This is a genomic window from Thioalkalivibrio sp. ALMg13-2, assembly GCF_000381185.1.
In the GTDB taxonomy this organism is placed as follows: domain Bacteria; phylum Pseudomonadota; class Gammaproteobacteria; order Ectothiorhodospirales; family Ectothiorhodospiraceae; genus Thioalkalivibrio; species Thioalkalivibrio versutus.
On the sequence record NZ_KB906108.1, the window covers coordinates 55816 to 112238 of the forward strand.

Here is a 56423-nt window from a genome sequence, read left to right on the forward strand (position 1 = left end):
GATGGAAGCTTCGCGTCGCGTTATAACACCACTCGGGATTCCATAGACTGGCTGAACGAGATCGCGTTGACGGATCGTCTGTTCTTGACGGCTGGCCTGGATGCGCGGGAAGACCGTATTGAAGTCGACGATCCTGGCTTTTTCGGAACGGAAAAGTACGAGGAAAACAGCCGTTACAACGTGGGCAGTTACGCCTTGCTCCAAGCGGAACTAGGGGATCATCTCCTAGAGGGTTCGCTGCGTCACGACGACGACGAGCTTTTTGGTGACAAGACTACCGGACAGATTGCCTGGGGGTTGCAGGCCACTGACGCGCTGCGCCTGCGAGCCTCCTACGGTACTGCTTTCAAGGCCCCCACCTTCAACGAGCTTTACCATCCGGATATCGGATGGTACCGGGGTAATCCGGATCTTGTTCCAGAGGAATCTGAGACTTTCGAGATTGGAGCCAGGTACTCGGCTGGAGGAGCTTACCTCGATGTTTCCGTGTTCGAAACTCGCGTTGATGACTTGATCCAAAGTCAATGTGTCGCAAATTGTGACGCTGAACAGTTTTTTATGATGGTCAATGAACCGGCCAACATTAATGAGGCGCGTATTCGTGGCCTAGAGATCGAAGGTGGCCACGATTTTGGACTGTGGACTTCCCGAGCTTCGCTGACTCTGGTTGATGCGAAGGATCGTGAGACTGGGAACGAGCTCCAGCGGCGTTCACCTGTAACCGCCCGTTTTGACTTGGATCGGCAATTCCAGGACTTCTTGCTCGGAGGGTCCGTGATTGGGAAGAGTCGTTCGTATAATGATGCCGGCAATGAACATCGGCTCTCTGGGTATGGTCTGATGAACCTTCGTGCGGGTTACCAGATCGATCCGGAGTGGCGAATCGAGGCCTCGGTCGACAACGTGTTCGACAAGGATTACGAGACCGTGGGCGGGTACAACCAGCCGGGGCGGGCCGCCTTCGTGAAACTCCGCTACCAGCAGAGGTAAGAACATGGGTAATCGACTGTCGAAGATCGCGACCCGCACGGGTGATGAAGGCCGAACCGGCTTGGGTGATGGGTCGCGCGTGGACAAGGACTCGCATCGCGTCGAGGCCTTCGGAGATGTGGATGAGCTGAACAGTGTGATCGGCCGGTTGCTGACGCACGTTCTGCCCGAAGAGGTTCGCCGCTCGCTGGCGCTGGTGCAGCACGAGCTGTTCGACCTGGGGGCGGAACTGGCGGTGCCGGGGCATCAGGCGTTGCCGGATGCGTCGGTGGAGCGTCTGGACGTGGAGCTCGAGTCCTTCAACGACGATCTGCCGGCCCTGAAGGAGTTCATTCTCCCGGGCGGCGGGCCGGCCTCGGCTGACTGTCATATCGCCCGCACGGTCTGCCGGCGCGCGGAACGGCGTCTTGTCGCGCTCAACCACCACGAAGCGCTGCGCCCGGGTTCGCTGGCCTACATCAACCGGCTGTCGGATCTCCTTTTCGTGCTTTGTCGCGTCCTCGCGCGCCACGAGAACGGCGAAGAGATCCTCTGGCAGCCGGCCAGCCAGCGCGGCTGACGCGCTCGTCTGATCGGCGTCGCTGCGGCGGCGCCTGATTCCCATTGCAACGGTCGCGGGCGTGTCGAGTACGCGCCTCGCGGCCCCTTGCGCCTGTTTTTCGGGAAGTCTCCATGCGTTTGCGTTGCACAATTCTGATGGCTTTGGCGTTTTTTTTATTCGGGGTCGGCACGGCCGGGGCCGGACCGCTGGTAGTGGGCGTCGTCTCCGATCGCTCGGCGGCGGAGGTCGCCGCCGGGGCGCATCGCTTCCTTGAGGCCTATCCGGAGGCGGAGGTCGTACTGCGCACCCCCGAGCAGCTCACGGACAAGTCGGACGAGGCGGTGTCGACGCTGTGGCGCGAGGCCGATGCGGTACTCGTCGCGGCCGTCTTCGGGGATCAGGCCGCGCGCCTCGATCGTCTGTTGCGGGAGGCCTCGCCGCCCGAGGGAGCGCCGATTCTGGCCATTAACAGTGTGCGCCACCTGACGGCGTTGTCGCGGATCGGCGGCGAGTCCGTACTCGCGGGCCTCGATGACGAGGTGCGCACCGAACTGGCGGCCAACCCCGAACCGGGCGAGGACCCGCGCGCGCACCTGGCCCAGCAGCAGGAGCGCTTCCCCGAACAGGCGGACTGGCTGACCGGGCGCGCGTTCTACCAAGGGCGCACGCCGGAGAACATGGAGGGCCTGATGCGCTGGCTGGCCGCGCACGGCGGCCACGCGATCGACGTGCCCGATCCGGACCCGCGCGAGACCATCCGTTATTACCGTCATGGCGGTTCCAGTCCCGATCCGGACGCTCTCGACCTGGAGGCGGGTCCGGCCGTGGCGCTGCTGGATCTGGATACCGGTGACCGGCCGGGCGACCGCGCCCTGCTGGATGCGGCCTGTGAGGCCTTAGAGAACCGCGATATCCAGTGTTTTGTGGTGCTCGCGCGGTGGGGCGGGGCGAGCCGCGAGGCAGTCGAGACCCTGGAGAACGTGACCGGGCCGGCGGATCTCGCGGGGATCGTGAGCCTGCAGGACTTCGTGGTCGGCGGGGGCGGCAACCGCGAGGCGGTGGCCGAGGCCTTCGGCGAGCTGGATGTCCCGGTGATCAAGGGCATCCGACTGGCGGACGTGAGCGCGACCCAGTGGCGGCTGTCGCACGAAGGAATCCCCTGGGACAAGGTGCACTACCACGTGGCCATGCCGGAGTTGCAGGGCATAAGCCAGCCGATGGTGCTGGCGGCCGCGGGCGCCCCGGAACAGGACGAACGCACGGGAGTGCGCCTGACCATGACCGGGCCGATCGGCGAGCGCGTCGAGGCCCTGGCGGACCGGGTGGCAAGCTGGCAGCGGCTGCGCACCCTCGACAACGCGGACAAGCGGGTCGCGGTTGTCTACTACAACCATCCGCCAGGTCGCCAGAACATCGGCGCGGACAAGCTGGATGTTCCCGAGTCGTTGCTGGAGATCCTGCAGAACCTGGAGGCGGCCGGCTATGACCTGGGTGGCGAAGTGCCGGAGGATGCCGAAGCCCTGCTGGACATGATCCAGGACCGGGCGGTGAATCTCCCGGAGCAGGCAGATGCGCTGGACGCGATCGCCGGCCGGGTGGCCGCGCTCGATCGCGAGCAGTACCAGGCCTATTTCGACGCCCTGCCGGAGTCGATCCGGGCCGAGCTGGTGGATGGCCCGATCGGCTACCTGCAGGCGCGCCTGGAGGCGGCCAAAGCCGCCGACGAGATCGATTTGGCACAAGCCGCGCTGGAAAGCGGTGTCGGTGATCTGCGCCACATGCTCGAGAGTTATCCGCACGCGGCCCAGGATCGGGCGCTGGATCTGCTCGCACAATTCGAGGCGGCCTGGGAGGCCACGCTGGCGGGGGAAGACGCGCACGCGACGACCGAGCAACTGCGCAAGGCCCTGGTGCGCACGGGCATCCCCGGCCTGACCGGCTGGGGCGAGCCGCCGGGCGAGGCGATGACCCGCGACGGCGAGATGCTGTTCCCGGGGATCGAGTTCGGCAACGTGTTCATCGGCCCGCAGCCGCCGCGCGGCTGGGAGGTCAGCGAGCGCCTGCTGCACGCCAACACCACGTTCCCGCCGACCCACCAGTATGTCGGTTTCTACCACTGGATCCGCGATCACTTCGAGGCGGATGCACTGGTCTATGTCGGGCGCCACTCGACCCGCGAATTCCTGCCGCGGCGGCGGGCGGGGCTGGCGCCGGATGATTACCCCGAGATCCTCGGGGGCGCCCTGCCAATCATCTATCCCTACATCGTCGATGGCGTGGGTGAGGGCATCCAGGCCAAGCGCCGGGCCATGGGCGTGATGATCAGCCACCTGACCCCGCCACTGGCGGCCACCGAGCTGTACGACAGTCTGCTGGAGCTGCGCCAGCTGGTGGAGACCTACGAGGCGGCCGCGCAGCCGGATGCCGCGACACGTTCGCGGGCGGCCCAGACCCTGCGCGAACGTATCGAGGATCTCGGCCTGACCGAGACCATCGAGCACGAACTGGCCCGGGGCCATCATCATGACCACGGGCACCACCATGACGAACACGGGCATCACCACGACGGTCATCATGATGAACCCGATTCCGGGCACGGCGAAGGTCACGAGGATGATCACGGCGACGAGTCTCGGGATGCGGATCATCACCGGGAACATGGGGATGAAGCGCACGAACATGCCCATGAGCATGACCACGAGAACGAGCATGCGGACGAGGGTCATGACGACCACGGAACCACCTCGCTCACGGAGATGGACGAGGAGCTTCTGGTCCACGAGATCGGCCACTACCTGACCGACATGCAGGAAGACCAGATGCCGCTGGGGCTGCACGTGTTCGGGCGCGACTGGAGCGACGAGGCCGTGGACACCATGCTCGAGTCGATGGCGGGTGACGACGCGGTCGGCGACGACTGGGACGCGAAGCTGCGTGGGTCCCCGGCCAGTGAACGCGCACATCTGCTGGCGGCACTGGAGGGACGTTTCGTGCCACCGGGGCAGGGAAACGATCCGATCCGCACGCCGGAGGTGTTGCCGACCGGGCGCAACTTCCATGCGCTGGCGGCGGATCTGGTGCCCACGCGCATTGCCTGGGGCATTGGCCAGGAACTGGCCGCGGATGCCCGTGAGCACGGCGATCCCGAGGCCGACGGCAGCGAGGCGATCATCCTCTGGGCGTCGGATACCGTGCGCGATGAGGGCGTGATGATCGCCTTCGGCATGGATATGCTGGGCATTCGCCCGGCCTGGAACAGTCGCGGGATTGTCCAGGGACTGGAGCGCATGGACCTCGACGAGGCGGAGCGTGACCGCCGTCGCGATGCCCTGTTCACCACCTCCGGTTTGTTCCGCGACCTCTACGAGGACCAGCTGGTGTGGCTGGATCGTGCCGCTCGCCTCGCGCTGGATGGCTCGTCCGAGATCATTCTTGCGGAATACCCCGAGCTGGAACCGGCACTGGAGGCGGCCCTGGCCCCGCTGGGGCAGGACCTGCGCGATCCGGGCGACGAGCCGCTGGCGCGCAACGACGTGGCCGCGCAGTGGGTGGAGGACACCCAGGCCCTGCGTGCGGCCGGGCTCGATGGCGCCGGGGCCGGGCAGCAGGCGGCCCTGCGCGTGTTTGGCTCCGCGCCCGGTGCCTACGGCGCGGGGGTCAACCGGCTGGCGGATCGCTCCGGCGCCTGGGAGGACCGCGCCGAACTGGGTGCGGCCTACCTGCGGCGCATGGGCCATGCCTACGGAGCGGATGAGTCCGGTGGCTCTGCGCACGAGGCCTTCGAGGCCCGTCTGGGCCAGGTCGGGCGGACCTACCTCGGGCGCGCCTCGCATCTCTACGGCCTGCTGGACAACGACGACGGGTTCGACTTCCAGGGCGGTCTGTCCACCGCGGTCGAGAGTATCCGCGGCGAGGTGCCGGACAACCGCGTGCTGCAGCACGCCGATCCGGACGACCCGCGGGTGGAGACCCTGGGCCGCGCGCTGATGCGCGAATTGCAGGGGCAGAACCTGAACCCGCAGTGGATCGAGCCGCTGATGGATCACGGCTATGCCGGGGCCCGCACCATGGCCCGGGACTTCGTCGACAACCTGTGGGGCTGGCAGGTGACCAACCCGGAGATCATCCGTTCCTGGGTCTGGGACGAGGTGCACGACGTGTATCTGCAGGATCGCCACGGGCTGGGGATGCAGGAGTTCCTGGCCGACGGCCACAACGTGCACGTGAAGACCCACCTGCAGGCCGTGCACCTGGTTGCGGCCAGCCACGGATTCTGGGACGCCGATCCCGAGGTGCTGGATGCATTGTCCGAGCGCTTCGCGGAACTGGTCGCCGAGCACGGCCTGCCCGGCAGCGGTCACACGCGCCCGGATCATCCCATGCTGGACGAGGTGGCCGAGCGCCTGGACGACGCCGAGCTGCGCGCGGCCTTCGAGGCGGTGCGGGCGGCCGCGCAGATCGACCGGGCGGAGCCCGAGGCCGACCCCAGTCGCGTCACCGAGATCCAGCCGCTGGAAGACCCTACCGCGCAGGAGGTGCAGGAGATCCCTGAGCCGGCCGAGGCCGACGGCGGCCAGGAGACCGGCGATGAGGCGGCGGGCATGCCCTGGCTCCCCTGGCTGGTTGCCGCTGCGCTGTTCCTGCTGCTGCTCGGCGGCATCGCCGCCGGCCGCCGCCGATAACGCTCGCTGGATATTTGGCCCGTAGGAGCCTGCTGGCAGGCGAACCGACCATGCCCTGGCGGTCTCTGGCGGGTGCTTCGCCTGCCAGCAGGCTCCTACAGGGCCGGTGTCATGAGTGAACGAAGGGTAACGAGGTAAACCGAATGTCTTTCTCGATCACGATGGAGCTGATGGACACCGTGGTGCGCTGGCTGCTGGAGCCAGTGATCGTTGGCCTGCTGGTGCTGGTCGCGGTCGCCGTCTGGGAGCTCGGGCTGGCACTGGGTGAACGCTCCGGTGGGTTACGCCGTCTGGAATTGAGCGGCGATGCCGAACGCCTCGCTTACCGTGCCCGGCGGCGCATCGACCGCGCCGATCTGCTGGCGCGCATCGGCCCGATGCTCGGGCTGATGGGGACGTTGATCCCGCTGGGTCCGGGGCTGGCCGCGATGGGCCGGGGCGAACTGGAAATCCTCGCCCAGGCCGTTACGGTGGCCTTCAATACCACGGTGCTGGGACTGCTGGTCGGCATTCTCGGCTTCCTGCTCGGGCGCCTGCGTCGCCGCTGGTATGACGCGGCGATGGAGCGTATGGAGGCGGCGGCATGAGGGTCCCGCACTACCGCGCCTCGCGCTTCGACGCGCCCGACGAGGAGCCGATGGGCCCGCTGGCCAATCTGGCCGACATCATGCTGGTGTTTGCCGTCGGCCTGATGGTGGTGATGGCCGCATCGGGCGGCGGGTTGGAGCCGGCCAGTGGCGGCGCCGAGATCGAGCCCGGGCGCGAGATCCCGGACCCGCCCGAAGGGGCCGGCGAGGCCGGCTCGGGTTTCGAATCCATGGGGCAGGTCTACCGCGATCCGGAGACCGGACGGATGATCCTGATCGGCGAATAGCCACTCTAGGCGCCGTCCGAATGCCCGTATGACGCAACGAATCAAGGAGTAACAGAACGATGAGCGAAGACACCGAAGCGGCTCGCGCCGAACGCCACGCCCAGCGCATGGCGCGCAAGAAGGAGGTCGTGGACCGCAAGATCGCCGAAGCCCAGGAGGAGAAGGGGGTGTTCCTGATCCTGACCGGCAACGGCAAGGGCAAGAGCTCCTCCGGCTTCGGCATGGTCGCCCGTGCCCTGGGGCACGGCATGCAGGTGGGCATCGTCCAGTTCATCAAGGGGCAGTTCGCCACCGGCGAGGAGGCCTTCTTCCGCGGTCAGGACAACGTGCAGTACCACGTGATGGGCGAGGGCTACACCTGGGAGACCCAGGACCGCGAGAAGGATGTCGAGGCCGCCCGCGATGCCTGGGCGCATGCCCGCGACATGCTGCGCGACCCGAACGTCGATCTGGTGCTGCTCGACGAGCTGCACATCGCGCTGAAATACCAGTACCTCGACGTGGCCGAGGTCCTCGAAGAACTGGCCAACCGCCCGCCGATGCAGCACGTGATCACCACCGGCCGCGCCGCGCCCAAGGCGATGATCGAGGCGGCCGATACCGTCAGCGAGATCGGTGTGGTCAAGCACGCCTTCCAGGCCGGCATCAAGGCGCAAAAGGGGATCGAGCTGTGAGCGTGAGCTGTCCCGCCGCGTTCGTGGCGGCCCCGGCCTCGGGCCAGGGCAAGACCACGATCACCGCCGCCATCGCTCGCTACCACCGTAACCAAGGCCGGCGCGTGCGCGTGTTCAAGACCGGCCCGGACTTTCTCGACCCGATGATCCTGGAGCAGGCCTCCGGCCACCCGGTGGATGCGCTGCATCTGTGGATGGTGGGCGAGGCCGCCTGCCGGGCGATGTTGTACGAGGCGGCACAGACGTCCGACCTGATCCTGGTGGAGGGATCGATGGGGCTGTTCGACGGGGATCCCTCCGGCGCGGATCTGGCCCAGGCCTTCGGGTTGCCGATCCTGGCGATCCTGGATGCCAGCGGTATGGGTCAGACCTTCGGGGCGCTGGTGCACGGCTTGTCGACCTATCGCCCGGGCTTGTCATTCGCCGGCGTGATCGCCAACCGGGTGGGCAGCCCGGGGCATGCCCGGATGCTGGAGGACTGCACCCCGGACGCAATCCGCTTCTTCGGCGCCGTGCAGCGCAACGAGACGCTGAGTGTCCCGGATCGTCACCTGGGCCTGGTCCAGGCGGGCGAGATCGCCGACCTGGATGCGCGGCTGGAGGCCGCGGCGGCTGCGATCGAAGAGGCCGGCGTGACGGGCCTCCCGGAGCCCGTGACCTTTCATCCGGAAGCGATCGCGCCGATCACGGCGACCCTGTCCGGCGTACGCGTCGCGATTGCACGGGATGCGGCCTTCGCGTTCATGTATCCGGCCAATCTGCGGCTGCTGGAGAAGATGGGCGCCGAACTGCGGTTCTTTTCCCCGCTTGCCGGGGATGGGCTGCCGGAGGCCGATGCCGTCTGGCTCCCGGGCGGCTACCCCGAGTTGTATCTGGATCAACTGGCCGCCAATACCGCTCTGAAGTCGGACCTGGAGGCCCACCATGCGGCCGGTCGCCCGATCCTGGCGGAGTGCGGGGGCTTCCTCTATCTGCTGGATGAACTGGCGGACCGCGAGGGCCACACCGCGGCCATGGCCGGACTGGTGCCGGGCAAGGCCCAGCTGGCGGACCGCTTGCAGGGCTTGGGTCTCCAGGCGGCCCCGCTGCCGGAGGGCGAGTTGCGCGGACATACCTTCCACCACACCCGCTCCGAGGTCGGCCTGGAACCTTACGACCATTGCTGGCGGGCCCGCGGGACGGGGTCGCAGGGGGAGGCGATCTATCGCGATGGTCGCCTGAGCGCGACCTATCTGCACGCCTGGTTCCCGTCTAACCCCGAGGCCACGGCGCAGCTGTTTCGGCCATGAGTGATGCGCAGCGGGATAATGTGACGCGGATCGGACCGGGGGCACGCGCCGGGGCCAGCATCCGGCTGGGCGGCGAGCGGCGGGCCGGCTGCGTGGATCTGGTCGGTGCGGGTCCGGGCGATCCGGGGCTGCTGACACTGGACGCGGTAGCCGCGATGCAGCACGCCGACATCCTGCTGCACGACCGCCTGATCCCGGATGCGATCCTGGATCTGGCGAACCCGGAGGCGCAGCGGCTGTACGTGGGCAAGGCACGCTCACGGCACAGCTGCGATCAGGAGGACCTGAACGAGCGCATGATCGCGTTGGCGCGGGAGGGGCACTACGTGGTGCGCCTGAAGGGTGGGGACCCGTTCGTCTATGGTCGCGGCGGCGAGGAGGCGGCGGCGATCGCCGCGGCCGGGATCCCGGTCCGCATCGTGCCGGGGATCACCGCGGCGGGTGGCTGCGCGGCGTATGCCGGGATCCCGTTGACCCATCGCGATCATGCCTATCGCTGCCAGTTCGTGACCGCCCATCGCCGCGCCGGCGAGACCGATCTGGACTGGGCCTCGCTGGTCCATCCGCAGCAGACCCTGGTCGTCTACATGGGGCTGCACACCCTGGCCGAGGTCTGCGGCGAGATGATGGCGGCGGGCGCGGATGGCGCGATGCCGGCCGCGTTGGTGGAGCAGGGCACGCGCCCGACGCAGCGCGTCATCGAGGGCACGCTGGCGGACCTTCCCGCGCGGGTTGCGGATCTGGCCATCCAGTCGCCCGCGTTGCTGATCGTGGGCGAGGTGGTGCGCCTGCGCGAGACGATTGCCACGCCGGGCTTCGAGCCCGGGCCGGGGACGCATGAAGTCGGCTGATCGCTACAGTGCGGAGGGCGGCATGCGCCCGGAGACGTGCGAGACAACCGGGCGCCTGCGCACCGGCCTGACCACCGGTGTCTGCGCGACCGTGGCCGCCGTGGCCGGCGCACGCTGGCTGCTGGAGGGGCGGCGGCTCGAGACGGTCGAGGTCACCCTGCCGAGGGGGCAGGTCGTGCGCCTGGCGTTGAACGATCTGGAGCCCACCCCGGGTGGCGCGGTCGCCGGGGTCATCAAGGATGCCGGCGATGACCCGGATGCCACCCACGGGGCTCGGGTCTGGGTCGAGGTGGCCCTGTGTGGTGCACCTGGCGTTGTGTTCATGGCGGGTGCCGGGGTCGGGACGGTCACGCGTCCGGGCCTGGTGCTGGCGCCGGGCGAGCCGGCGATCAACCCGGTCCCGCGACGCATGATGCAGGGGCATCTGGAGGCGCTTGCCGAGGCGACCGGTTACAGCGGGGGCTTCCGGGTCACGGTCGGGGTGGACGGGGGCGAACGGATTGCCGAGCGGACCATGAATGCCCGCCTGGGCATCCTCGGCGGTCTCTCGATCCTGGGCACCACGGGGATCGTGCGCCCGTTTTCCTGCGCCGCCTATATCGCATCCATCCATCAGGCCATCGACGTGGCCCGCGCCAACGATTGTCCGCGTGTGGCCTGCTGTACCGGCGGCACCAGCGAGGCGGCGGTGCGTGAACGCTACGGTCTGGACGACCTGGCGCTGATCGAGATGGGGGATCTGTTCGGGGCGGCGCTGAAGTACCTGCGGCGCCACCCCCTGCCCGCGGTGGTGCTGGCCGCGGGCTTCGGCAAGCTCAGCAAGTTCGCGGCCGGGCACCTGGATGCGCATAGCCGCAAGTCGCGCATCGATCTCGACGCCCTGGCGGGGGAAGCCGCGGATCTGGGCGCCAGCCCGGACCTGTTGGCGCGCATCCGCGCGGCCAACACCAGTGCCCAGGCCCTTGCGGACTGCCTGGAACAGGGCGTGGCGCTGGCCGACCGGATCAGCGCGCGCGCCTGGCAGCGGGCCCGCGGAATGTTGCCGGAGACCACAGCGCTGGAGGTCTGCGCGGTGGATCGGGCGGGACGCATCGTCGGGTTTGCCGATGGCGCCAGGGGCCTTGCGCCATGACGGCCGCGGCGATCGCCCTGCAGTCGGTAGCCAAGCGCTACGCCGGTGGCCGGGTCGGGCTGGCGAACGTGGATCTGGAAGTGCCGGCGGGCAGCTTTTTCGGCCTGCTGGGTCCGAACGGGGCGGGCAAGACCACCCTGGTGGGGCTGTTGACCACGCTGGTGCGGGCGGATCGCGGTTCGATCCGGGTCTGCGGGCACGATGTGGCCACGCAGGCGGTGGCGGCGAAGGCGTGCATGGGCGTGGTGCCGCAGGAGGTGAATTTCAACAGCTTCGAGCCGGTGGGCGAGATCGTCGAGGCCCAGGCGGCCTACTACGGGCTGTCCCCGAGGCGTGCGCGCGAGCGAACCGGCGAGGTGCTGCAACAGGCGGGTCTGCTGGACCGGCGCGAACAGTCGGCCTGGGGCCTGTCGGGCGGCATGAAGCGCCGGCTGATGATTGCCCGCGCCCTGGTACACCGCCCTCGCGTGCTGTTGCTGGACGAGCCGACGGCGGGGGTGGACCTGGAGGGGCGCCATGCAACCTGGGAGCTGCTGCGTGGCTTGAACGCGGATGGCGTGACCATCCTCCTGACCACCCACTATCTGGAGGAGGCCGAGAGCCTGTGCGACAGGCTGGCGATCCTGGATCAGGGCGAGATCGTCGCGCGCGGAGAGACCGGCGAGCTGCTGCACGGGCTGAACGTGCAGACGCTGGTGCTGGAATTGAACGCGCCACTGGACGCGGCCCCGGTCCTGGAGGGGCTGGCGACCCGTCTGGTGGATATCTGGACCCTGGAGATCGATCTCCCGCAGGGCATGGAGGTCAATGACCTGTTCGATCGCCTGGGCGGAAGCGGGGTCCGGGTCGCGGGACTGCGCAACAAGCGCAACCGGCTCGAGTCGCTGTTCCTGCAGCGCATTGCGAAACGCGCGGACGCACTGCAAGGGGCCGGGGCATGAGACTCGCGGCCTACGCATTCGCCTATTGCGGGATGGTGGTCAAGCAGGTGCGCCGGTTCCTGCGGGCCTGGGTGCAGAACCTCCTGCCATCGGTGGTGACGACCGTCCTGTTCCTGGTGATCTTCGGTCATCTGATCGGGCGCGAACTGGGCACCATGCGGGGGGTCGACTACGCCGATTTCATCCTGCCCGGCCTGATCATCCTGGCGGTTGCCACCAATGCCTACAGCAATGTGACGCTGGCGTTCTACGGCGCCCGCCTGCAGCGGCATATCGAGGAGCTGCTGGTCGCGCCGCTGCCCGCCTGGCTGATTGTGGCGGGCTTCGCCACCGGTGGCGTGATCCGCGGGCTGCTGGCCGGGGCGCTGGTGGCGCTGGTGGCGATCCCGTTTACCCATCTCCAGCTGCACCACCTGGCGGCCACGTTGGGGATCGCGCTGATCAGTGCCTTGCTGTTCGCGCTGGCCGGGCTCTTGAACGGCCTGTATGCACGCAGCTTTGACCATACCTCCGTAGTGGCCACGTTCGTGTTGACCCCGCTGATCTACCTGGGAGGCCTGTTTTACCCGGTGGAACGGATGCCCGAGCCCTGGCAGTCGTTGGCGGTGCTGAACCCGCTGTATTACATGATCGAGGGCTTTCGCTACGGCCTGCTGGGGACCGGGTCCTTCGCCTGGGCCACGACCTTCTGGGTCCTCGTGGGGGCGACGCTCGTCGTCGGTGGGCTGGCCTGGGCCCTGGTGGCGCGCGGCGTGCGGATCCGCACATGAGCGCGGGCAGGGTGAAGTCGTGATTGCCGATCGTCCGCGGGTGCGCCAGGCCTGTCCGGGGGTTGCCGCGCCGATGAGCACCGGGGACGGTTTGCTGATGCGGGTACGTCACCCGATCGGGGGGCTGGATGCGGAGCAGGCGCAGACCATCGCGGAGGTGGCGCGTCGCTTTGGTTCCGGTGCCCTGGAGCTGACTAGCCGCGGCAATCTGCAGTTGCGCGGTCTGGACACGGCGGATCTGGAGCCGGCACGTGCCGAGTTGGAGAACGCGGGTCTGGCCGATCGCGATCCCGCGATGGAGGCAGTGCGTAATGTCCTGGTGGCCCCGGTGACGGACATCGATCCGGAGGCGGCCATGGATGTACAGCCGGTCGCGCGGGCCCTCGCGCGGGCGCTTGTGCAGAACCCGCGTCTGCGGGCACTGCCGCCGAAGGTCGGGGTGCTGGTGGAGGCCGGCGGCGATTTGCCGCTGGATGGCGTAGCGGCGGACCTGCGGCTGGAGGCCTGTGCGGGGTTGGGAGGGGTGTGGTTTCGGGTGGCTGTAGGCGCGTCCAGTCGCACGGCCACGGTGCTTGGCTGGACGCGGCCGGAGAAGGTCGTGGACGTCGCCCTGGCGGTGCTCGAACGCTTCGTGGAATTGCGCGAAGGCGAGGTGGATCCGCCGGGGCGTGTGGCCGGCGCCGTGGCCCGGTTCGGCCCGAATGTGCTGACGCCGCCGGGGCTGGAGCGTGTGCTCCCGGGCGGGGACTGGGTCGCGGCCCGGATGCCCGGATGCGCGGATGCCGGGATGGGTACGTGCCTGAACGGGCGAGCCTTCGGGATCGCGTTTCCGTTCGGGGCCCTGCGCGCGGAGGCCCTGCAGGGGATGGCCGAACATATCCGGCCGCACGACGGACGCCTGCGGCTGACACCGTGGCGCAGCCTGCTTCTGACCGGGGCAACACCTGTGGAGTCGGACCGGCTGGCCGAGTGGGACGGCGTGACCGATACGGGCAATCCCCGTCTGGCGGTGAGTGCCTGTATCGGGCAGGCGGGTTGCTCCGCGGGCAGTACCCCCACGCGCGCGGATGTCGAGACGGCCGGGGCATCCGCCCGCGGGCTGCTTGTGGATGGCGGGCATGTCCACGTCAGTGGCTGCGACAAGCACTGTGGGCGCCCCGCGAACGCACAGGTCCTGCTCACGGCGCGGGAAGGTCGCTACGACCTGTCGCTGCAACGCGCGCCCGCGCAGTGGGAGACCGTCCTGACGGGGCTGGGGCCGGGGCCGGGGCAGGTCGAGCCGGTCCTCGCGGCCCTCGATACCCTCGCCCGTGAAGAACGTGGCGCGAATGAGTCGAGGGTCGAGGCCCTGCAACGGCTGGAGGCCACGGCACTGGCCAGGCGTATGAACGCGAAGATGAACAACGGAGATTCAGCATGACGCAGAGCGATACGGCCGGGGCCGTACCCGACTATATCCGCGACGGGGCGGCCATCTACCGGGAGTCCTTTGCGATGATCCGGTCCGAGGCGGATCTCGACCGCTTTCCGGAGGACCTGGTGCCCGCGGTGGTGCGCATGATCCATGCCTGCGGCATGACCGATCTGCCGCGGGACGTCGGGTTTTCCGCCGGGGTGGCCCGGGCGGCCATGGATGCGCTGGCCGCCGGCGCGCCGATCCTGTGCGACAGCAACATGGTGGCGCACGGGGTCACGCGGGCCCGGCTTCCGGCGGACAACCGGGTGATCTGCAGCCTGCGGGAGGACGGGGTGGCGGCGGCCGCCGAGCGTCTGGGAACGACGCGTTCGGCCGCGGCGCTGGAATGGTGGCGACCGCATCTGGACGGCGCGGTCGTGGCCATTGGCAATGCGCCCACGGCGCTGTTTCACCTGCTGGAAATGCTGCACCAGGGTGCGCCGCGGCCGGCCGCCGTGCTCGGTATACCAGTGGGATTTGTGGGTGCGGTGGAGAGCAAGGAGGCACTGGCCAGCAGCCCGCTGAATCTCGATTACCTGACCATTTTCGGACGCCGGGGTGGCAGTGCCATGGCCGCGGCGGCCATCAACGCCTTTGCGAGTGACCGGATATGACGACATCCCCCAACCTGCAGGATTCCTCGGACGCGGGCTGTCTGTACGGCGTGGGCACCGGTCCCGGTGATCCCGAGCTGTTGACGCTGAAGGCCGCGCGGCTGATTGCCGAGAGCCCGGTGGTGGCCTACTTCTGTCGCCGGGGCGGCCGCGGCCAGGCGCGTGCCATCGTGGATGCCCATCTGGGTGCCGGGCAGCGCGAGATGCCGCTGGAGTATCCGGTGACCAACGAGATCCCGCACGGCTCCGACGAGTATCGCAGCCGCATCGAGCAGTTTTTCGACGCCGCCGCCGAGCAGCTGGCCGCCGAATTGGGGGCCGGGCGTTCGGTGGTGGTGCTGAACGAAGGGGACCCGTTCTTCTACGGTTCCTTCATGCACGTCTACCTGCGGCTGAAGGAGCGTTTCCCCACCCGCATCGTGCCCGGCGTGACCTCCATGATGGCCTCCGCCGCGCAGTTGCCCACGCCGTTGACCATGCGCGATGACCTGCTGACGGTGATCCCGGGCACGATGCCGATCGACGATCTGCGCCAGGCCCTGCAGGGGACCGATGCCGCGGTCATCATGAAGGTTGGAACCCATCGCGATGCGGTGGTCGGGGTCCTGCGGGAACTGGGGCTGGACGAGCGTGCCTGGTACGTGGAACGCGCGAGTACGCCGGAGGAGCGGGTCCTGCCGTTGGCCGCGATTCCGGAACAGGTGCCCTATTTCTCGATGATCGTGATTCCCGGGCGAGGGGTGCGGCGATGAGCGGGGATGACGGTCGGCCGCTCGGGCGGCTGAGTGTGGTCGGGGTGGGGCCGGCCGGGCCGGAATGGCTTACGCCGGAGGTTGCTGCCCGTCTTGAAGCGGCGACCGACCTGGTGGGGTACGGGCCGTACCTGGAACGCATTGCGGGCGCGCATCACCGTGTTCACGCCTCGGACAACCGCGAGGAGTTGGCGCGCGCGACGCACGCCCTGGACATGGCCGCCGAGGGGCGGGACGTGGCGGTGGTCTCGGGTGGCGATCCTGGTGTGTTCGCGATGGCGGCGGCCATTTTCGAGGCCCTGGAAGGGGCACCGGCGGGACGCTGGGAGGACGTCGAGGTGGACGTGGCCCCCGGGGTTTCGGCGATGCAGGCCGCCGCCGCGCGGCTGGGGGCGCCGCTGGGGAACGATTTCTGCGTGATCTCGCTGTCGGACAATCTCAAGCCCTGGTCGTTGATCCAGCGCCGGGTGCGGCTGGCGGCCGAGGCCGATTTTGCCATGGCCTTCTACAACCCGATCTCGCGCTCGCGACCCTGGCAGCTGGGCGAGGCACTGGGGATCGTGCGCGAGGTCCAGGGGCCGGACACCCTGGTGGTGCTGGCCACTGCGGTGGGACGTGGCGAACGCGAAGACGTGCAGATCTCCACCCTCGGCGAGGTGGACCCGGCGGCGGCGAATATGAGCACGCTGGTGATCGTCGGCGCCACATCCACCCGCGTGTTGGAACGCCCTTCGGGCCGGCGGCACGTGTACACCCCGCGTTATGTCGAGGCGGCGCAATGAGCCGGGACCCGCTCTAGCCGTGGGTGTCCGGGAGCGCTTCCAGCCAGTCGAGTACCGCCTGCGGGGCGTGGAACCGTGGCACTCCGGGGGCGTCCGGCGGGCGCTCCACCATCACCACCGGGATGCCCCGTTCGCGGGCCGCTTGCAGCTTGGCGGCGGTGGCCTCGCCGCCGCTGTCCTTGGTTACCAGAACGTCAATCGCGTGTTCCCGCAGCAGGCGCGCCTCGTCCTCGGCCGTGAATGGGCCCCGGGCATGGATCCAGGTGACTCGTGGCAGCGCCGGCGGCGGTTCGGGCGGGTCGATGGTGCGGATGACATAGTCCAGCTCGGGCGCGGCCTCGAAGGCCTCAAGGTGCTGGCGGCCGGTGGTCAGCAGCACGCGCCGGCCGAGTGCCGGCAGGGTGCGGCCGGCGGCCGCGAGATCGGACACGCGGATCCATCTGTCATCCGCTCCGGCCTCCCACGACGGTCGGGTCAGGCGCGCCAGCGGGATGCCGGTCTGGCGCGCGGCCACGACGGCGTTGGCCGAGATCTGCCGCGCGAAGGGGTGGGTTGCGTCCACCAAGGCGTCGACCGCGTGTTCGTGCAGCCAGGTGGCAAGGCCTTCGGCACCGCCGAAACCGCCCGTGCGCCGTGGCAGCCGCGACGGGCCCGGTTTCCGGGTGCGCCCGGCCAGCGAGACGGTGGACTGCAGCCGCGGGTGGCCGTCCAGCAGCGGCTCCAGGGCCGCGGCCTCGGTGGTGCCGCCCAGCAGGAGGACATGCCGCGGGCGCGGTGGCCGGGCGTCGTTGGAAAGGGGTGAACGGGAGGTCATGGAGATGCCAAGTGTAGCGACGCAGCCGGGCGGGACGCCATGGTTGAACATCGTCGGGGTCGGTGCGGACGGTCTGTCCGGACTGGCGCCGGAGGCCCGCGCGGCCGTGGCGCAGGCGACCACGGTGATCGGGGGTGCACGGCATCTGGAGATGTTGCCGGAGCAGCCGGGGCAGGAACGTCTGGTGTGGCCCTCGCCGCTGGAGACCGCCCTCGACTGGATCGAGGCGCGGGCGGGGCAGCCGCTGTGCGTGCTCGCCAGCGGCGACCCGTTCTGGTTCGGGGTGGGCGCGACGTTGATGCGGCGTTTCCCGGTGGCGGCCACCCGGGTGTTTCCGGCGCCCTCGGCATTCAGCCTGGCCGCCGCGCGGATGGGCTGGCCGCTACAGGAGACCCGCTGCCTGTCGGTCCACGGGCGCCCGCTGGAAGCGCTGCGCCCTTGGCTGCACGACGGCGCGCGGCTGCTGATCCTGAGCCGCGACGGCGAGACCCCCGGCGAGCTGGCCCATTGGCTCGATGAACTGGGTTTCGGGGCCTCGGCCTTGACGGTCCTGGAGCAGTTGGGCGGGGCCCGGGAGCGCATTGGCGCGACCACGGCGGCGGACTGGGGCGCTCGCGAGGTGGATCCGCTGAACACGATCGCGCTGGAATGCCGCGCCTCACCGACGGCCCCGGTGATCGCGGCCAGCGCCGGCCGACCGGAGGCGCAGTTCGAACAGGACGGGCAGATCACCAAGCGCGAGGTCCGTGCGGTGACACTGGCTCTGCTGGCGCCCGGGCGCGGCGAGTGCCTGTGGGACATCGGCGCCGGCTCCGGTTCCATCGGCATCGAGTGGATGCTGGCGGATCCGGCCAACCGCGCCCTGGCCATCGAGCTTCGCGCGGAGCGGCTGGAACGCATCGCGCGCAATGCGCGCGCCCTGGGTGTGCCGGCCCTGCAATGCATCCCCGGGCGCGCACCGGAGGCACTGGATGGCCTGGCGCCTCCTGACGCGATCTTCATCGGCGGCGGCCTGACGACCCCGGGGCTGGTGGAGCACTGTGTGGAGAGCCTCCGCCCGGGCGGGCGCCTGGTCGCGAACAGCGTGACGGTCGAGGGCGATGCGGTGCTGGCGGCGGCGCGCGAGCGCCATGGCGGCGAGCTGACGCGCATCAACGTGAGCCGTTCGGAACCGCTGGGCGCGATGTCGGGCTGGAAACCGCTGCGGCCGGTGACCCTGTGGTCCCTGCGCCGGAGTTGAGGGCGGCACTGAACGGTGCGCTCGACCGGGTGGTGCCCGGCGTCGGCTTCGCCTCGGCCTGCACGGCCTGGGAGCTGGAGGGCCTGATCCGCGAGGTGCTGGCCGAGGTCCGCGCCGTGCTGGATGCAGCGCGCGTCGAGCCGATCGAGATCCGGCAGCTGGCGGCACCGGCGCACAAGAGCGACAGCCGCATGCTGGCGTCGGTGGCGCGGGAGCTGGAGCTGGAACTCGTATTTCCGTCTGCGTCTGCGCTGGTGGACTGCGACGAGGAAGTGCTTACGGAGTCGGCGCGGGCGCGTACAACCGCCGGGGTCGGGTCGGTGGCCGAGGCGGCGGCGCTGGCGGCGGCCGGCGAGGGTGCGCGTCTGCTGCTGCCGCGGCGTCTGTCCGCGCGGGCCAGTTGCGCGGTGGCCCGGGTCGATACCCATCACGTATTCAAGGAGTCATCATGACGGTTCATTTTGTGGGAGCGGGCCCGGGCGCGGCGGATCTGCTGACGCTGCGCGGGCGGGATCGTATCGCGGCCTGTCCGGTATGCCTGTACGCGGGTTCGCTGGTGCCGGAGGCGGTGCTGGAGCATGCGCCGGAAGGCGCGCACATCGTGAATACCGCGCCGCTGACGCTGGACGCGATCATGGACGAGATCCAGCGCGCCCACGCGGCGGGTCAGGACGTGGCGCGACTGCACTCCGGCGACCTGTCGGTGTACAGCGCGCTGGGCGAGCAGATCCGCCGTCTGGAGGCGGCCGGGATCGATTACACGATTACCCCCGGGGTGCCGGCGTTCTCCGCCGCGGCCGCGACCCTGGGGCGCGAGCTGACCGTGCCGGAGGTGGCGCAGTCGGTGGTGCTGACGCGGACGCCGGGGCGAGCCTCGTCGATGCCGGAACGCGAACGGCTGGCGGCCTTCGCTGCGACCGGGGCAACTCTGGCGATCCACCTGTCCCTGCACAATATCGAGGCCGTGGTCGCGGACCTGCGTCCGCACTATGGCTGTGACTGCCCGGTGGCGATCGTCTTCCGTGCTAGCTGGCCGGACGAGACGGTGGTGCGGGGATCGCTGGGCAATATCGTGGAGCGGGCAACACAGCTGAGCACGCGGCGCTCGGCGCTGATCCTGGTGGGGCCGGCGCTGGATCCGGGGGATTTCCGCGATAGTGCGCTGTACGACCCGGCGCATGTGCGGCGTTATCGCGGCATGGACAACGACTGATCGTCGGGCACCCAGTCAAGGGCCTGATTAGCACTGAAGCTCTGCAGAGGTCCTTTTCCCCCAGCGCAACCCGCAGCCCTGCAGGAGCGCGCTTGTGCGCGAATGCGGCGCTTGCCGAAGCCCGCCGCCGTGTTCGCGGGCAAGGCCGTTCCGGCATATGAAGCGCGCGGTGGATTCGTGCTAATCAGGATCAGGAAAGGGGCCGCCGGAAGATGGCGGCCCCGGCTGGCGGAAACGGGGCGTGCTCTGCCCCGGAAAAGGGGCTCGGGGGACGCCCCGTTTCCGCGTGGTTCAGCGGCGGCGGTAATTGTCGTGGCAGGCGAGGCACTGGTGGCGCACGCTGTTCAGGGCCTTGGTGGCGCGCAGCTGGAAGGCCTCGTCCGCCAGGTCGTCGGCCGTCTCCACCTTCCGCTGCAGCCGTTCGGCGGCCTGGCGGTAGGACGCCTTGTACTCGGCGAAGTCTGGGTCCGCCCAGGCCGCGGGCAGGGCTCCTGGATCGCCGTCCCGCGCTGGTGTCTCGCGGTCGAACCAGGTTTCGATGTCGGCGGCCCGCCGTGCCAGCTCGTCGGCCAAATCGGGCAGACGCTCGGCGAACGGCGCGTCATAGCGCAGGATCTGCTCGATGCTGCGGTAGGTGGCCGAGGTGCCCCGCATGCTCTGCTGGCGGAAGCGCTGGAAGGCCTCGGTGGCGTCCACGCTGGCCGGGTCGTCCAGGGTTTCTTCGTAGCCTTCGCCCCAGGGGCCCGGCATCGGGACGGTGATCTCTTCGGCGCCCGTGGTCCCCGCCGATGCGAGCAGCAGGGCCAGCGGGAGGCCGGTCGTCAGCGACCGCCGGATGGATTTCGTTCGATTCATGGTGGCTCTCCCTGTTCGCGTCAGCCGTGGCGTGTCAGAAGCGGAACTGGTGCTGCAGGTGCAGTTCCCAGTCCGAGCGGTCGGCGTCGCGGTCCAGCCACATGAGCTGGGTCTTTTGCCGCTGTCCCCGGTGGTACCAGTTGAGCCCGGCGCCCCATTCGCGCTGCCAGCGCTCGTCGCCTTCCAGGTCGTCGCCGGCGTCGTGGCGCAGCACCGCGTGGCGAGCGGCCACCTCCAGCCCGTCCACCGGCAGCGACTGCGCGAGTTCGAGCTCGGCACCGAGGTCGTGATAGGACGACGCATGGTTCGGGGAGACGTCGCGGCGGAACGCGGCCAGCGAGAGCGAGGTGTGGCCGAACTTGATCACCGCGTCGGCGGTGGCGGTGACCCAGTCGGCCCGCTGGCGGTCCACCGTATCTTCCAGTCCGCGGCTCCAGTCGCGCAGGTGGTTGCGGTCCGCTGCCTGAAGGCCGGCGCCCAGCGCCACGGTGCGCTCCACGGCGCGGCCGAGGGTAGTGTTGTCGCGCGGGATCTCGCCGACCGGTGCCCAGGCCCCGCGGGCACTGAACAGGTGGCCGGAGGTGGCGGGGCGGTCGTTACGCTGGTCCAGACGGCCACGGCCGTCGAACACCCCGGCGGCCCAGGCCCAGGCTTCGCCGTCACCGCCCAGTAGGGTCACGCCGGTATCGCGCCCGGCGGGGACCTCGAACTGGTTGCCCGGCACGCTGAGTTCGGTAAACAGGCGGTTGGGTCCGCCGATGTCGCGCGGCATTCCGAAGGGTACGGTGAACTGGCCGAGGCGCAGGCCCAGATTGTCGCGGAACGCGTACTGCATCCAGATGTCGCGCATCGAGAGTTCGCCGCTGCTGAAATCCGGCTGCAGGCGAAAGCGAAGATCCGGGTGGAACAGAGTCCCCTGGGTGTCCAGCCAAGCGCGGCGGAAGTCGAACTCGCTAGTGGAACCGTCCGGGGCACGGGCGTAGCTGTAGCGGCCCTGGATCAGCGGATCCAGTGTCACCTGCAGGCCGTCTTCCGCGTCGCCGAACTCGAAGTTGGCCTGAGCCGGAGCGATGCTCGCGGCCGTCATCAGATACAGGGTGGCCAGGACCGGGATGGCATGTCGCCCCGGTCGGAGATGGGTATCGTTCATTGTTGTGGTGCTCCCCTAAGGAAACACATGACCCATGTGCCCGTTCGCGCACATGGGTCATGTGTTTCCCTGGCGCGCGACCCCGCACGCCGTGGATGAAACGACGCCACAGGATGGGCTGGGAGCAGGGGAGGGCCGATCGATGAGCACGCCGGTCCTGGCCCGCCCGGCCGCCCACCGCGGCGTCGGTGTCCTCCAGGCCGGTCTCCGGACTCGCAGAGTGGATGCGCGCTGCATCCAGATGCGGATCGCCTTCCCGCGGGCATCCTGGGGATGCGCCGCAGTGGCATTGGATCCGCCCAACTCCGCCTACCGTTGCGGGGGCAGTGCCGGGCTTGCGAACGAGAGTTCGCGCACCGGCTTCCCGATTATCCCCGGCCAAAACAGGCCGGGGCACCTGAAGTCAAGGCGGACCCTACGGTGCCTCCGTTTGAGGGTCAAGGGCGCGTTGAGGCGGGATGGCGGGGGTATCCTTTGATCTGGATCAACGGAACGCGCGATTTTGATCGCGTCCGGTTTCCCGCGTGGGTAGGGTGGGTTTCAGGCGATCTGGACCGAGTCTAGATCGGTTCGAGCCGACACCCATTCCCCAAGGGAGACCTGCCATGAAGACACTTTCCGGATTTCGAATGACGGCGCTCGCGGCGTGCGCGGCCGTCGCCATGGGGGCCTCGGCGCCAGCGCTGTCCGATACGGACTATTCGCAATATCGCGATGTGTTCGAGCCGTTGCCGGCGCTGCCGCCGATCCCGGCGGACAACTCGATGACGAAGGAGAAGATCGAACTGGGCAAGATGCTGTTCTTCGAGCCGCGCATTTCCAGCTCCGGCGTGATCTCCTGCGCGACCTGCCACAACCCGGCGCTGGGCTGGGCGGACCGTATCCCGCGCGCGGTAGGGCATGATGGCCAGGTCGGCGAGCGCAATACCCCGACGGTATTGAACTCCGGCTTCTTCACGGCGCAGTTCTGGGATGGCCGCGAGGACGACCTGGAAGGCCAGGCGCTGGGTCCGATCCAGGACGCGATCGAGATGGCGATGCCGCTGGAGGACGCAATTGAGCGTCTGGAAGAGTTCAACGAGTACCAGGAGAAGTTCCAGGCCGCCTATCCGGACTATGATGGTGACAACGTGATCAATGCCGATCACGTGGCCCATGCGCTGGCGACCTTCCAGCGCACGCTGAACACCCCGAACTCGCCGCTGGACCGCTGGCTGGTCGGGGACGAGGGCGCGATGAGCGAGCAGCAGATGCGCGGCATGAAGCTGTTCGCGGATAACGGCTGCGTCGCCTGCCACCGTGGCCCGGCACTCACCGACAGCCACTTCCATCGCATCCAGGTGCCGGGCTCGGAAGACGAGGGCCGTTACCTGGTGACCGGAGAGGAGAGTGATCGCTTTGCCTTCAAGACCCCGACCCTGCGCAACGTGGCGTTGACCTATCCCTACATGAACAACGGCGAGACCGCGACGCTGGACGAGGCGATCCGCATCATGGGGCAGGAGATGCTGGGCATGGAGTTTAGCGACGATGAAGTCGCGGACCTGGAGGCCTTCATGCACGCGCTGACCGGTGACATGCCGCAGTTCGAGATCCCGTCACTGCCGTAAGCGACCGGTTGCCACTGGCGATGACAAGCCCCCTCCGGGTCCGGAGGGGGCTTTTTTGTGCCGCCTATTCGACGGTGATGGTGATCTTGTCGGAGGTCACTGGCGGGTCGAAGCTGAGGTGGCGGTAATCCATGAAGAGCAATTGCAGGGTGTGGGTGCCCGGTTCCAGTTCGATCTCGCCTTCGGTCTGACCGCCTCCGAAGTGGCGCTTGTGGTCGGAGAAGGGGAGCGAGGCATCCAGGTCGACCTCGTCCAGCGGCTGGTTCACCAGCAGGTGGTGATGCCCGGTGTTGTCGGCCTCGACGCCGGCCGGGGCCACGCCCATGCCGCGCAGGCCCATCTGGATCCGCACGGGACTTTCGACGGTGTCGCCATCCTGCGGGCTGATGAAGTACACCTCGGCCCCTTCGGGCGCCGGAACGCGCTCCATGCTGGCCGCACTGCTTGCGGCCAGGGCGAATCCTCCAGTGACCAGAGCGATGGTCGCGAGGCGGGTGAGCGAATCGGATTTCATCACGACTCCTTCGGGCGATAGGGGCCCGTGTGTTGGCCTGTCTCGAGTATAGCCGGCGGAAACCGGGCTACCGGGTTATCGCCCTGTAGCGTTCTGCTACCCTAGGCGCCTTTGCTCACTACCCGTAATCGAGTGTCCCGCGCATGAGTTTCCGTACCCGTTTTGCCCCCAGTCCCACCGGTTATCTGCACATTGGTGGTGCCCGAACCGCATTGTTCTCCTGGTTGTACACCCGTCATCACGGCGGCGACTTCGTGCTCCGCATCGAGGACACCGATCTCGAGCGCAGCACTGCGGAGTCGGTGAACGCGATCCTGGAAGGCATGAACTGGCTGGGTCTGACCTACGATCAGGGCCCGTTCTATCAGACCGAGCGCTTCGACCGGTACCGGGAAGTGATCGATCAGCTGATGGCCGCCGGGCATGCCTACCGCTGCTACTGTTCGAAGGAAGAGCTGGACGCGATGCGCGAGGAGCAGAAGGCGCGCAAGGAGAAGCCGCGCTACGACGGTCGCTGCCGCGCCCGTACCGAGCCGCGCGAGGGCGTGGAGCCAGTCATTCGCTTTCGTACGCCGGACGAGGGCGTGACGGTTGTTGACGACATGGTGCGCGGGAAGGTCGCGTTCCAGAATCACGAGCTGGATGACCTCATCATCGCCCGCTCGGATGGCTCGCCGACCTACAACCTGACGGTGGTGGTCGACGACATGGACATGGGCATCACCCACGTGGTGCGCGGCGACGATCACCTGAACAACACGCCGCGCCAGATCAACATCCTCAAGGCGCTGGGGGTGGAGCCGCCGCGCTATGGCCACCTGCCGATGATCATGGGGCCCGACGGCGCCAAGCTGTCCAAACGCCACGGCGCGGTGTCGGTCATGCAGTACCGCGACGAGGGCTACCTGCCGGAGGCCCTGCTCAACTATCTGGTGCGCCTGGGCTGGGCGCATGGCGACCAGGAGATCTTTGGACTGGACGAACTGGTTCGGCTGTTCGATATCAAGGACGTGAACCAGTCCGCCTCCGCCATCAACCCGGACAAGCTCCTGTGGCTGAACCAGCACTACATCAAGACGCTGGACCCGGACCACGTCGCGCTGGAACTGGGCTGGCACCTGGGGCAGCTGGGGATCGATCCCTCCGAAGGGCCGGAACTGCGCGATGTGGTCATCGCGCAGCGCGAACGGGCGCGCACCCTGCGCGAGATGGCCGAGAACAGCGTGTATTTCTATCGCGAGTTCGAGGACTACGACGAGAAGGCGGCGCGCAAGCAGCTGACCGCCGAGGCGCAGCCCGTGCTGCAAACCCTGCACGATGGCTTCAGCGCTCTCGGGGCGTGGGAGAAGGAGGCGCTGCACGAGGTGGTGGTGCACACCGGCGAGCGGCTGGAACTCAAGCTCGGCAAGGTGGCGCAGCCCTTGCGTGTGGCCCTTACCGGCGGCACGGTGTCCCCGCCCATCGATGACACGTTGGTGCTCATTGGTCGCGAGCGCGTTCTGGCCCGTATCGACCGTGCGTTGCAGAAAATTTCCGCCGCAGCGGGTTGACACATTTGGGGGTGCTGGCTACAGTACGCGCTCGCCTGACACGGGGCCATAGCTCAGCTGGGAGAGCGCCTGCATGGCATGCAGGAGGTCGGCGGTTCGATCCCGCCTGGCTCCACCACTCAGGGGTACTGCGAGTTCATTAATGCATCGTTTTGGAGTCATATCGCTCTACGTTGGATTGGTGCTGGCAGTGATCGGATTGATCGGCGGATTCGGGCTGATGCTCACTGGGGAACAGACCTGGTCGAAGCCCCTCATCGCGCTGGTACCGGTCGGGTTTTTGCTGGTGTTCAACGGTCTGGTGACGACGCTTCTGCATCGCGCTCCAGGTAGCGAGGAAGACCGGCCCAAGGGCCCACCCGAGTAAGCAAGCGGAAGTAAGAAGAAGACGTTGCCTCTACGTCCCCATCGTCTAGAGGCCTAGGACACCGCCCTTTCACGGCGGCGACCGGGGTTCGAATCCCCGTGGGGACGCCATATCCCGAAAAGGCCCGAACCGCAAGGTTCGGGCCTTTTCTTTTGTGGTGTTGGGATCACACCGGTAGCGCCCTGGCCGCCGGGCGCTTGTCCCGGCGGCCGATGTCAGGCGAGGCGGGGATCGCGCTGGCGGGGTTCGTCGGGGTGCGGGCGGGGGATGATGCAGTGGTTGATACGCAAGAGTTCGCGTTCGGCCCAGGATTGCACCTGGGGGTCGCTGGCGAATCGGGCGTAATCGAGCAGGGCCTGGCGTTCGATGTTGGGATTGCCCTGTTCGTGGGCGATGCTGCGCGCGCTTTCCAGGTCCTGCCAGCCGTCGTCGGCTTTCCCTTTGCTGCTGGCGAGAAGGGCGACGGCGCGCAACCGGCGGATGGCCGGTTCGAAGGCGAGATCGCCGCGCTTGCGGCAGCCTGTCAGCGCCTCGTCGGCTATTGCCAGACGCTGTTCGGCCGCGATGTCACTGGTCTCCAGGGCGTCCAGCAGGATGAGCTGGAAGATGGTGTTGACGCCATCCATGATGTGGCGCATCGCCTCGACCTGCTGTTCGATGGCCTGGTAGGCATCGGCTTGGCCCTGCCGGGCCAGGGCCCAACTCTCGAGGGTGATGCCGGCGGCGCGCCACAGCGGATAGTCGTACTCGCGGGCGATGGATAGCGCGTGGCGCGCTGCAGGCAGCGCGGATTCCGGGTCGCTGGAGTAGAAGCCGAGTACCGAGCGGAAGGCATATACGAAGGCCTCGGTAGGCCGATGGCCGAGTTGGTCTGCCTGTTGGCACGCGGCATCCATTTCGGTCCAGGCGCGCGCGTGATTTCCCAGATGGAGCAACGTCCAGGCCATGAAGCCCCGGGCGCTGATGGCCGGGTTTTCGGTATGGCGCGCCACCAGGGTTGCGTGGTCGGCGTCGCGATAGAGCTTGACCGCCCGCGTCTGGTGTTCCAGCGCCTCGGCGAAGCGGCCGGTCCAGAAATGGGTGTTGCCCTGGACATAATGGGCCGCGATGCGCAGCAGGCGGTCGCCGGAGCGCTCGGCCAGTTGCTCCATCTCCGCGGCGAGGCGATGAGCCTCCTGGAATCCATGCCAGGAGCCGGCGCCGTGCCACAGGCCCCAGAGGACGCGGAAGTATTGCACCGGGTCCTGTTCCGGGGCGGTGAGGCGCATGGCGCGTTCGAAGATATCGTTGACCGTGCGCGAACCGTAGCCCAGCAGGGCCAGGTTGGAGGCCCCCAGGCCACCCAGGGCGCGCAAGGTGTCACGTTCGTGGGTCGCCAGATCGCCGCTCGCGTGGGCCTCTGGGTGACGCTCCAGGCAGTCCAGCGCGTCTTCGAAGTAGTGCGAGGCCTCGGGCAGGATGCCGCGGGCGAAGGCGGCTTCACCGGCCTGCAGCCAGGCGTTTACGGCCTCCGGATAGCGACCGGCGTGGTAAAGGTGGTTGGCGATGCGACCCCAGTCGGCGGTCTGCATGCCATGCTCGCCGTCTTCCTGCATCAAGTCGGCCAGCTGGCCGTGCAGACGGGTGCGGTCGCTCAGCAGCATCGATTCGTAGGCCGCCTGGCGGAACAGGACGTGGCGGAAGCGATAGCGCACACCATCCACCATGCCGGCGGGTTCGATGAAGCCCTTCCCGGTCAGGCGCGTCAGCTGGCGGCGGATGGTATCGGCGGGCTGGCCGCGCAGGCGGCTGAGGATTCGGGTGTCAAAGTCGCGCCCGATGACTGCGGCGGAATGCGCCAGTTCGCGGGCACTGCCGAGCTGTTCCAGACGCGCGACCAGGAGATTGGAGAGTCCTGGCGGCAGGGTTTCGGGCAGCTGGCCGGTGCGGGCGGCTTCGAGGGCATAGCGCGTGAGTTCCTCGAGAAAGAGCGGGACGCCCTCGCCACGCTCGACCAGTTGGTCGCGCAGGCCGCTGGAAAGGCGGCCATTCGGGTCCAGACGGTCCACCAGGCCGTGTGCGGCGGCATCGTCCAGGCCGTGGAGGCGGATGTGCTCCAGCGACAGGTCGCGCCAGGAGGAGCGAAAGCTCATGCGGGCCGTCAGGATGGCCATGATCGGTCGGTGATGCAGACGCTGGTACAGGCGTCGCAGGAACTCCGAGGTACCGGAGTCCATCCAGTGCAGGTCGTCGCAGATCAGCAGGGTCGATCCATGGGCCGACCGTCGGTGGACCAGTTCGACCAGGGTGTCGATGATGCGGTCGCGGTCCAGCCCCTCGTGAGCCAGGCTCTCGGGGCCGTCGGCCTCCGGGTGGGTCAGCCAATGGGCGAGGCGTGGTGCGAGTTTGGGGGGGGTGCCCGCGATCTTGAGGGCGCCTTCGAGGCGCCGCTGGCGGGCTTCGCGCAGGCTATCCTGACCCATCCAGGTGGCAAAGGCCTGACGTACAGGCGCCAGGAGCTGCCGAGTGCGATCTTCGCGGCACTTGAGCAGGTAGCGTGAGCGAGCCTGCCCGCGGACTTGCTGGTCGAGTCCCCGGGCAAGCCGGCTCTTGCCTAGCCCGGCCTCACCCTGGACCAGCACGAAGCGGACCTCGCTGCTTTCCAGGACCTGGTCCCAGTGCCCCCGAAGCTGTTGCAGTTCCTGGCTGCGCCCGGTGAGGGGCGTGAGGTCGCGCAGGCTCTGTGCATCCACCCGGTCCAGCGGGCCGGGGTCGCCGGTGACGCGGTAGGCACCGGTACCGTCGTCGGTCGCGCGGAAGCTGAAGTATCCCGAGACACGGGCGTAGGTCGGTGCGCTGACGCGCAGGGTCCCGGGATCGGCTTGCTGCGCGCAGTCGTGGACACGGGCGGTGAGCTGGCCGGTTGGATCGGGCAGGTCGGGGTCGGCACCGGTGACGATCAGATCGCTATCCACGGCCAGACGCAGCTTGCAGTCGGCGGGGGCGGTCTCCAGCGCTTGCCAGGCGGCGTGTACGGCGTCGACGGTGGCCTCTTCGCGACCGGCCGGGTAGCCGAAATAAGCCAGCAGGCCGTGTCCCGGGGAGGGCACCACATGGCCGTGATGGCTCAGCAGGACGAAGTCGACGTGCTCCAGGGCGCGGTTCACCTGCTGCTGCTGGATCTCGATGTCGGCTTCCGCGTCGGGCTGGACATGGCAGGCCACGACGGTGACCCGACGACGTTCCGGGCGCAGGATGGCCGGTTCGGCCTCCTCGGTCTTGACGCGCTGGCTAGTGGCTTCGGCCCGCTCGGCGCCGAGGATTTCCTCGCGCGTGCGCGCCAGCAGTTCGCCGGGTGCCTTACCGGCCTCGGCCTCGAGATGGGCATAGTGATCGAGCGCGCGCTTTGGGTGGCCGCTGGCTGCGAGGGCCTTCATCAGGAGGTGGTGCAGGGTCTCGTCGTGTGGCTCCATCGCCAGCAGGCGGTGGAGCTCGGCGAGCAGGGGTTCGCCTTCGTTGGGCTTGGCCAGTGCGACGAGGTTGTGGGTGATGAAGACGAGCAGATTTTGCCAGTGATGGTCACGCTGGGCCTGGGCCCAGGCGGACAGTTCCGGAAGATCCTGCAGGGCGCGCAGTCCCTCGAGGAAGTGCCCGCGGTAGTCGCAGACGATTGCGAGGTTCGGATGGGTGGCTGTGGCTGCGCGGCTTTCGGCAGTGCGTCGCTCGGCGGTGCGTCGCTCGGCGCGGGCACGCTCGGCAGACGCGGCGGTCGTCTCGCGGCTCTCGGCGGTGCGTCGCTCGGCGCGCGCGCGATTCAGGGTGAGGAAGTCGATGCGCGATTCAGGTTGGGGCTGGAAACGCACGTAGCGGGGTGTAGTGTCGAGCAGGGGTGGGTCGCCGGCAGGGAGTTGGCGCCGTAGCTGAAACAGCCCCTGACGCAGGTTGACCCGGGCGCTGTCGGCGTCCAGATCCGGCCAGAACAGGCGGGCCAGTTCCTCGCGCGGGATGCGCCGAGGGCTCTCGGCGGCCACATAGGTGAGGAGCAGCCCGAGCTTCGTCCCGGACAGGGCGGGTATGTCACGGTCCTCCACGCGTACACCAACGGTGCCGAAGGTCGTGATTTCCATATGCGCCAAAGAGGCCTCCCCTTGTCTGGCTCGGCAGTCGTTCGCTGCCATTTGTGACCCGGTCAAATGACCCGGTTACCGTGCCTTCGGCGCGGTCCCGGGGCCGACCGAATGTCCGCCCGACTCGATTGTAAAGGCATTCCGCGGTTGGGGTTAGTCGATGCGTATGGTCGCGTAGCCCTGGTGCTCGTAACCCATGATCGACAGGAACGTATTGCCGACCATGTGGATGCCGGGCAATAGATCCTCTTGTTCGAGCTCGAAGCGCCGCGTGGCGATGTTGCACGCCTCCATGTGGATGCCATCCAGCTCCAGCAGGCCCTCCAGGCGCTCATGGATATGGCGCACCGCAGAGACGTCCTCGAGCTCCAGGTGATCGGTGGAGCGGGCGATCAGGCCGGCCGCCCCGCCACGGAAGGCGAAGACCATTTCCGGCTCCAGGCCCTGGCGCTGCATGTCGTCATAGGTCTCGCGGATCACGCTGAGGCGGGCAATCAGGCGTTCCGGGTCGGCAATGGTGATGTCCCAGAGGATGCGTCCGGTGTCCATGCCGGCGATGGCGCGCTGGTCGCCGGGCTTGTCGGCGAGTGCCAGGCCGGGGATCAGCAGGGTGCACATCAGGAAGGAGGCGAGAAGGCGTTGCATGGCGTTCGTCCCTTTTGCGGATGTCCTGTCTCAAGGGTAGCAGGCCAGGGCAACACTGCATGAATGACACGCATCGGTGTTTGCGCCGGTTCTGCGATGCAGGGTTCCGGGTGCGAACGTCAGGGGGTAATGAAAGGCCGGATCGGGAAAGCGGTCCGGCCTTTGCGTGCTGCTCAGTGGCCGTGGTGGCCCTTGTGGAGGTACTCCACGCCGTCGAGGCTCTGGATCTCGATTTCTCGGACCGGGGTAAAGCGCGAGGCGCCCGGGCCCGTGATTTCCTCGGTGACACGGATGCGGAAGGGGGCCACGCAGTTCAGCAACTGGCCAACAAAGCGCTTGCCGTCGTGGGTTACACGCACGGGACTGGTCTCGTCGTAGCGGCTGAAGTTGTAGCTGACATTCTTCGGGTAGTACAGATTCTGTTCGGAAAAGGTCATGGTTGGGCCTGTCTGGGTCAGTGGTTTTTTACGGCCTCGAAGGCCTCGAGTGCGGCCTGGCGGCTGGCTTTCAGGTCCACGATCGGGGCCGGATAGCCGCGCGCACCGCCGGCGCCTGGCGCGTGAATATACCGCGTTTCGACATCCTTGAGCACGGGCACGAAGCGGCGCACGAAGGTGCCGTCGGGGTCGTGGCGTTCGCCCTGGGTTTGCGGGTTGAAGACGCGGAAGTAGGGCGCGGCATCGGCACCGCAGCCGCCGGCCCATTGCCAGCCCAGGGTGTTCGCGGCGAGATCGGCGTCCACCAGCGTGTCCCAGAACCAGTGGGCCCCGTGCTGCCAGTGCAGGCGCAGGTTCTTGGTCAGGAAGGATGCGACCACCATGCGTAGGCGGTTGTGCATCCAGCCGGTCTCCCACAACTGCTGCATCGCGGCGTCGATGATCGGAATCCCGGTCTCGCCGCGCTGCCAGGCCCGCAGGTCGCGATCGGCTTGGCGCCAGGGGAAGGTCTCGAAGCGTGGGTTGAGCGGTTGCTCCGGGGTGTGCGGGAAGTGGTAGAGGACGTGATGGGCGAAGTCGCGCCAGCCGAGTTCGCGCACGAAGGCCTCGGGGCCGCCGCTGTCCGGGTGCAGGCCGGCCTGGCGCAGGGCGCGCAGGATCTGGCGCGGCGACATCTCGCCGAAGTGCAGATGCGGCGACAGGCGCGAGGTCCCGTCCTGATCCGGGCGGTCGCGGCCCTCGGCGTAGGCGCGCACGGCGTTGTCGAGGAATGCTTCCAGGCGCTCACGGGCCGTGGCCTCGCCCGGGGTCCAGGTGGCGCGCAGGCTGCCGGCCCAGTCGATCGCGGGCAGGAGCCCCAGCTGTTCGGGATTGAGCGAGTCGGGCCAGGCCTCGGGTCGCGGGAGCTCGGCGGGTGCGGGCAGCGGGTCGCGGTCGATGCCGCGTTGCAGGCAGGCCTTCCAGAACGGGCTGAAGACCTTGTAGGGGCGGCCCTGGCCGGTCGCGACCTCCCAGGGCTCGATCAGCAGGTGGGCATTGAAGCTGTGTACTTCGATGCCGTCGGCGCGCAGCCCGGCCTTGATGTCCGGATCGCGCAGGACGATGGCGGGATCGTACAGCCGGTTCCAGTAGACGGCGGTGGCGCCGGTCTCGCGGATCAGGGCCCGCAGGGTGTCGAGGCTGGGACCGGCGCGCAGGATCAGGCGCGAGCCCTGCGCACGCAGGTCGTGGTCCAGCGCGTTGATGCTGTGGTGCAGCCACCAGTTGGATGCGGCACCTGGCTGCCATGGGGCCTCTTCCTCCGGGGCATGGATGAACACCGGGATCACCGGGCCGCCGCGTTCGCAGGCGGCCTGCAGCGCGGGCTGGTCGGCCAGGCGCAGGTCGCGGCGCAGCCAGACGAGGGTGGGGCCGGGGCTTTGCATCAGATGCGGTCTCCCTGGGCGAGAGTCTTGCGGAGTTCTCCGGCCCGGTCGCGGATGGCTTGCAGGCGGTCGGGGTCCATCTTTTCGACGTGTTTCCACTGCAGCGCGGTGCGCGGGTGGCGGGCGAAGCGGTCGCGGTGGCGGTCGAGGAAGTCCCAGTACAGGGTGGTGAACGGACAGGCCTTGTCGCCCAGGGCCTCGGCCGGGTCGAACGGGCAGTGCGCGCAGTAGTTGCTCATGCGCTGGATGTAGCGCCCGGTGGCCACGTAGGGCTTGGAGGCCATGCGGCCATCGTCGGCGTATTGCGACATGCCGACCACGTTGGGGAGCTCCACCCATTCCACGGCATCGACGTAGATGCCCAGGTACCAGGCATGAATCGCGGCAGGCCGCACGCCAAGCAGCTGGGCGAACAAACCGGTGACCATTAGCCGCTGGATGTGGTGGGCGTAGCCCAGTTGCAGGGTCTGGCCGACGGTCTGGTGCAGGCACTGCATGGAGGTGTCGGCGTCCCAGTAGAGGGCGGGGAGCGGCTGCTCGGCCTCCAGCGCGTTCCACTCGTGCCAGGCCTCGCCAAAATGGAAGTACAGCCCGCGCACGTATTCGCGCCAGCCGAGAATCTGGCGGATGAAGCCCTCGACCGCGGCCAGCGGGGCATGGCCATCGCGCCAGGCCTGTTCCGCGGCGTCGATCACCGTGCGTGGATGGATCAGGTGCAGGTTGAGGGCGGTGGACAGGCGGGCGTGGTAGAGCCAGGGCTGGTCAGTCCACATCGCATCCTGGTAGGCGCCGAAGGCGGGCAGGCGGTGCTGGATGAAGTCGTCCAGCGCCTGTTGTGCATGCTGCGCGGTGACTGGCCAGTCGAAGTCGTCGGCCTGTCCTGGCAGGTCCGGGAGATGCCGGGCGATGTCGTCCAGGCACTCGCGGGTGAGCGCGTCCGGCGGAAAGGAAAGGGGTGGTGGCAGCAGGCCGGGGCCGTCACGCCCGAAATGCCCGCGGTTGTCGGCGTCGAAATTCCACTGTCCACCGGCGGGCTCGTCGCCGTTCATCAGCACGCCCAGGGCTGTGCGCTGCTCGCGGTAGAAGTACTCCATGCGCAATTGCCTGCGGCCCTTGGTCCATTTTCGAAAAGCGTCCAGCGGGACCAGGAAGTGCGGATCATCCAGGACCTCGAACGGGATCGCCTGGTCGGCGCAGGCGGCCTGCAGCTGGCGCAGCACGCGGTGTTCGCCCGGCTGCAATACGCGCACGTTTTGCGGTTGGAGTTGTTCGAGGTCGGCGCGCAGGGCGTCGTTCAGGGTCTGCTCGGGGTGTTCGCCGAGGTGGCGATAATGGACGGAAAAGCCGTCATCCCGGCGTCCCTTGGCGAAGTGACGCATCGCCGACAGGAACAGCGCGGTCCGCGCGATATGCGACGGGGCATGTCGGGATTCTTCGGCCACTTCGGCCATCCAGAGGTGATCCTGCGTCGGGTCCAGTCCCTGCAGACCGGGGTGGTCCGGGGCCAGCTGGTCGCCGAGCACGACCAGAAGGGTGCGCACGGCCACGGGCGAGGCGGAATCGGGCACGGGGCCGGCGCGGGTGGAGCGGGGTTATTCGGGCAGGTGGCGCGAGAGGCGAGCGGCGGCCTCCAGCGGAGGTCCGGGCAGGACCTCGATCTCGCGACCGTGTTCCATCTGCGACAGCTCGAGGGCGGCCGAGCCGGCGAGATAGCAGGGCGGGCCGGCCTGCTTGAGGATCGCCTCCACCCGCGGAAGCTCGGGGCTGCGCATCAGCTGCGAGGAGCCATGGATGATCATTGCCGGCGCGCGCAGGCGACGGATCAGCGTATCGAGGCCCTCGGGACTGGTGGCATCGAACAGGGGCAGGGTCTTCATGCCGCGGCGTGCGCAGGCGAGCTGCAGCAGCATGCCGCCAACCTGCTGGTGGCCGCCGCCCAGCACCAGGCAGGGGTAGGACGGCTCGTCGCAGGCCCGTGTGGCCGAGCGCAACTGATCGGCGAAGGCGGCGGTGGCCCAGGCGGCGAAGATGGCCAGGCGAACCTCGCCTTCGGCACTGTGGCGGGATTCCTCGCGCAGGCGGCGATAGACCTCCAGAAAGGCGCTTTCATGTACGCCGTCCCAGCCGTGCCGCATGACCAGCCGGGTGTAGATTCGATCCAGCTCGTCGGCATCCAGGTTGGCCACCGAGGCATACAGAGCCTCGGCGATCGGATCCATGGTGTGGGGGGCGATCCCGGGGCCGGGGCTGGCGCGGCGTTCGCTGGCGGCCTGGGGCCGGGTGCCATCGGCTTCGGGTGATTCGGCCCTGGCGGTGCCGTGTGCGGACTCGTCATTCAGTACGCGATGGACCTGCGAGACCGGGATGCCCTGTTCGAGCAGTTCCATGATCCGTTTGATGCGGGCGATGTCACTCAGGCTGTAGAGCCTGTGACCCTTGGGGGTGCGCATCGGCCGGATCAGCCCGTAGCGGCGCTCCCAGGCTCTCAGGGTGACGTCGTTGATCCCCGTCTCCGCGCACACGTGGCGGATCGGGTACAACCCTTCTTCGTCTTGAAGTTCGATGTGCGTCGCGCTCGCCATGAAATAATTGTACGACATTTGTACATCGCATGTACAAGGGGGGTGATGCACGATGCGATCCGCGTGATTCCGGGAAAGGGAATGAACCTTCCCTGTCTGCGCGTCCCAAAAGGGTAGCAACCTTTTCTAGATGCTGCTGGAGACCCGCATGTATGCAACCGTCGGAAACCGCTGGATCGGGATGTATGTCCCGTTGTTGCTTGTGGCACTGGCTGCACCCGGTGCGGTTCAAGCCAATCCGGAGATGGCCGACAGTGTGTCACCGTACCTGCGTCTGCATGTGGACGACCCGGTTGAGTGGCGCGCCTGGGATCCGGCGTTGCTGGAAAAGGCCAGGGAAGAACAACGCCCGCTGCTGATCTCCAGTGGCTACTACTCCTGCTTCTACTGTCACGTGATGCAGGAGGAGAGCTTCAAGGACGACGGTATTGCCGAACGGATGAACACGAACTTCATTCCGGTGAAGGTGGATCGCGAGGTCAATGGGGCGCTGGACAGCTATCTGCTGGAGTTCCAGCGTGCAACGGCCGGTAGTGCAGGTTGGCCGCTCAATGTGGTGGTGACCCCCGACGGTCATGCCCTGACGGGCGTGGTGTATGCCCCGCGTGACCAGTTCGCCGAATTCCTCGATGGCATCACCCAGCGCCTGGAGTCGGATTACGACCGACTGGTGGATCTCGCCCGGCGTGGGAGCGAGGAGCTCACCCAGCAACTGCGCAAGGGAGAGGAACCGCTTTCCGAGGGCCGCGCGGGCCGACTGCCGCAGGTCCTGTGGAGCCGCCTGGAGCGCGAGGCCGACGACCTTCAGGGTGGTTTCGGTAGTTCCACCAAGTTCCCCCATTCGCCCTACCTGCACGCGATGCTGGAGGCCGAGCAGGCCGGCACGGCCCCAGGCTGGGTTGTGGAGTTTCTCGAGATCACCCTGGACGAGATGGCCCACTCCGGTCTGCGTGACGTGCTGGGGGGCGGCTTCTTCCGCTACTCCGAATCACCGGACTGGAACGAGCCTCACTTCGAGGTAATGCTGGAGGATCAGGCACAGCTCGCACTGGTTTATCTGCGTGCCGGTGAATATTTCGGCCGCGAGGACTGGGTTGATCTGGGGCTCGAGAACCTCGATTTCGTCAAGCGGGACATGGCCCTGCGCGAGGACGAGACGGGTGACCAGGCGGAGGCTGCGGAGGGCGGTTTCCGCGGGTTTGCCTCCAGCCTGTCGGCCGTGGACGATCAGGGCCGCGAGGGCGGGGCCTACCTGTGGCCGGAAGAAGATCTGGAAGCCGCACTCGCGGACCACGAGTACCCGGAGTTGGTGCGTGCCTGGTTCGGCATGGAGGGCAGCTCGGTCTTTGATCTTGGCTACCTGCCGCGCAGTGGCGCGGGGATCGAGCAGCTTGCGGAGCGTTTCGACCTGGCAGGGGACGAGGTTCGCGAGCAGGTGGAGTCCGGCCGCGAGGCCCTGATCCAGGCGCGCGAGGCGCGCGGCCTGCCGCGTGACGAGAAGGTGCTGACCGGGGCGCACGGGCTGCTGCTGTCCGCCCTGGCGGAGGCGTCTGCGCACGATGCACGCTTCCTTGACGCGGGCGCGGCGGTTCAAGCCTGGTTGCTGGAGGTCGCCGCCGACCCGGCGGAGCTGCCGGCGCTGATGGGGCTGCCCGCCGAGCAGGCGGGCACCGCTACGCTCAACGATTACGCCTACGTCGCGCGCGGCCTGCGCGACTGGGAAGCGGCAACCGGCGAGGGTGAACATGGCCCGGCCCTGGCACTGCTGGAGGCGGCCTGGGAGCGCTTCCGCGATGGTGACGGCTTCCGTTCGGAGCCGGAGCCGCCGCTGCCGGGGATGATCTCTCAGCGTTTCCACCCGGCGGTGCACCGGCCGTCCCCGACGACCCTGATCTTCCGTCTCAGCGAGGAATGGGCCGAGGACAGCGAGACGGTGGATGCCGCCTTCGCGGACTACGACCTGCGCCCGGGCCGCGCGATCGATGCCGACCCGGAGCAGCATGCCCGCCTGATCCTTTGGCTGCAGGAACGCGACTAACGGGTGCCGTCTGAATCGGGGTTGTTCGCGTTGCCGCCGCAGGTCGGCGCGAACTACGCTGTGCATCCGAAGGCCATCCTGGCCGTGCATGCGGATACACTACGGACGACTCGCCCGGCGAATTGATCAGCGTCTCCGTAAGGTGAGGCCTGGTCGGCGCGGCGCCCGGGCCAGCAGGATGCCCTTGGGGTGCATGCCCACTTCCGCGAGCGTGGCCTGTCCGGGCTGCTGGCAACCGTCTACAGGCTGAATCCGCGTTGACTGCTCTCTGCCCTGAAGGACGAGAGATTCCCAATTCATCAAGAACTGCCCATGCCGCAATCACGACACAGGACTGACATTCTCTCCAAGGGCGAGCACCGCCAGCCCGGCGGCTTTGATATTGACCGCAGCGTTCACGTCGCGGTCGTGTTCGGTGCGGCATTCGGGGCAGGTCCAGGTGCGAACGGACAGCGGTAGTGCGTCGACCACATGGCCGCAGTGCGAACACCGTTTGCTCGACGGGTACCACTGGTCGATGGCGACCAGTTGCCGCCCGGCCCATTCGGCTTTGTACGCCAGTTGTCGGACGAACTCGCCCCAGCCCGCATCACTGATGGCCTTCGCCAGGTGCGGGTTGCGCAGCATGTTCTTCACCTTCAGGGATTCGACGCAGATTACTTGGTTATCGTTGACGATCTGGCGGGACTGCTTGTGCAAGCGGTCCATCCGGCAATCGGAGATTTTGGCGTGAAGTCGAGCCACCTTCTTTCGGGCTTTGGCACGGTTGCTGGAGCCGAGTTTCTTGCGGCTCAGTCGTCGTTGCGCCAAGGCCAGTCGGGCGGCGTATTTTGCCGTATGGCGGGGATTGCCGGTTCGATGCCCGTCGCTGGTGACGAACAGGTCCTTCAGTCCGAGATCGATGCCCACCATCTTCGGGGTGACGGGCGGCTTCTCGGGGTCGAACTCGCACAGGCAGCTCACGAAGTAGCGGCCGGCCGAGTCCATGGAGATGTTGATGCTGGTGGGTTCGGAGGGAAGCGCCCGACTCCACCGGATGTTCAAGGGCTCCCGGCACTTGGCCAGGAACAGTTGCCCCTCCCGATACTGAAATGCCGAACGGGTGAATTCGGCCGATTGCCGACCCCGCTTGCGCTTGAAATTCGGGTACCGGGCACGGCCCGCGAAGAAGTTTTTGAACGCGGCCTGCTGATGCCGGAGGCACTGCTGAAGCGGCACCGAACTGACCTCGTTAAGGAAGTTCGTTTCCTCGACCTTTTTCATCGCGGTCAGGTAGGCGCTGGCCTCGGTGTAGCCCATCTTCTTCTGGCGCTCAAAGAACGCATCCGTGCGGTAGCGCAGCACGGTGTTGTAGACCAGGCGCACACAACCGAACGTCCGCGCCAGAAGCACTTCCTGCTCCGGCGTTGGATAGAAACGATACTTGTAGGCGCGCTTCACCATGGCTTACATTTTATCAATTTATCTGTAAACTTTAAACACAAAGGGCGCGCTTCCTCCTCGGCCTGAACGCCGAGGTCTCCGCCCTGGGAAAATCGATGAACGAGAGCCCGTCTCTGCCCCCGAGCCACCCCTTGCGGGAGGCGATTCACGACGAGGTCCACGCGCGCTTCTACGAGCCGCTGGACGCACCTGCCAGGGCCTCGTGGCTGGCGCTTTTGTCGCCGCGCGACTCCATCGATCGTGAACGCGAACTGGTCGCCGAGCTCTGCCGTAGTTTCGGCAGAGAGGAACCGCCCCCGGAGAAGAACTTCTTCGCCTGCGATCTGGGGCCGTTTCGCTTGCGCTGGGAACGCCACAACGAGTTCTCCACCTGGTCATTCTTCGTGACCGGAGAAGCCTTCAGCGACCCGTTCGCCAACCCGGCGATCAACCGCGTGCCGGCCGACTGGCTGGGCGAGCTGCCAGGGAGCACCCTCGCCGCGATCCATCTGGCGCTGGAGTCGCGTGACATGCCGGAGCGGTCCTTCGAGCAGCTGGAAGCCGTATTCGCTCCGCACCCCATCGTCGGCAGCGGCGTTGCTGGCGGGGATGGCCTGGTGTGGACCGATTTTCGGGTCCACGACGACGGTTTCTCCCGCTTCCTGGTCCGCGATGTCGATCTCAACCGGCGTGAGGCCGGGCGTATCGCCCAGCGCCTGTTCGAGCTGGAGACCTACCGGTTGCTGGCCCTGCTGGCGCTCCCGCTGGTCCGCGAGTTGATGCCGGAACTCGACGAACTCGAGGGTCGGCTGAACGACATCAATGACGAGATGGCGGGGATCACCGAGCAGTTCGCCGCATCGGATCGCGAGCAGCAGTTGCTGGCGGTGCTCTCCGACCTTGCATCCGACGTCGAGCGCCTGAGCAGCTATGCCGGCAGCCGCTTCCACGCATCCCGCGCCTATGCCTCGCTGGTGGACAGAGGCGCTGAGGAACTGAGGACCAAGCGCATGCCGGGGCTGCAGACCCTGTGTGAATATTTAAGCTGGCGCATGGCTCCGGCCATGGGTACTTGCGCGTCGCAGGCGGAACGGCTGGAGGTACTGTCCACGCGCATCCACCGCACCGGATCGCTGTTGCGCACCCGGGTGGACGTGGCGCTGGAACGGCAGAACCGCGACCTGCTGAGCTCGATGAACCGGCGCGCCGACCTGCAGTTGCGCCTGCAGCGGACAGTGGAGGGGCTTTCGGTGGTGGTGATCAGCTACTACCTGACCAGCCTGGTGGCCTACCTGTTACGCGGGGTGGACGCGGCGGTCGCGTTGCCGCTGCCGGTGAACATTGCCATCGGGATGACGGTGCCGGTGGTGGTCGCCGGGGTGTGGTTTTCCCTGAGGCGGATGCGCGCGCGAATCGAGCGGAAGGCCGGGCGCGGGGCCTGACCCCCGGCACCCGGTGGGGCGCGGGCCCTTCAGGCGTCAGAGCGGGCGGTGGTGTCCTTTTCGGCCTTGTGCAGGCGCTGGAGCATGGCCTTGAGGACCTTCGGGTTGCCGGCGACGACGTCGCCGCGGCGCATCACGTCCGGGTTGCCCTGCCAGTCGCTGACCACGCCGCCGGCTTCCTGCACGAGGAGCAGGCCCGCGGCCATGTCCCAGGGCTGCAGGCCCATTTCCCAGAAGCCGTCAAAGCGCCCGCAGGCGACCCAGGCCAGGTCCAGTGCGGCGGACCCGGGCCGGCGGATGCCGGCGGTGCCCGGGATCAGGTGGCGCAGGCTGCTCAGGTAGCGCTCCAGGTCCTGGCCCTCGCGGAACGGGATGCCGGTGCCCAGCAGCGCGCCGTTCAGGTCCTTGCGTTCGGAGACGCGGATACGGCGACTGTTGAGGAAGGCGCCGGCGCCGCGCGTGGCGGTAAACAGCTCTTCCTTCAGCGGGTCGTAGACCACCGCCTGCTCCAGTCGGCCCTTGTGCTTCAGGGCGATGGAGATGCCGTACTGCGGGATCTCGCGCAGGTAGTTGGTGGTGCCGTCCAGCGGATCGATGATCCAGACGAAGTCGGCATCGCTGCCGCTGCCGCTTTGTTCACCGCCTTCCTCGGCCATGATCGAGTGGTCGGGATAGGCGCGGCGCAGGGTGTGCACGATGGCCTGTTCGGCGGACAGGTCGACATCCGACACCCAGTCGTTACGGGCCTTTTCGCGGGTGTTCATGCGATCCGGCCGGCCCCAGGCGCGGGTGGTGATGCGTCCGGCCTCGCGGGCCGCCGATACCGCCGTGTTCAGCATGGGGTGCATGGGGTGTCTCCTGGTGTTCTTCGGGGTGTCCGGCGGGCGCGCGCACGCGCCGCGGGAAGGCCGCGAACAATACACAAGCCGCTCTTTTTTGGGAAGTCGAGAGCCCCCCTGTGTACAATCCGCGAGCTTTGATGCGGGCATGGCAACGGAGACTCCACGAATGGAAGAACGCCTGAACCGGGTGCGCGTCGTGCTGGTGGGTACGACGCATCCGGGCAACATTGGGTCCGCCGCACGTGCGATGAAGGCCATGGGAGTGACGGATCTGGTGCTGGTGGCGCCGGAGCGGTTTCCGCATGCCGATGCCACGGCGCTGGCGTCCGGGGCGGATGACCTGCTGGCGCGGGCGCGCGTGGTCGAAGACGTGGCCGCCGCGGTCTCCGACTGCGTGTGGGTGGTGGGTACCAGTGCCCGGCTGCGCACCCACTCGGTACCGGTGCTGGGCCCGGACGTGGCGGCCGGGCAGGCGCTGGAGAACGCGGCCCTGGGACCGGTGGCCCTGGTTTTCGGACGTGAACACAGTGGTCTGACCAACACCGAGCTGGATTATTGCAACGCGTTTGTGCAGATCCCGACGGTGCCGGATTTCAGCTCCCTGAACCTGGCCGGCAGCGTGCAGGTAATGACCTACGCGCTCCGCATGGCGGCCCTGACCGGAATGGATCCCGGGCAGGCGAGTGCGGCAGGGGAGGCACGCGACCCGCTCGCGACCCAAGACGAGATGGAGGGTCTGTTCCGTCATTTCGAGCAGGCCCTGACGACCATCGAGGTGCTCGACCCGGACAATCCGCGCAATCTGATGCGGCGCTTGCGGCACCTCTATATGCGCGCCGGACTGACCGGCAGCGAGGTGCGCATGCTGCGCGGTATATTGACGCACACGGAAAAGGGCCGCTGAGGGCGCCGGAAACCGGCGTGATAACCTAGCGGATGACTCGGGAATTGAGGCCGGCCCATGTTTGACAGGATGCGCGAGGACATTCGCTGCGTGTTTGACCGTGATCCGGCGGCACGCAACGCCTTCGAGGTGCTGACCGCATACCCCGGCCTGCATGCGCTGTGGTATCACCGCCTCGCGCACTGGTTGTGGAACCACCGGATGCGCTGGCTGGGGCGCGTGATCGCGAACTTCAGCCGCTGGGTGACCGGCATCGAGATCCATCCGGGGGCGACCCTCGGCCGACGGTTCTTTATCGATCATGGCATGGGGGTGGTGATCGGCGAGACCGCCGAGGTCGGCGACGACTGCACGATCTACCACCAGGTGACCCTGGGCGGCACCACCTGGGAAGGCGGCAAGCGCCACCCGACGCTTGGCAACGAGGTGGTGATCGGTGCGGGTGCCAAATTGCTGGGCCCGATCCATGTGGGCGACCACGCGCGCATCGGCTCCAACGCAGTGGTGCTGAAGGATGTTCCGGCGGAGGCGACCGCGGTCGGCATCCCCGCCCGGGTGCTCGGCCCGCGGCCCGAGCCCGATCCGCGCTTCCAGCAGATGGCGGACCGCATGGGCTTCGATGCCTACGGCCTCTCGCGGGACATGCCGGATCCGGTGGCCAACGCGATCCACCGCATCGTGCAGCGCGTACACGACCTGGACGAGCGCATGGAACGGGCCTGCCAGGCGCTCAAGCGCGCCGGTATCGATCCGGGCGAGGCCCTGGGCGAGGACGATTCGGGCCCGCTGGAGGCCTGCGATCTGGAAGGTCTGGAGCCGGACGAGTGCGAGGTTCCGCCGAACGTGGCGCCCCAACAAGAACGTAAACAGCAAGGGAATACTTGATCGTTTTGCTCGGGTATTGCTAAGCTTGCCGGCAAATGACTGACAAGTGCACTCAACCATGAAACTGACGACCAAAGGCCGGTACGCCGTCACCGCCATGCTCGATGTGGCGATGCACACCCGCAACGGGCCGGTATCCCTGGCCGAAGTGGCGCGGCGGCAGAAGCTTTCGCTGTCCTATCTGGAGCAGCTTTTTTCCAGGCTGCGCCGCAAGGGGCTGGTGAACAGCAGTCGCGGGCCGGGCGGGGGCTATGCCCTCAGCCGTGAACCGGAGGGGATCAGCGTGGCCGATATCGTGGTGGCGGTGGACGAGCCGGTGGACGTCACCCGCTGCGGCGGCAAGGCCAACTGCAATTCGGATTCGCGCTGCCTGACGCACGACCTGTGGACCGATCTGAGTCAGCAGGTCTATGACTTCCTCAGCACCCGCTCGCTGGCGGATGTACTGCAGCGCCATCGGGAACAAATGGAAAAAGACGGCGTGCAGGAGGTCGTGATGCACGGCGCCCCTCTGCAAGCCTCGACCGGAAAAAGCCATGCGACCGCCAAAGCGGCCGCGGAAAGGAGCTAACGCGCAATGAGTGACCTGAAACTGCCGATCTACCTCGATTATTCCTCGACCACGCCGGTCGACGAGCGTGTGGCCGAAAAGATGGCCGGCTGCCTGACCAAGGACGGCCTGTTCGGCAATCCCGCCTCGCGCAGCCACAGCTTTGGCTGGAGCGCGGAGAAGGCGGTGGAGAACGCTCGCGGCCAGGTCGCCGAGCTGGTGGGCGCCGATCCCAAGGAAATCATCTGGACCTCCGGTGCGACCGAGGCCGATAACCTGGCGATCAAGGGTGCCGCGCACTTCTACCAGCGCAAGGGCAAGCACATCATCACCGTGAAGACCGAGCACAAGGCCGTGCTCGACACCACGCGTCAGCTGGAGCGCGAGGGCTTCGGGGTCACGTACCTGGGTGTGAAGGAAAACGGCCTGATCGACCTGCAGGAGCTGCAAGACGCGATGCGTGACGACACCATCGTGGTCTCGGTGATGCACGTGAACAACGAGATCGGCGTCATCCAGGACATCGAGGCGATCGGCAACCTTTGCCGTGAGCGCGGGATCGTGTTCCATGTGGACGCGGCCCAGTCGACCGGGAAGGTCGCAGTCGACCTGTCCAACCTGCCGGTGGACCTGATGAGCTTCTCTGCGCACAAGACCTACGGTCCGAAGGGCATCGGCGCGCTGTTCGTGCGCCGCAAGCCGCGCGTGCGGATCGAGGCGCAGATGCACGGCGGCGGCCACGAGCGTGGCATGCGCTCCGGCACGCTGGCACCGCACCAGATTGTCGGCATGGGTGAGGCCTTTGCGCTTGCCGGTGCCGAGATGGGCCCCGAGCTGGAGCGCATCCGCATGCTGCGCGACCGTCTGTGGACGGGTCTCGACGGCATGGAAGAGGTCTATCTGAACGGCGATCAGGAACAGCGCGTGGCGCACAACCTGAACGTGTCCTTCAACTTCGTCGAGGGCGAGAGCCTGATCATGGCGCTGCGCGACATCGCCGTGTCCTCCGGCTCGGCCTGTACCTCGGCGAGTCTGGAACCGTCCTACGTCCTGCGTGCCCTGGGCCGCAACGACGAGCTGGCCCACAGCTCCATCCGCTTTTCCATCGGTCGCTATACGACGGTGGAAGAGGTCGACCACACGGTCAAGATTGTGCGCGCCGCGGTCGCCAAGCTGCGCGAACTCTCGCCACTGTGGGAGATGTACCAGGACGGCGTCGATCTGAGCACCGTCGAGTGGGCGGCCCACTAGGGGTCCGCTCGACACCACTAACGCAACGCGTACACACGCAACAGGAGAACGGTCATGGCTTACAGTGACAAGGTTCTGGACCACTACGAAAATCCGCGCAACGTCGGCAGCTTCGACAAGAACGACGACACGGTCGGCACCGGCATGGTCGGTGCCCCGGCCTGCGGCGACGTGATGAAGCTGCAGATCAAGGTCAATGACGACGGCATCATCGAGGACGCCAAGTTCAAGACCTACGGTTGCGGTTCGGCGATCGCTTCCAGCTCGCTGCTCACCGAATGGGTGCGTGGCAAGACCCTGGAAGAAGCCAGCCAGATCAAGAACACCCAGATCGCCGAGGAACTGGCGCTGCCGCCGGTGAAGATCCACTGCTCGGTGCTGGCCGAGGACGCAATCAAGGCGGCCGTGTCCAACTACCAGGAGCGCCACGGCGAGGCCGCGGAAGCCGAGAAGAAGTCTGCCTGAGGGTGCTATGTCGATTACAGTGACCGAACCCGCAGCCGAAAGGATCCACAACTTCCTCGACAAGAGAGGCAAGGGCGTGGGCGTGCGGCTGGCTGTCAGGACGACCGGCTGCTCCGGCATGGCCTACGTGGTGGAGTTTGCCGACGATATCGAGGATACCGATACGGTGTTCGAGGATCGCGGCGTGAAGCTGGTGGTGAATCCGAAGTCCCTCGTGTACCTCGATGGCACCGAGCTGGATTTCGGCAAGGAAGGCCTGAACGAAGGGTTCAAGTTCAATAATCCGAACGAGAAGGCCCGATGTGGCTGTGGTGAAAGCTTCAGTATCTGACTGACGATCGCATCCGGGGTGGTGCATGGCGGCCGATTGCTGGTCGTCGTCCCACCCCTTTTCTTTTGTCAGTGCGTCGCCAGTGCTTCTTGAGGCCGAGAGTTGATGAACGACCCATTCGAGCAGTTCGATCTGCCGGTCGCCTTCGAGGTGGACCGGCAACAGCTGGACGAGCGCTTTCGCCGCCTGCAGGCAGAGTTGCATCCGGACCGCTTCGTGCGCCAGGGCGACCAGGCCCGGCGCATGGCGGCGGCGGTGGCGGCCGACGTGAACGAGGCCTACGCGATCCTAGGGGATGACTACCGCCGTGCGCTGCACCTGCTGGAGCGCACGGGCGTGGCGTTCGACCCGGAACGCGATACCAGCCAGAACATCGAGTTCATCGAGGCGCAGATCGAGTGGCGCGAACGCATGGAAGAGGCCGCGGCGGCCAGGGATGGTGCCGCGCTGGAGGCCGCCGGCGAAGAGCTGGAGCAGGCCCGGGCCGAGGCACGGGCAAAGGTCGCGGATGCCCTGAAGGACCCGGCGGCCCCGGCGCCCGAGGCCAAGGACCGAGTGCTGGAATTGCGCTTTTTCGACCGCTTGCTGGACGAATTGAAACGAACCCGACAGAACCTGGCGCGCGGTTGATCCGCGGCCATGTGAAGGAGCCGAACACCCGATGGCGTTATTGCAGATCACCGAACCCGGAGCCGAGTCCGCGCCGCATCAGCGCCACCTCGCGGCCGGGATCGACCTCGGCACGACCCATTCGCTGGTCGCCACGGTGCGTAGTGGCGAGGCGGATACCCTGCCGGACGAGCAGGGCCGGCATATCCTGCCGTCGGTGGTCCACTACGCCGCGGATGGGGTGAGCGTGGGGTATGCGGCCGCGGAGCACGCGGCGGATGATCCGCACAACACCATCGCCTCGGTTAAGCGCCTGATCGGACGCGGCGCGGCGGATGTCGCGCGCCTATCGGGTGAGCTGCCGTTCCGCCTCAAGACCGGCGAGTCCAGCGTGCCGCGGATCGAGACGGCCGCGGGTGACAAGACCGCCGTCGAGGTGTCCGCCGATATCCTTCACACCCTGCGCCAACGGGCCGAAGCGACCCTGGGCGACGAACTCGAGGGCGTGGTGATCACCGTGCCCGCGTACTTTGATGATGCCCAGCGCCAGGCCACGCGCGATGCCGCGCAATTGGCGGGGCTGAACGTTTTTCGCCTGATCAGTGAACCGACTGCCGCAGCGGTGGCTTACGGGCTGGATCAGGGCGAGGAGAGCACCATCGCGGTTTACGACCTGGGCGGTGGGACCTTCGACATCTCCATACTGCAGCTGCGCCGCGGTGTGTTCGAGGTGCTGGCGACCGGTGGCGACTCGGCCCTGGGCGGCGATGACATTGACCGCACCATCGCCGACTGGCTCTTGAACCAGGCCGGGATGGGCGGAGAGAACGACCCGCAGCGTCTGCGTCGGGTGTTGCTGGCCGCGCGCCAGGCGAAGGAGACCCTGACCGATGCCGCGAGTACTGCCGTCGAGGTTGTACGCGCGGACGGCTCCACCTGGTCCGGCGCGTTGCATCGCGAAACCCTCGTGGGGCTGGCTCGTCCATTGCTGGATCGCACCATGAAGGCCTGCCAGCAGGTCCTCGAGGATGCCGGCCTGGAGACGGGTGCGATTGACGAGGTCGTGCTGGTGGGTGGCTCCACCCGTATGCCTGCGGTGCGCGAGGCGGTGGAAGGGTTTTTCGGTCGGGTCCCGCATGCCGGGATCGATCCGGACCGCGTCGTGGCGATTGGCGCCGCGCAGCAGGCCGACATCCTGGCCGGCAACAAGCCGGATACGGAACTGCTGCTGCTGGACGTGATCCCGCTGTCCCTGGGCCTGGAAACGATGGGGGGACTGGTCGAGTTCATCGTCCCGCGCAACACCACCATCCCGGTCTCGCGGGCCCAGGAGTTCACCACCTTCAAGGATGGCCAGACGGCGATGTCCCTGCATGTGGTGCAGGGCGAGCGCGACGTGGTGGACGCCAACCGCTCGCTGGCCCAGTTCACCCTGTCCGGCATCCCGCCGATGGTCGCTGGCGCGGCGCGCATCCGGGTGACGTTCCAGGTGGATGCCGATGGGTTGTTGAACGTGACCGCGCGCGAACAGACCCAGGGCGTGGAGGCGCATATCGAGGTCAAGCCGAGCTATGGGCTGACCGATTCCGAGATCGAGCAGATGCTGCGCGACTCGGCATCGTCCGCGCGCGAGGATATGGAGGCCCGCCGCCTGCGCGAAGAACAGGTGGAGGCCGACCGCGTGCTGGAGGCGATCGACGCCGCGCTGCAGACCGATGGTGATCGCTACCTGGAGCCGGAGGAGCGCCAGACCATAGAACAGGCGCGCGATGCCCTGCGCGCCGAACGCGAGAAGGGCGACGACCCGGACGCGATCGAGGCCGCGCGCAAGCGCGTCGAGCAGGCCTCCGAGGCCTTCGTCGCGCGGCGAATGAATGACAGCATCCGGCGGGCACTCGCCGGTCACAACGTTAGCGAATACGACGCAGGGAACTGAGAACATGCCCCAGGTAATCTTTCTACCCCACGAGGAAATCTGCCCCGAAGGCGCCTCCCTCGAGGCCCCTTCGGGCATCAGCATCTGTGATCTTGCACTGCAAAACGGCATCGAGATCGAGCACGCCTGCGAGAAGTCCTGCGCCTGCACGACCTGTCATGTCTATGTGCGTGAAGGCCTCGACAGCCTGGGTGAGGCCACCGAGGACGAAGAAGACATGCTCGACAAGGCCTGGGGGCTGGAGCCGGACTCGCGCCTTTCCTGTCAGGCCGTTGTGGCCGACCGCGATCTCGTGGTGGAACTGCCGAAGTACACCATTAACCAGGTCTCCGAGAACCACTGAGCGAGGGATAGGCGATGAAGTGGACTGAAACCCAGGAAATTGCGATCCAGCTGGCCGATGAGCACCCGGACGTCGATCCGCGCCATATCAACTTCGTGGATCTGCGCCAGTGGGTGATGAACCTGCCGGAATTCGACGACGACCCCGAGCGCTCGGGAGAACGCGTCCTCGAGGCGATCCAGCTTGCCTGGATGGACGAGGCCGACGTCGACGACTGACGGGTTTTTGGATCGACCGCGAAGCACACGAAGAAGGGCCAGACCCTTTTTCGCCACAGAGAGCACAGAGGACTCCGGGACGGGCAAGGGGCTGAAACGTCTACCCGATGCCAGGATAGCTCACCGATGCGAAGTGGTATCCCGGCCTGTGCTTCTGTGCCGTCCCTCGACCTTCTGCATGTCTGCGTGCGCTTCGTGGTGAATCAAGGCCGGTGACGTTGCTGCAGGGGCGTCAGGTCGCTAGACTACGCGCCGCACGTTGCGTCCGCGTCTTTTTTGCGTTGGGAACCCGCCGTTCGGCGGGTTCTCGCGTTTGCAGCCGGGCCCAGCGACCGATATTCAATCCAAGTACCAGGAGAGCCGCCCCATGGCCGTTGAACGCACCCTTTCCATCATCAAGCCTGACGCCGTTGCCAAGAATGCCATCGGCGACATCATCAGCCGTTTCGAAAAGGCCGGCCTGAAGGTCGTTGGCGCGCGCATGATGCACCTGAGCCGCGAGCAGGCCGAAGGCTTCTACGACGTGCACAAGGAACGCCCGTTCTTCAACGATCTGGTCGAGTTCATGATCTCCGGCCCGGCGCTGGTGCAGGTCCTGGAAGGCGAGGACGCCATTGCCAAGAACCGCGACATCATGGGTGCGACCAACCCGAAGGAAGCGGCTCCGGGCACCATCCGCGCCGACTTCGCTGTCTCCATCGACGAGAACGCCGTGCACGGCTCCGATGCCCCGGAAACCGCCGAGCGCGAGATCGCGTTCTTCTTCGGTGACGACGGCGTCTGCCCGCGTACCCGATAAGAGCTCCGCAGGCACTGCGGGGCCCGGCTGCACCGCGCAGCGGGCCCCGTAGGCAGGCATCCCTTCGGCACAGTACACTAGGGGACTTGAGCCAACCGGTCCCTGTTATGGCACACACATCCTCCACCCCCCTGAATCTCTTGGGCTACAGCCACCAACAGCTCGTCGAGCTGCTGGCGCAGTGGGGTGAACCGCGTTTTCGTGCCACCCAGCTGATCAAGTGGATTCATCAGCGCGGGGTCACCGACTTCGAACAGATGACCGACGTGTCGCGCAAGCTGCGCGATCGTCTGGAGCGCGAGACCGAGATCCGCGTTCCCGAGATCGGTCTGGAAAAGGCCTCCTCCGACGGTACCGTCAAGTGGGTGCTGCGGCTCCCCGACGGCAATGCCATCGAGACCGTCTTCATCCCCGAGGGTGGGCGCGGGACGCTGTGCATCTCCTCCCAGGTCGGCTGTGCGCTCGACTGCACCTTCTGCTCCACGGCCCAGCAGGGCTTCAACCGCAATCTCACCAGTGCCGAGATCATCGGTCAGGTGTGGCTGGCCATGCAGCGCCTCCCGGCGCCGGACGGCCGCAAACGCGCAGTCAGCAACGTGGTCCTGATGGGTATGGGCGAGCCGCTGGCCAATTTCGATGCGGTGGTCCCGTCCTGTCAGTTGATGACCGACGACAATGCCTACGGTCTCAGCCGGCGCCGTGTGACCCTTTCGACCTCCGGCCTGGTTCCAGCCCTCGATCGTCTGAGCGCACATACCGATGTCGCCTTGGCCGTCAGCCTGCATGCGCCCAATGACGCGTTGCGCGACCGTCTGGTGCCGATCAACCGCAAGTACCCGCTCGCCGAGCTACTGGACAGTTGCCGCCGCTACGTGGAGGCAACCGATGCCCACAGTGGCGTGACGTTCGAATACGTCCTGCTGGCCGGCGTCAACGACCAGCCCGAGCACGCCAACGAGCTCGCCGGGCTGTTGCGGGGTATTCCCGGCAAGATCAACCTGATCCCGTTCAACCCGTTCCCGGGGGCTCCGTTCGAACGCCCGTCGGAGGCCACCGTCCTGGCCTTTGAGCGGCGCCTGCAGAAGGCCGGCTACGTGACCACCGTCCGGCGCACCCGGGGCGACGACATCGATGCCGCCTGCGGGCAGTTGGTGGGGCAGGTCGAGGATCGAACCAATCGTGGCATGCGCATGTTCCGCCTGCATGCCGAGTTGCCACAGACGGATCGGAGGGCTTCATGACTGGACGCGCGGGTTTGCGCATCGCCGGGGTTCTGACCCTGGCGCTGCTGCTGGGTGGCTGTGCCGCCACGGCCGACCGACCGGTCTCCGGCGAACGCGAGGATGCCGCCGAGGTGCATGCCGAACTGGGCATCGGCTATCTGCGCGAGGGCGAGTTCGAGCAGGCCGAGCGCAACCTGCGGCGGGCGCTGGACTATGACCCCGGCTATGTCCTCGCCAATATCGGTATGGCAGCGATCTACGAGCGCAAGGACCAGCTGGACCGTGCCGAGGAACACTATCGCCGCGCCCTGCGCCGCGACGAGGACAACCCCTTTGCGCAGACCAATCTGGGCGCATTGCTTTGCGCCCGCGAGGACTTCGACGAGGCTCAGGAGCTGTTCGCCAAGGCGATCAAGAATCCGGATTACGATCGCCGCGACATCGCCCACATGAACTCCGGCGTCTGTCACGCGGACGCGGGCGATGCCGAGGAGGCCGAGCGGCAGTTGCGCCGGGCGCTGGAACTCAATCCGCAGTATCCCCGCGCGCTTCTGGAAATGGCGCGGCTGACTTATCAGGACGACCGGCCGATGCAGACGCGGGCCTTCCTGCAGCGATTGGACAGCCAGGGGGTCGAGAATGCCGAGACGCTGCTGCTGTGCTATCAGGCCGAAAGCGCGCTGGGCAACAGCCGCGCGGCCAACGCGTGTGCCGAGCGCCTGAGCCGCCATCACCCGGACAGCGACGAGATGGCCGAGCTGCGCCGGCTGGAGCGTGAAGGGTGAGCGATCCACGCGACAAGGAACCGGGCCTCGGGCGGGTCGAGGATGTCGATGATTCAACGAACAACGTCGCCTCCCTGCGCACCGAGGGTTCGGACCCCGATCCGGAGCCGTCCTTCTCCGCCGCGCATGGTCTGACGACCCGGGACCACCCGGAGGCATCCGGACCGGAGGCGCCCCGCGGTGAGGACGAGCCCGGCGCCAGTCTGCGGCGGGCGCGTGAGGCAGCCGGTCTGGACACCGCGACTCTGGCCAGCCGCATCCACCTCGGGCGCGGCACCCTGGAAGACCTGGAGGCCAATCGCTTCCATCACATGCCGCCGGCGTACGTGCGCGGCTATCTGCGCTCCTGCGCTCGCGAGCTGGGCGTGGCCGCGGACCCGTGGATTCAGTCCTTCGAGAGCCACGGGATGGTCGACCCCGAACTCCGGGCCGTCGCAACGCCCTCCGCGCGCGACCGTCAGCGTCGGCGCGGCCGCGGTATTTACTGGCCCGCCTTGCTGCTGGCCGTGATCCTGCTTGGGCTTGGGGTCTATGCCTGGAGCGAGCGCACGGACACGCCCGGGTGGCCGTCACTGAACCTGGGCGAGGCGCGGGATGCCGTCCCGAGCCTCGCCGATTTCCAGCCCCCGGACGACGCCGAAGGGCGGAGCCCGTCGATTGCCGGGAGCACTGATCCGGAGCCCGTCACGCCCGCGCCGGAGGCCCTCCCGGAGGGCACCCAGCCGGAGCCGGCGGGTGCCGAGGGATCGGCCGGTGCCCCGGAAGCATCCTCGGAATCCACCGTGCTGGCTGAGGCCCTGACCGAACGCCTGGCCGTGCCGGAAGAGCCGGTCACGCCAGAGCCCCCCGTGCGGGCCGAAAGCGCAGCCCCTCTGGATGCTTCCCCGGTGATCGAGACTTCCGGTGAAGGTTCGGTGGCGGGTGAGGGCGCGCAACTGGTGCTGGAATTTGGCGAGACCTCCTGGGTGGAGATCCGCGATGCCGCCGATGAGGTGGTTTTGACCGGCGTGCTCAGCTCGGGTGACCGCGAGGAGATTCGCCTGGATCTGCCTGGCCGGGTGATCCTGGGCAACGCGTCCGGGGTCTCGCTGACGCTGGATGGCGAGCCGGTAGACGTCGAGACGCATATCCGGAGCGACCGCACCGCGCGCTTCGATCTGGAAGGCTGAGACCGGGTCTTTCCGGCAGGCCATCACGTACAAACAAAAAGACACCATGAAAGCGATCAAGTCGATCCGCGGGATGCATGACATCCTGCCCGAGTCCATTCATGTCTGGCAGCATCTGGAAGCCACCCTGCGCGAGGTTGTGGAGGCCTACGGCTACCACGAGGTCCGCATGCCGATCGTGGAGTCGACCGAGCTGTTCAAGCGCTCCATCGGCGACGTCACGGATATTGTCGAGAAGGAGATGTACACCTTCGACGACCGCAATGGCGACAGCCTGAGCCTGCGCCCGGAAGGCACCGCGAGTTGCGTGCGCGCGGGGATCCAGCACGGGCTGCTGCACAACCAGGTGCAGCGACTGTGGTACCTGGGGCCGATGTTCCGCCATGAGCGCCCGCAGAAGGGGCGCTATCGCCAGTTCCACCAGGTTGGGGTCGAGGTGTTCGGCCTGCCGGGGCCGGATGTCGACGCCGAGATGCTCGCGATGACCGCACGGCTGTGGCGCATGCTCGGGCTCTCGAACGTGCGCCTGGAGCTGAACACGCTGGGGACCCCGGAAAGCCGGCAGCGTTATCGCGACCACCTGATCGCCTATTTCGAGCAGCATCGTGACGCCCTCGACGAGGAGGCGCAGCGCCGGCTCTATGACAACCCGATGCGCATCCTCGACAGCAAGCATCCCGATACCCGCGAGGTGGTCGCGCAGGCCCCCAGCCTGATGGATGATCTGGACGCTGAGTCGCGTACCCATTTCGACGGCTTGTGCGCGCATCTGGATGCGCTGGGCATCGCGTACGAGCACAACCCGCGCCTGGTGCGTGGGCTCGATTACTATACGCATACAGTATTCGAGTGGATCACCGAGGATCTCGGTGCCCAGGGTACGGTCTGCGCCGGCGGGCGCTACGACGGCCTGGTCGAACAGCTCGGTGGCCGTGGCACCCCGGCGATCGGGATGGCAATGGGCCTGGAGCGGCTGGTTGCGCTGCTGGAGGCGCGCGAGGACGCCCCGGCAGCGCCGGGTCCGGATGCCTACCTGATCGTCGGCGGCGACGAACTGGTCGGCCCGGCACTGCAACTGGCGGACCAGCTGCGGGGCGAATTGCCGGGGCTGCGACTGGTCCAGCACTGTGGTGGCGGCAGCTTCAAGTCGCAGATGAAACGTGCCGATCGTCTGGGGGCGCACTATGCCCTGGTGCTCGGTAGTGACGAGCATGCCGCGGGCACCGTCACGGTGAAGCCGTTAAGATCGCAGGGCGGCGAGCAGGTGGCCGTCGACCGTGCCGCTCTCGCCGACCATCTGCGCACGGCTCTGCAAGAGCGCTCGTAGTCAACGCAAGGATAGAGAACACGATGAGTTATCTCACCGACGAAGAAAAAGCCGAACGCATCAAGCAGTGGTGGGCGAACAACGGCATGGCGATTGTGGCTGGCCTGGTTCTGGGGGTCGGCGGCCTGTTCGGTTGGAACTGGTGGAGCGATCGCGAGGAATCGCGCGCCCAGGTAGCCTCCGAGATGTATCAGGCCCTGCAGGTCGCCGGTCAGACCGGCCAGACCGATCGCGCGCTGGAACTGGCCGACGCGGTGATCGAACAGGGACGGGGTACGCCCTACCGCGCGCTTGCCTGGGTCTACCGGGCCGATGTGGCGATCGCGCAGGACGACACCGATACCGCGATCGACGCGCTGCAGGTTGCGCGCGACGCGGCCCCCGATCGCGGGTATCGCGAGGTGCTGACGCTGCGTCTTGCGCGCCAGATGATCTTGGCCGAGCGCCTGGATGACGCCGAGGCGACCCTGGCGGACGTTCGCAGCGATGCCTTCACGGGGCTGAAGCGCGAGCTCGAAGGGGATCTGGCCCGCGCCCGTGGCGATCGCGAGCGGGCCCGCGAGCATTACGAGGCTGCACTGGACGCGGGGCACAGTCCCGAGTACCTGCGTCTGAAATACGAAGAACTTTCCGTCTAGAGGACCCGTCGCCTGATGTCTGTGCCTTCCCTTGCGAGTCCGGTCGTGCGCCTGCTGATTGCCAGCGCGCTGATCCTGTCCCTGAGCGCCTGCGGTCTGTGGTCGCGCGATACCACGGAGCCGCCGGCGGACCTGCCGGAGTTCGAGGCCGAAGCGCAGCCGGAGCGGCTGTGGTCGCGCTCGGTGGGCAGCGGTGGCGAGCGCTTCCTGTGGCAGGTCTATCCCGGAATCACCGACGACCTGGTCGTGATGAGCGACGCCACCGGGCGGGTCTCCGGTCTGAATCCCGACGGTGGCAGCCAGCGCTGGCAGGTGCGCCTGGATGATGCCCGGGTCTCCGCGGGGGTCGGCGTCGGTGACGGCCTCGCCGTGGTCGGCACGCTGGACGGCTACGCCATCGGCGTGGATCTGGACGGCGATGGCGAACGCTGGCGTGCGGCGCTCTCCAGCGAGGTACTGGCAGTCTCGGATGTGTCTGGCGGGCTGGTCATCGTGCGTACCAACGACGGCCGCATCCATGCCCTGGACGCCGACTCGGGCGCCACCCAGTGGACCGCGCTGCGCACCACGCCCTCGCTGAGCCTGCGCGGGGCCCAGCGCCCGCAGATCACCTCCGGCCGTGTGCTGGCCGGGTTCGACAACGGCCGCCTGCTGATGCTGGGGCTCAACCGCGGCAACGTGCTGTGGGAGACCACCCTGGGGGTTCCCACCGGGCGCACGGAGGTCGAGCGCATGGTGGATCTGGACGGGCATATCCCGATGTATCGCGGCGCTGCCATTGCGGCCACCTACCAGGGAAGGCTCGCGGCGCTGGATCTCAACTCCGGCGAGATCTTCTGGGTCCGTGATTTTTCTTCCTATCAAGGCGGGGATGTGGATACGCGTTCCGATGTCCTGGTCGTGACCGATGCCGAGAGCCACCTGTGGGGCCTGGAGCCCCGCAGCGGTGGTGACCTGTGGCAGATGGATGGCCTGCGCCTGCGTGGTGTGACCGCGCCGGTGGTGGTCGGCCAGCACGCCATCGTCGGCGACTACGAGGGCTACCTGCACTGGATCGACGTCGAGGACGGGCGCATTGTCGCCCGGCTGCGCGCCAGTTCCGGTTCCGTGGTTACGCGTCCCACCCTGGTGAACGGCACGCTGTATGTCGTCACCGACAACGGGCAGCTGACGGCCGTGAATCCCTCAATCCGGGGTGACGAGTGAGCCACAGGTTTTCAGGACGCCGGGTTCTCCGCGCAGGGCGCAGCCGCAGATGATTCCGGTTATCGCCCTGATCGGTCGGCCGAATGTCGGCAAGTCCACATTGTTCAATCAGCTCACGCGCTCGCGCGATGCCCTGGTGGCGGACGTCGCCGGACTGACGCGTGATCGCCAGTACGGCATTGGCAAGGTCGGCGACTTTCCCTATCTGGTCGTGGACACCGGCGGGCTCTCGGGCGAGGGCGCGCAGATGGACCGGGCCATGGCCGAGCAGACCGAGCGCGCGGTGGCCGAAGCCGATCATGTGTTGTTCCTGGTGGATGCCCGTGACGGCCTGACGCCGCAGGATCAGGCGATTGCCGATCAGCTGCGTGGCGCCGGGGTAAAGGCGCGGGTCGTTGTGAACAAGACCGATGGTCTGGATGCCGATTCCGTCAGTGCCGAGTTCTACGCCCTCGGGCTGGGGCAGGTGACCTCCATTGCCGCAGCACACGGGCGCGGCGTACAGGGCCTGATGCAGGCGGTGCGCAAGGACGTGGCGGCCGCGCGCCGGGCGGCCAGTGAAGATGCCGGAGACGACGAGGCCGCCAGTGACGGCCTCGACGAAGCCTCGCAGCAGGCGGCGCTGGATGACTGGCCGGGCATTCGCGTCGCGATCGTCGGACGCCCCAACGTCGGCAAGTCGACTCTGGTGAATCGTATCCTGGGCGATGAGCGCGTGGTGGCCACGGAAGTGGCCGGTACGACCCGCGACAGCATCTTTGTCCCGTTCGAGCGCGACGGTCAGGAGTACACCCTGATCGATACCGCCGGTGTACGCCGCCGTGGCCGGGTCCACGAGGTGATCGAGAAATTCAGCGTCATCAAGACGCTGCAGGCGATCGAGTCCGCCCACGTGGTGGTCCTGGTGGTGGACGCCCATGCCGGGCTGTCGGATCAGGACTCCCACCTGCTGGGGATGGTCATCGAGGCCGGACGCTCGCTGGTGCTGGCCGTGAACAAGTGGGACGGCCTGGACGACCACGCGCGCGAGCGCATCCGCGACGAGCTGGACCGGCGCCTGGGGTTTGTCGATTTTGCCCGCATGCGCCTGATCTCGGCCTTGCACGGCACCAATGTCGGGCACCTGCTGGACGACGTGTGCGAGGCCCACGCCAGCGCCTTCCGCAAGACCTCCACGCCGGAGCT

The 56423-nt window shown here is 67.4% G+C and carries 53 protein-coding genes, 2 tRNA genes and 1 riboswitch (2 of these 56 only partly in view); of the genes, 43 read left to right on the top strand and 12 right to left on the bottom strand.

Features of this window, described 5'->3' with window-relative positions; genetic code table 11:
• The 15 genes from F618_RS0107765 to cobJ all read left to right on the top strand — a co-directional run.
• Positions 1-990 carry the 3' portion of a TonB-dependent receptor domain-containing protein gene (locus F618_RS0107765; protein ID WP_019568229.1) on the top strand. 891 nt of this gene lie to the left of the window's left edge, so the window shows 990 of its 1881 coding nt (coding positions 892-1881); its start codon lies off the left edge, out of view; it ends in the stop codon at positions 988-990.
• Between the two features lie 4 nt (positions 991-994).
• Positions 995-1549, top strand: coding sequence for a cob(I)yrinic acid a,c-diamide adenosyltransferase (locus tag F618_RS0107770; protein ID WP_019563163.1), 555 nt, complete (start codon positions 995-997; stop codon positions 1547-1549).
• 113 nt (positions 1550-1662) lie between these two features.
• The gene (locus F618_RS0107775) at positions 1663-6213 is read left to right on the top strand and encodes a cobaltochelatase subunit CobN (RefSeq protein WP_026331186.1); all 4551 of its coding nucleotides are present in this window, start codon (positions 1663-1665) and stop codon (positions 6211-6213) included.
• A 143-nt stretch (positions 6214-6356) separates the two neighbouring features.
• Entirely contained in the window at positions 6357-6800 is a 444-nt protein-coding gene (locus F618_RS0107780; RefSeq protein ID WP_019568231.1) for a MotA/TolQ/ExbB proton channel family protein, read from the top strand.
• The gene (locus tag F618_RS0107785) at positions 6797-7087 is read left to right on the top strand and encodes a DUF2149 domain-containing protein (RefSeq protein ID WP_018169471.1); all 291 of its coding nucleotides are present in this window, start codon (positions 6797-6799) and stop codon (positions 7085-7087) included. Before F618_RS0107780 ends, F618_RS0107785 begins: the two co-directional genes overlap by 4 nt.
• Positions 7088-7146: 59 nt before the next feature.
• The gene (gene cobO, locus F618_RS0107790) at positions 7147-7761 is read left to right on the top strand and encodes a cob(I)yrinic acid a,c-diamide adenosyltransferase (RefSeq protein ID WP_018169472.1); all 615 of its coding nucleotides are present in this window, start codon (positions 7147-7149) and stop codon (positions 7759-7761) included.
• Complete coding sequence (locus tag F618_RS0107795; RefSeq protein WP_018169473.1) at positions 7758-9050, top strand: cobyrinate a,c-diamide synthase; 1293 nt, start codon at positions 7758-7760, stop codon at positions 9048-9050. Before cobO ends, F618_RS0107795 begins: the two co-directional genes overlap by 4 nt.
• Positions 9047-9901: a uroporphyrinogen-III C-methyltransferase gene (gene cobA, locus F618_RS0107800; protein WP_019563159.1), complete on the top strand. Its 855-nt coding sequence runs from the start codon at positions 9047-9049 to the stop codon at positions 9899-9901. The genes F618_RS0107795 and cobA overlap by 4 nt, the downstream gene beginning before the upstream one ends.
• A gap of 22 nt (positions 9902-9923) precedes the next feature.
• Positions 9924-11033: a cobalt-precorrin-5B (C(1))-methyltransferase gene (locus F618_RS0107805; protein ID WP_019568232.1), complete on the top strand. Its 1110-nt coding sequence runs from the start codon at positions 9924-9926 to the stop codon at positions 11031-11033.
• Positions 11030-11974, top strand: a complete 945-nt coding sequence (locus F618_RS0107810; protein WP_019563157.1) for an ABC transporter ATP-binding protein — start codon at positions 11030-11032, stop codon at positions 11972-11974. Before F618_RS0107805 ends, F618_RS0107810 begins: the two co-directional genes overlap by 4 nt.
• The gene (locus F618_RS0107815) at positions 11971-12744 is read left to right on the top strand and encodes an ABC transporter permease (protein ID WP_081620872.1); all 774 of its coding nucleotides are present in this window, start codon (positions 11971-11973) and stop codon (positions 12742-12744) included. The genes F618_RS0107810 and F618_RS0107815 overlap by 4 nt, the downstream gene beginning before the upstream one ends.
• Before the next feature lie 19 nt (positions 12745-12763).
• Positions 12764-14164, top strand: a complete 1401-nt coding sequence (cobG, locus tag F618_RS0107820; protein ID WP_019568234.1) for a precorrin-3B synthase — start codon at positions 12764-12766, stop codon at positions 14162-14164.
• Complete coding sequence (locus tag F618_RS0107825; protein WP_019563155.1) at positions 14161-14814, top strand: precorrin-8X methylmutase; 654 nt, start codon at positions 14161-14163, stop codon at positions 14812-14814. Before cobG ends, F618_RS0107825 begins: the two co-directional genes overlap by 4 nt.
• Positions 14811-15566, top strand: a complete 756-nt coding sequence (locus F618_RS0107830; protein ID WP_019563154.1) for a precorrin-2 C(20)-methyltransferase — start codon at positions 14811-14813, stop codon at positions 15564-15566. Before F618_RS0107825 ends, F618_RS0107830 begins: the two co-directional genes overlap by 4 nt.
• Positions 15563-16348 carry a precorrin-3B C(17)-methyltransferase gene (cobJ, locus tag F618_RS0107835; RefSeq protein ID WP_019563153.1) on the top strand — a complete coding sequence of 262 codons (786 nt, stop codon included), beginning with the start codon at positions 15563-15565 and terminating at the stop codon, positions 16346-16348. The genes F618_RS0107830 and cobJ overlap by 4 nt, the downstream gene beginning before the upstream one ends.
• Positions 16349-16361: 13 nt before the next feature.
• Here the strand turns inward: cobJ and F618_RS0107840 are convergent, their stop codons facing one another.
• On the bottom strand, positions 16362-17162 hold the full coding sequence (locus tag F618_RS0107840) for a cobalt-precorrin-6A reductase (RefSeq protein ID WP_019563152.1): 801 nt from the start codon (positions 17160-17162) through the stop codon (positions 16362-16364).
• A 4-nt stretch (positions 17163-17166) separates the two neighbouring features.
• Here F618_RS0107840 and F618_RS0107845 point away from each other — a divergent pair, with 4 nt between their 5' ends.
• From F618_RS0107845 to cobM, 3 genes are read left to right on the top strand one after another with little or no spacing between them, the layout of a single operon-like run.
• A complete protein-coding gene (locus F618_RS0107845) occupies positions 17167-18402 on the top strand; it encodes a bifunctional cobalt-precorrin-7 (C(5))-methyltransferase/cobalt-precorrin-6B (C(15))-methyltransferase (RefSeq protein WP_026330482.1) in 1236 nt (411 codons plus the stop codon).
• Positions 18381-18854, top strand: a complete 474-nt coding sequence (locus tag F618_RS0107850; RefSeq protein WP_019568236.1) for a cobalamin biosynthesis protein — start codon at positions 18381-18383, stop codon at positions 18852-18854. Before F618_RS0107845 ends, F618_RS0107850 begins: the two co-directional genes overlap by 22 nt.
• Positions 18851-19615, top strand: coding sequence for a precorrin-4 C(11)-methyltransferase (gene cobM, locus F618_RS0107855; protein ID WP_019563149.1), 765 nt, complete (start codon positions 18851-18853; stop codon positions 19613-19615). The genes F618_RS0107850 and cobM overlap by 4 nt, the downstream gene beginning before the upstream one ends.
• Positions 19616-19906: 291 nt before the next feature.
• Here the strand turns inward: cobM and F618_RS0107860 are convergent, their stop codons facing one another.
• Together F618_RS0107860 and F618_RS0107865 are read right to left on the bottom strand one after the other, a co-directional pair.
• Positions 19907-20470, bottom strand: coding sequence for a cytochrome c (locus tag F618_RS0107860; RefSeq protein ID WP_018169486.1), 564 nt, complete (start codon positions 20468-20470; stop codon positions 19907-19909).
• Between the two features lie 34 nt (positions 20471-20504).
• Positions 20505-21620, bottom strand: coding sequence for a porin (locus F618_RS0107865; protein WP_019563148.1), 1116 nt, complete (start codon positions 21618-21620; stop codon positions 20505-20507).
• Positions 21621-21800: 180 nt separating this feature from the next.
• A riboswitch (cobalamin riboswitch) is annotated at positions 21801-22036 on the bottom strand.
• A 213-nt stretch (positions 22037-22249) separates the two neighbouring features.
• Between F618_RS0107865 and F618_RS0107875 the strand changes: the two genes are divergently transcribed.
• The gene (locus tag F618_RS0107875) at positions 22250-23230 is read left to right on the top strand and encodes a cytochrome-c peroxidase (RefSeq protein WP_019568237.1); all 981 of its coding nucleotides are present in this window, start codon (positions 22250-22252) and stop codon (positions 23228-23230) included.
• A gap of 64 nt (positions 23231-23294) precedes the next feature.
• Here the strand turns inward: F618_RS0107875 and F618_RS0107880 are convergent, their stop codons facing one another.
• The gene (locus tag F618_RS0107880; protein WP_019568238.1) at positions 23295-23744 is read right to left on the bottom strand and encodes a DUF4399 domain-containing protein; all 450 of its coding nucleotides are present in this window, start codon (positions 23742-23744) and stop codon (positions 23295-23297) included.
• A 143-nt stretch (positions 23745-23887) separates the two neighbouring features.
• Between F618_RS0107880 and gltX the strand changes: the two genes are divergently transcribed.
• The 4 genes from gltX (at position 23888) to F618_RS0107900 (ending at position 25771) form a co-directional block, all read left to right on the top strand.
• Positions 23888-25294, top strand: coding sequence for a glutamate--tRNA ligase (gene gltX / locus F618_RS0107885; protein WP_018169491.1), 1407 nt, complete (start codon positions 23888-23890; stop codon positions 25292-25294).
• 42 nt (positions 25295-25336) lie between these two features.
• Positions 25337-25412: transfer RNA gene (locus F618_RS0107890), tRNA-Ala, on the top strand.
• Between the two features lie 24 nt (positions 25413-25436).
• Positions 25437-25661, top strand: coding sequence for a hypothetical protein (locus F618_RS0107895; protein ID WP_019568239.1), 225 nt, complete (start codon positions 25437-25439; stop codon positions 25659-25661).
• 34 nt (positions 25662-25695) lie between these two features.
• Positions 25696-25771: transfer RNA gene (locus F618_RS0107900), tRNA-Glu, on the top strand.
• A 105-nt stretch (positions 25772-25876) separates the two neighbouring features.
• Here the strand turns inward: F618_RS0107900 and F618_RS0107905 are convergent.
• The 6 genes from F618_RS0107905 to F618_RS0107930 all read right to left on the bottom strand — a co-directional run bounded on the left by F618_RS0107905 (position 25877) and on the right by F618_RS0107930 (position 34873).
• Entirely contained in the window at positions 25877-29767 is a 3891-nt protein-coding gene (locus F618_RS0107905) for an AAA family ATPase (protein ID WP_019568240.1), read from the bottom strand.
• Positions 29768-29920: 153 nt separating this feature from the next.
• Positions 29921-30412 carry a hypothetical protein gene (locus tag F618_RS0107910; RefSeq protein WP_018938725.1) on the bottom strand — a complete coding sequence of 164 codons (492 nt, stop codon included), beginning with the start codon at positions 30410-30412 and terminating at the stop codon, positions 29921-29923.
• Positions 30413-30585: 173 nt separating this feature from the next.
• Complete coding sequence (locus F618_RS0107915) at positions 30586-30849, bottom strand: hypothetical protein (RefSeq protein WP_018938726.1); 264 nt, start codon at positions 30847-30849, stop codon at positions 30586-30588.
• Between the two features lie 17 nt (positions 30850-30866).
• Entirely contained in the window at positions 30867-32273 is a 1407-nt protein-coding gene (locus F618_RS0107920) for a deoxyribodipyrimidine photo-lyase (protein WP_019568241.1), read from the bottom strand.
• Complete coding sequence (locus F618_RS0107925) at positions 32273-33820, bottom strand: cryptochrome/photolyase family protein (protein ID WP_026331187.1); 1548 nt, start codon at positions 33818-33820, stop codon at positions 32273-32275. Before F618_RS0107925 ends, F618_RS0107920 begins: the two co-directional genes overlap by 1 nt.
• A 45-nt stretch (positions 33821-33865) precedes the next feature.
• Complete coding sequence (locus tag F618_RS0107930) at positions 33866-34873, bottom strand: MerR family transcriptional regulator (protein ID WP_019568243.1); 1008 nt, start codon at positions 34871-34873, stop codon at positions 33866-33868.
• Positions 34874-35003: 130 nt separating this feature from the next.
• Between F618_RS0107930 and F618_RS0107935 the strand changes: the two genes are divergently transcribed.
• Positions 35004-36893: a thioredoxin domain-containing protein gene (locus F618_RS0107935; RefSeq protein ID WP_026331188.1), complete on the top strand. Its 1890-nt coding sequence runs from the start codon at positions 35004-35006 to the stop codon at positions 36891-36893.
• Between the two features lie 321 nt (positions 36894-37214).
• On the opposite strand, the gene F618_RS0107940 is transcribed toward F618_RS0107935, so the two are convergent.
• Positions 37215-38336: an RNA-guided endonuclease TnpB family protein gene (locus F618_RS0107940; protein WP_019563140.1), complete on the bottom strand. Its 1122-nt coding sequence runs from the start codon at positions 38334-38336 to the stop codon at positions 37215-37217.
• Positions 38337-38431: 95 nt separating this feature from the next.
• Between F618_RS0107940 and F618_RS0107945 the strand changes: the two genes are divergently transcribed.
• Entirely contained in the window at positions 38432-39757 is a 1326-nt protein-coding gene (locus F618_RS0107945) for a DUF3422 family protein (RefSeq protein WP_026331189.1), read from the top strand.
• A 29-nt stretch (positions 39758-39786) separates the two neighbouring features.
• On the opposite strand, the gene F618_RS0107950 is transcribed toward F618_RS0107945, so the two are convergent.
• Entirely contained in the window at positions 39787-40605 is an 819-nt protein-coding gene (locus F618_RS0107950) for an inositol monophosphatase family protein (protein ID WP_018650325.1), read from the bottom strand.
• 160 nt (positions 40606-40765) lie between these two features.
• Here F618_RS0107950 and F618_RS0107955 point away from each other — a divergent pair, with 160 nt between their 5' ends.
• The 18 genes from F618_RS0107955 to der form a co-directional block, all read left to right on the top strand.
• Positions 40766-41503: an RNA methyltransferase gene (locus F618_RS0107955; RefSeq protein WP_019568246.1), complete on the top strand. Its 738-nt coding sequence runs from the start codon at positions 40766-40768 to the stop codon at positions 41501-41503.
• A 57-nt stretch (positions 41504-41560) separates the two neighbouring features.
• The gene (cysE, locus tag F618_RS0107960; RefSeq protein ID WP_019568247.1) at positions 41561-42388 is read left to right on the top strand and encodes a serine O-acetyltransferase; all 828 of its coding nucleotides are present in this window, start codon (positions 41561-41563) and stop codon (positions 42386-42388) included.
• Between the two features lie 58 nt (positions 42389-42446).
• The gene (locus F618_RS0107965; RefSeq protein ID WP_018145989.1) at positions 42447-42959 is read left to right on the top strand and encodes an Rrf2 family transcriptional regulator; all 513 of its coding nucleotides are present in this window, start codon (positions 42447-42449) and stop codon (positions 42957-42959) included.
• Positions 42960-42965: 6 nt separating this feature from the next.
• Positions 42966-44189 (top strand): IscS subfamily cysteine desulfurase, encoded by a 1224-nt coding sequence (locus tag F618_RS0107970; protein WP_019568248.1) that lies wholly within the window; start codon positions 42966-42968, stop codon positions 44187-44189.
• A 54-nt stretch (positions 44190-44243) separates the two neighbouring features.
• Positions 44244-44654, top strand: a complete 411-nt coding sequence (gene iscU / locus F618_RS0107975) for a Fe-S cluster assembly scaffold IscU (RefSeq protein WP_018145987.1) — start codon at positions 44244-44246, stop codon at positions 44652-44654.
• Positions 44655-44661: 7 nt separating this feature from the next.
• Entirely contained in the window at positions 44662-44985 is a 324-nt protein-coding gene (gene iscA, locus F618_RS0107980; protein ID WP_018939093.1) for an iron-sulfur cluster assembly protein IscA, read from the top strand.
• A gap of 105 nt (positions 44986-45090) precedes the next feature.
• Entirely contained in the window at positions 45091-45615 is a 525-nt protein-coding gene (hscB, locus tag F618_RS0107985; protein WP_018145985.1) for a Fe-S protein assembly co-chaperone HscB, read from the top strand.
• Positions 45616-45646: 31 nt separating this feature from the next.
• Positions 45647-47530, top strand: coding sequence for a Fe-S protein assembly chaperone HscA (gene hscA, locus F618_RS0107990; RefSeq protein WP_019568249.1), 1884 nt, complete (start codon positions 45647-45649; stop codon positions 47528-47530).
• Positions 47531-47534: 4 nt separating this feature from the next.
• On the top strand, positions 47535-47873 hold the full coding sequence (gene fdx, locus F618_RS0107995; protein WP_018145983.1) for an ISC system 2Fe-2S type ferredoxin: 339 nt from the start codon (positions 47535-47537) through the stop codon (positions 47871-47873).
• Between the two features lie 14 nt (positions 47874-47887).
• Positions 47888-48091, top strand: coding sequence for a Fe-S cluster assembly protein IscX (iscX, locus tag F618_RS0108000; protein WP_018145982.1), 204 nt, complete (start codon positions 47888-47890; stop codon positions 48089-48091).
• 367 nt (positions 48092-48458) lie between these two features.
• Positions 48459-48890 carry a nucleoside-diphosphate kinase gene (gene ndk / locus F618_RS0108005; RefSeq protein ID WP_018145981.1) on the top strand — a complete coding sequence of 144 codons (432 nt, stop codon included), beginning with the start codon at positions 48459-48461 and terminating at the stop codon, positions 48888-48890.
• 107 nt (positions 48891-48997) lie between these two features.
• Positions 48998-50131, top strand: a complete 1134-nt coding sequence (locus tag F618_RS0108010) for a bifunctional tRNA (adenosine(37)-C2)-methyltransferase TrmG/ribosomal RNA large subunit methyltransferase RlmN (RefSeq protein ID WP_018145980.1) — start codon at positions 48998-49000, stop codon at positions 50129-50131.
• Complete coding sequence (gene pilW / locus F618_RS0108015; protein WP_018169508.1) at positions 50128-50898, top strand: type IV pilus biogenesis/stability protein PilW; 771 nt, start codon at positions 50128-50130, stop codon at positions 50896-50898. Before F618_RS0108010 ends, pilW begins: the two co-directional genes overlap by 4 nt.
• Complete coding sequence (locus F618_RS0108020; protein ID WP_019568250.1) at positions 50895-52067, top strand: helix-turn-helix domain-containing protein; 1173 nt, start codon at positions 50895-50897, stop codon at positions 52065-52067. Before pilW ends, F618_RS0108020 begins: the two co-directional genes overlap by 4 nt.
• A gap of 46 nt (positions 52068-52113) precedes the next feature.
• Complete coding sequence (hisS, locus tag F618_RS0108025; protein WP_026331190.1) at positions 52114-53394, top strand: histidine--tRNA ligase; 1281 nt, start codon at positions 52114-52116, stop codon at positions 53392-53394.
• A 23-nt stretch (positions 53395-53417) separates the two neighbouring features.
• Positions 53418-54032, top strand: a complete 615-nt coding sequence (locus F618_RS0108030; protein ID WP_019568252.1) for a tetratricopeptide repeat protein — start codon at positions 53418-53420, stop codon at positions 54030-54032.
• A 45-nt stretch (positions 54033-54077) separates the two neighbouring features.
• Entirely contained in the window at positions 54078-55238 is a 1161-nt protein-coding gene (gene bamB / locus F618_RS0108035) for an outer membrane protein assembly factor BamB (RefSeq protein WP_019563132.1), read from the top strand.
• Between the two features lie 49 nt (positions 55239-55287).
• Positions 55288-56423: the 5' portion of a ribosome biogenesis GTPase Der gene (gene der / locus F618_RS0108040; RefSeq protein WP_019568253.1), read on the top strand. It continues 316 nt past the right edge of the window; the window shows 1136 of its 1452 coding nt (coding positions 1-1136); the start codon lies at positions 55288-55290; its stop codon lies off the right edge, out of view.

Coding starts and splice junctions, on each gene's coding strand:
- F618_RS0108010 (WP_018145980.1), top strand. CDS start 48,998: ATGGCACACACATCCTCCACCCCCCTGAATCTCTTGGGCTACAGCCAC.
- F618_RS0107955 (WP_019568246.1), top strand. CDS start 40,766: ATGGAAGAACGCCTGAACCGGGTGCGCGTCGTGCTGGTGGGTACGACG.
- F618_RS0107930 (WP_019568243.1), bottom strand. CDS start 34,873: ATGTCGTACAATTATTTCATGGCGAGCGCGACGCACATCGAACTTCAA.
- gltX (WP_018169491.1), top strand. CDS start 23,888: ATGAGTTTCCGTACCCGTTTTGCCCCCAGTCCCACCGGTTATCTGCAC.
- F618_RS0107935 (WP_026331188.1), top strand. CDS start 35,004: ATGTATGCAACCGTCGGAAACCGCTGGATCGGGATGTATGTCCCGTTG.
- hisS (WP_026331190.1), top strand. CDS start 52,114: ATGAAAGCGATCAAGTCGATCCGCGGGATGCATGACATCCTGCCCGAG.
- F618_RS0107840 (WP_019563152.1), bottom strand. CDS start 17,162: ATGACCTCCCGTTCACCCCTTTCCAACGACGCCCGGCCACCGCGCCCG.
- fdx (WP_018145983.1), top strand. CDS start 47,535: ATGCCCCAGGTAATCTTTCTACCCCACGAGGAAATCTGCCCCGAAGGC.
- pilW (WP_018169508.1), top strand. CDS start 50,128: ATGACTGGACGCGCGGGTTTGCGCATCGCCGGGGTTCTGACCCTGGCG.
- cobO (WP_018169472.1), top strand. CDS start 7,147: ATGAGCGAAGACACCGAAGCGGCTCGCGCCGAACGCCACGCCCAGCGC.
- F618_RS0107880 (WP_019568238.1), bottom strand. CDS start 23,744: ATGAAATCCGATTCGCTCACCCGCCTCGCGACCATCGCTCTGGTCACT.
- F618_RS0107950 (WP_018650325.1), bottom strand. CDS start 40,605: ATGCACCCCATGCTGAACACGGCGGTATCGGCGGCCCGCGAGGCCGGA.
- F618_RS0108030 (WP_019568252.1), top strand. CDS start 53,418: ATGAGTTATCTCACCGACGAAGAAAAAGCCGAACGCATCAAGCAGTGG.
- iscX (WP_018145982.1), top strand. CDS start 47,888: ATGAAGTGGACTGAAACCCAGGAAATTGCGATCCAGCTGGCCGATGAG.
- hscA (WP_019568249.1), top strand. CDS start 45,647: ATGGCGTTATTGCAGATCACCGAACCCGGAGCCGAGTCCGCGCCGCAT.
- cobJ (WP_019563153.1), top strand. CDS start 15,563: ATGAGCGGGGATGACGGTCGGCCGCTCGGGCGGCTGAGTGTGGTCGGG.
- F618_RS0107865 (WP_019563148.1), bottom strand. CDS start 21,620: ATGAACGATACCCATCTCCGACCGGGGCGACATGCCATCCCGGTCCTG.
- F618_RS0107815 (WP_081620872.1), top strand. CDS start 11,971: ATGAGACTCGCGGCCTACGCATTCGCCTATTGCGGGATGGTGGTCAAG.
- F618_RS0107860 (WP_018169486.1), bottom strand. CDS start 20,470: ATGAATCGAACGAAATCCATCCGGCGGTCGCTGACGACCGGCCTCCCG.
- F618_RS0107910 (WP_018938725.1), bottom strand. CDS start 30,412: ATGCAACGCCTTCTCGCCTCCTTCCTGATGTGCACCCTGCTGATCCCC.
- F618_RS0107825 (WP_019563155.1), top strand. CDS start 14,161: ATGACGCAGAGCGATACGGCCGGGGCCGTACCCGACTATATCCGCGAC.
- F618_RS0107945 (WP_026331189.1), top strand. CDS start 38,432: ATGAACGAGAGCCCGTCTCTGCCCCCGAGCCACCCCTTGCGGGAGGCG.
- F618_RS0107970 (WP_019568248.1), top strand. CDS start 42,966: ATGAGTGACCTGAAACTGCCGATCTACCTCGATTATTCCTCGACCACG.
- cobA (WP_019563159.1), top strand. CDS start 9,047: ATGAGTGATGCGCAGCGGGATAATGTGACGCGGATCGGACCGGGGGCA.
- ndk (WP_018145981.1), top strand. CDS start 48,459: ATGGCCGTTGAACGCACCCTTTCCATCATCAAGCCTGACGCCGTTGCC.
- F618_RS0107920 (WP_019568241.1), bottom strand. CDS start 32,273: ATGCAAAGCCCCGGCCCCACCCTCGTCTGGCTGCGCCGCGACCTGCGC.
- F618_RS0107830 (WP_019563154.1), top strand. CDS start 14,811: ATGACGACATCCCCCAACCTGCAGGATTCCTCGGACGCGGGCTGTCTG.
- F618_RS0107940 (WP_019563140.1), bottom strand. CDS start 38,336: ATGGTGAAGCGCGCCTACAAGTATCGTTTCTATCCAACGCCGGAGCAG.
- F618_RS0107805 (WP_019568232.1), top strand. CDS start 9,924: ATGCGCCCGGAGACGTGCGAGACAACCGGGCGCCTGCGCACCGGCCTG.
- F618_RS0107965 (WP_018145989.1), top strand. CDS start 42,447: ATGAAACTGACGACCAAAGGCCGGTACGCCGTCACCGCCATGCTCGAT.
- hscB (WP_018145985.1), top strand. CDS start 45,091: ATGAACGACCCATTCGAGCAGTTCGATCTGCCGGTCGCCTTCGAGGTG.
- F618_RS0107780 (WP_019568231.1), top strand. CDS start 6,357: ATGTCTTTCTCGATCACGATGGAGCTGATGGACACCGTGGTGCGCTGG.
- F618_RS0107845 (WP_026330482.1), top strand. CDS start 17,167: ATGCCAAGTGTAGCGACGCAGCCGGGCGGGACGCCATGGTTGAACATC.
- F618_RS0107895 (WP_019568239.1), top strand. CDS start 25,437: ATGCATCGTTTTGGAGTCATATCGCTCTACGTTGGATTGGTGCTGGCA.
- F618_RS0107905 (WP_019568240.1), bottom strand. CDS start 29,767: ATGGAAATCACGACCTTCGGCACCGTTGGTGTACGCGTGGAGGACCGT.
- F618_RS0107915 (WP_018938726.1), bottom strand. CDS start 30,849: ATGACCTTTTCCGAACAGAATCTGTACTACCCGAAGAATGTCAGCTAC.
- iscA (WP_018939093.1), top strand. CDS start 44,662: ATGTCGATTACAGTGACCGAACCCGCAGCCGAAAGGATCCACAACTTC.
- F618_RS0107875 (WP_019568237.1), top strand. CDS start 22,250: ATGACGGCGCTCGCGGCGTGCGCGGCCGTCGCCATGGGGGCCTCGGCG.
- cysE (WP_019568247.1), top strand. CDS start 41,561: ATGTTTGACAGGATGCGCGAGGACATTCGCTGCGTGTTTGACCGTGAT.
- cobM (WP_019563149.1), top strand. CDS start 18,851: ATGACGGTTCATTTTGTGGGAGCGGGCCCGGGCGCGGCGGATCTGCTG.
- F618_RS0107810 (WP_019563157.1), top strand. CDS start 11,030: ATGACGGCCGCGGCGATCGCCCTGCAGTCGGTAGCCAAGCGCTACGCC.
- F618_RS0107770 (WP_019563163.1), top strand. CDS start 995: ATGGGTAATCGACTGTCGAAGATCGCGACCCGCACGGGTGATGAAGGC.
- F618_RS0107785 (WP_018169471.1), top strand. CDS start 6,797: ATGAGGGTCCCGCACTACCGCGCCTCGCGCTTCGACGCGCCCGACGAG.
- iscU (WP_018145987.1), top strand. CDS start 44,244: ATGGCTTACAGTGACAAGGTTCTGGACCACTACGAAAATCCGCGCAAC.
- F618_RS0107775 (WP_026331186.1), top strand. CDS start 1,663: ATGCGTTTGCGTTGCACAATTCTGATGGCTTTGGCGTTTTTTTTATTC.